The 57,671-nt window shown below is 44.5% G+C and carries 54 protein-coding genes (2 of these 54 cut by a window edge); 2 read left to right on the top strand and 52 right to left on the bottom strand.

Going from position 1 to position 57,671, the window contains the following annotated elements; all coding sequences use genetic code 11:
• The 24 genes from T355_RS0102285 to argC all read right to left on the bottom strand — a co-directional run.
• Positions 1 to 39: the start of an FAD-binding oxidoreductase gene (locus T355_RS0102285; protein WP_027396335.1), read on the bottom strand. It extends 1,347 nt beyond the left edge of the window; the window shows 39 of its 1,386 coding nt (coding positions 1-39); the start codon lies at positions 37 to 39; its stop codon lies off the left edge, out of view.
• Between the two features lie 221 nt (positions 40 to 260).
• Positions 261 to 758, bottom strand: coding sequence for a nitroreductase family protein (locus T355_RS0102280; RefSeq protein WP_027396334.1), 498 nt, complete (start codon positions 756 to 758; stop codon positions 261 to 263).
• Positions 759 to 832: 74 nt separating this feature from the next.
• Positions 833 to 2,173, bottom strand: coding sequence for a pyrimidine-nucleoside phosphorylase (locus T355_RS0102275; RefSeq protein ID WP_197019541.1), 1,341 nt, complete (start codon positions 2,171 to 2,173; stop codon positions 833 to 835).
• A 146-nt stretch (positions 2,174 to 2,319) separates the two neighbouring features.
• Entirely contained in the window at positions 2,320 to 3,219 is a 900-nt protein-coding gene (locus tag T355_RS14915; protein WP_071997150.1) for an acyltransferase, read from the bottom strand.
• Positions 3,220 to 3,373: 154 nt separating this feature from the next.
• Positions 3,374 to 6,520 (bottom strand): isoleucine--tRNA ligase, encoded by a 3,147-nt coding sequence (ileS, locus tag T355_RS0102265; RefSeq protein WP_027396332.1) that lies wholly within the window; start codon positions 6,518 to 6,520, stop codon positions 3,374 to 3,376.
• A gap of 438 nt (positions 6,521 to 6,958) precedes the next feature.
• Positions 6,959 to 7,537: a PolC-type DNA polymerase III gene (locus T355_RS13245; RefSeq protein ID WP_051555320.1), complete on the bottom strand. Its 579-nt coding sequence runs from the start codon at positions 7,535 to 7,537 to the stop codon at positions 6,959 to 6,961.
• 25 nt (positions 7,538 to 7,562) lie between these two features.
• Positions 7,563 to 8,315 carry an exodeoxyribonuclease III gene (locus tag T355_RS0102255; RefSeq protein WP_027396331.1) on the bottom strand — a complete coding sequence of 251 codons (753 nt, stop codon included), beginning with the start codon at positions 8,313 to 8,315 and terminating at the stop codon, positions 7,563 to 7,565.
• Between the two features lie 14 nt (positions 8,316 to 8,329).
• Complete coding sequence (locus T355_RS0102250) at positions 8,330 to 9,175, bottom strand: undecaprenyl-diphosphate phosphatase (protein WP_027396330.1); 846 nt, start codon at positions 9,173 to 9,175, stop codon at positions 8,330 to 8,332.
• A 149-nt stretch (positions 9,176 to 9,324) separates the two neighbouring features.
• Complete coding sequence (locus T355_RS0102245) at positions 9,325 to 10,188, bottom strand: TPM domain-containing protein (protein ID WP_027396329.1); 864 nt, start codon at positions 10,186 to 10,188, stop codon at positions 9,325 to 9,327.
• A gap of 16 nt (positions 10,189 to 10,204) precedes the next feature.
• Positions 10,205 to 11,341 carry a zinc finger domain-containing protein gene (locus T355_RS0102240; protein ID WP_027396328.1) on the bottom strand — a complete coding sequence of 379 codons (1,137 nt, stop codon included), beginning with the start codon at positions 11,339 to 11,341 and terminating at the stop codon, positions 10,205 to 10,207.
• 112 nt (positions 11,342 to 11,453) lie between these two features.
• A complete protein-coding gene (locus tag T355_RS0102235) occupies positions 11,454 to 12,827 on the bottom strand; it encodes an SPFH domain-containing protein (protein WP_027396327.1) in 1,374 nt (457 codons plus the stop codon).
• Between the two features lie 240 nt (positions 12,828 to 13,067).
• Positions 13,068 to 13,622 (bottom strand): GerMN domain-containing protein, encoded by a 555-nt coding sequence (locus T355_RS0102230; protein ID WP_027396326.1) that lies wholly within the window; start codon positions 13,620 to 13,622, stop codon positions 13,068 to 13,070.
• 15 nt (positions 13,623 to 13,637) lie between these two features.
• Complete coding sequence (locus T355_RS0102225) at positions 13,638 to 14,714, bottom strand: N-acetylmuramoyl-L-alanine amidase family protein (protein WP_027396325.1); 1,077 nt, start codon at positions 14,712 to 14,714, stop codon at positions 13,638 to 13,640.
• A 16-nt stretch (positions 14,715 to 14,730) separates the two neighbouring features.
• Positions 14,731 to 14,931, bottom strand: coding sequence for a DUF3006 domain-containing protein (locus T355_RS0102220; protein ID WP_027396324.1), 201 nt, complete (start codon positions 14,929 to 14,931; stop codon positions 14,731 to 14,733).
• A gap of 1 nt (position 14,932) precedes the next feature.
• Entirely contained in the window at positions 14,933 to 15,901 is a 969-nt protein-coding gene (locus T355_RS0102215) for a ComEC/Rec2 family competence protein (protein ID WP_051555319.1), read from the bottom strand.
• Positions 15,902 to 15,914: 13 nt separating this feature from the next.
• Positions 15,915 to 16,097 (bottom strand): hypothetical protein, encoded by a 183-nt coding sequence (locus T355_RS0102210; RefSeq protein ID WP_027396322.1) that lies wholly within the window; start codon positions 16,095 to 16,097, stop codon positions 15,915 to 15,917.
• Between the two features lie 165 nt (positions 16,098 to 16,262).
• Positions 16,263 to 17,957: a glycoside hydrolase family 13 protein gene (locus tag T355_RS13240; RefSeq protein WP_051555318.1), complete on the bottom strand. Its 1,695-nt coding sequence runs from the start codon at positions 17,955 to 17,957 to the stop codon at positions 16,263 to 16,265.
• A gap of 259 nt (positions 17,958 to 18,216) precedes the next feature.
• On the bottom strand, positions 18,217 to 19,644 hold the full coding sequence (gene argH, locus T355_RS0102200) for an argininosuccinate lyase (protein WP_027396321.1): 1,428 nt from the start codon (positions 19,642 to 19,644) through the stop codon (positions 18,217 to 18,219).
• 1 nt (position 19,645) lies between these two features.
• Positions 19,646 to 20,857, bottom strand: a complete 1,212-nt coding sequence (locus T355_RS0102195; protein WP_027396320.1) for an argininosuccinate synthase — start codon at positions 20,855 to 20,857, stop codon at positions 19,646 to 19,648.
• 77 nt (positions 20,858 to 20,934) lie between these two features.
• Entirely contained in the window at positions 20,935 to 21,867 is a 933-nt protein-coding gene (gene argF / locus T355_RS0102190; RefSeq protein WP_027396319.1) for an ornithine carbamoyltransferase, read from the bottom strand.
• A gap of 283 nt (positions 21,868 to 22,150) precedes the next feature.
• A complete protein-coding gene (locus T355_RS0102185; protein WP_027396318.1) occupies positions 22,151 to 23,344 on the bottom strand; it encodes an acetylornithine transaminase in 1,194 nt (397 codons plus the stop codon).
• Between the two features lie 24 nt (positions 23,345 to 23,368).
• Positions 23,369 to 24,256, bottom strand: a complete 888-nt coding sequence (argB, locus tag T355_RS0102180; RefSeq protein WP_027396317.1) for an acetylglutamate kinase — start codon at positions 24,254 to 24,256, stop codon at positions 23,369 to 23,371.
• A gap of 22 nt (positions 24,257 to 24,278) precedes the next feature.
• The gene (gene argJ, locus T355_RS0102175) at positions 24,279 to 25,490 is read right to left on the bottom strand and encodes a bifunctional glutamate N-acetyltransferase/amino-acid acetyltransferase ArgJ (RefSeq protein WP_027396316.1); all 1,212 of its coding nucleotides are present in this window, start codon (positions 25,488 to 25,490) and stop codon (positions 24,279 to 24,281) included.
• A 67-nt stretch (positions 25,491 to 25,557) separates the two neighbouring features.
• Complete coding sequence (gene argC / locus T355_RS0102170; RefSeq protein WP_027396315.1) at positions 25,558 to 26,595, bottom strand: N-acetyl-gamma-glutamyl-phosphate reductase; 1,038 nt, start codon at positions 26,593 to 26,595, stop codon at positions 25,558 to 25,560.
• Positions 26,596 to 26,785: 190 nt separating this feature from the next.
• Here argC and T355_RS13235 point away from each other — a divergent pair, with 190 nt between their 5' ends.
• Positions 26,786 to 27,529, top strand: coding sequence for a transglycosylase domain-containing protein (locus tag T355_RS13235; protein ID WP_155851652.1), 744 nt, complete (start codon positions 26,786 to 26,788; stop codon positions 27,527 to 27,529).
• A 152-nt stretch (positions 27,530 to 27,681) separates the two neighbouring features.
• On the opposite strand, the gene T355_RS0102160 is transcribed toward T355_RS13235, so the two are convergent.
• The 14 genes from T355_RS0102160 to T355_RS0102095 all read right to left on the bottom strand — a co-directional run bounded on the left by T355_RS0102160 (position 27,682) and on the right by T355_RS0102095 (position 41,457).
• The gene (locus T355_RS0102160) at positions 27,682 to 28,410 is read right to left on the bottom strand and encodes a hypothetical protein (protein ID WP_027396314.1); all 729 of its coding nucleotides are present in this window, start codon (positions 28,408 to 28,410) and stop codon (positions 27,682 to 27,684) included.
• A 203-nt stretch (positions 28,411 to 28,613) separates the two neighbouring features.
• Positions 28,614 to 29,483: an L-serine ammonia-lyase, iron-sulfur-dependent, subunit alpha gene (gene sdaAA, locus T355_RS0102155; RefSeq protein ID WP_027396313.1), complete on the bottom strand. Its 870-nt coding sequence runs from the start codon at positions 29,481 to 29,483 to the stop codon at positions 28,614 to 28,616.
• Positions 29,484 to 29,494: 11 nt separating this feature from the next.
• The gene (sdaAB, locus tag T355_RS0102150; RefSeq protein WP_027396312.1) at positions 29,495 to 30,157 is read right to left on the bottom strand and encodes an L-serine ammonia-lyase, iron-sulfur-dependent subunit beta; all 663 of its coding nucleotides are present in this window, start codon (positions 30,155 to 30,157) and stop codon (positions 29,495 to 29,497) included.
• Between the two features lie 144 nt (positions 30,158 to 30,301).
• Positions 30,302 to 31,186 carry a 4-hydroxy-tetrahydrodipicolinate synthase gene (dapA, locus tag T355_RS0102145; protein WP_027396311.1) on the bottom strand — a complete coding sequence of 295 codons (885 nt, stop codon included), beginning with the start codon at positions 31,184 to 31,186 and terminating at the stop codon, positions 30,302 to 30,304.
• A 115-nt stretch (positions 31,187 to 31,301) separates the two neighbouring features.
• Positions 31,302 to 34,232 carry an insulinase family protein gene (locus tag T355_RS0102140; RefSeq protein WP_027396310.1) on the bottom strand — a complete coding sequence of 977 codons (2,931 nt, stop codon included), beginning with the start codon at positions 34,230 to 34,232 and terminating at the stop codon, positions 31,302 to 31,304.
• Between the two features lie 123 nt (positions 34,233 to 34,355).
• Positions 34,356 to 34,607 (bottom strand): hypothetical protein, encoded by a 252-nt coding sequence (locus T355_RS0102135; protein WP_051555317.1) that lies wholly within the window; start codon positions 34,605 to 34,607, stop codon positions 34,356 to 34,358.
• A 49-nt stretch (positions 34,608 to 34,656) separates the two neighbouring features.
• Entirely contained in the window at positions 34,657 to 35,937 is a 1,281-nt protein-coding gene (gene purD, locus T355_RS0102130) for a phosphoribosylamine--glycine ligase (protein ID WP_027396308.1), read from the bottom strand.
• Positions 35,937 to 36,530: a hypothetical protein gene (locus T355_RS0102125; protein WP_027396307.1), complete on the bottom strand. Its 594-nt coding sequence runs from the start codon at positions 36,528 to 36,530 to the stop codon at positions 35,937 to 35,939. Before T355_RS0102125 ends, purD begins: the two co-directional genes overlap by 1 nt.
• Before the next feature lie 26 nt (positions 36,531 to 36,556).
• Positions 36,557 to 37,171: a phosphoribosylglycinamide formyltransferase gene (gene purN, locus T355_RS0102120; RefSeq protein ID WP_027396306.1), complete on the bottom strand. Its 615-nt coding sequence runs from the start codon at positions 37,169 to 37,171 to the stop codon at positions 36,557 to 36,559.
• A complete protein-coding gene (gene purM, locus T355_RS0102115) occupies positions 37,164 to 38,216 on the bottom strand; it encodes a phosphoribosylformylglycinamidine cyclo-ligase (RefSeq protein ID WP_027396305.1) in 1,053 nt (350 codons plus the stop codon). The genes purN and purM overlap by 8 nt, the downstream gene beginning before the upstream one ends.
• Positions 38,217 to 38,228: 12 nt before the next feature.
• Positions 38,229 to 39,647: an amidophosphoribosyltransferase gene (gene purF / locus T355_RS0102110; protein ID WP_037329721.1), complete on the bottom strand. Its 1,419-nt coding sequence runs from the start codon at positions 39,645 to 39,647 to the stop codon at positions 38,229 to 38,231.
• A gap of 65 nt (positions 39,648 to 39,712) precedes the next feature.
• On the bottom strand, positions 39,713 to 40,429 hold the full coding sequence (gene purC, locus T355_RS0102105) for a phosphoribosylaminoimidazolesuccinocarboxamide synthase (RefSeq protein WP_027396303.1): 717 nt from the start codon (positions 40,427 to 40,429) through the stop codon (positions 39,713 to 39,715).
• Positions 40,430 to 40,489: 60 nt separating this feature from the next.
• Positions 40,490 to 40,984 (bottom strand): 5-(carboxyamino)imidazole ribonucleotide mutase, encoded by a 495-nt coding sequence (purE, locus tag T355_RS0102100; protein ID WP_027396302.1) that lies wholly within the window; start codon positions 40,982 to 40,984, stop codon positions 40,490 to 40,492.
• Between the two features lie 146 nt (positions 40,985 to 41,130).
• Positions 41,131 to 41,457 (bottom strand): hypothetical protein, encoded by a 327-nt coding sequence (locus T355_RS0102095; RefSeq protein ID WP_027396301.1) that lies wholly within the window; start codon positions 41,455 to 41,457, stop codon positions 41,131 to 41,133.
• A 135-nt stretch (positions 41,458 to 41,592) separates the two neighbouring features.
• On the opposite strand from T355_RS0102095, the gene T355_RS0102090 reads away from it, so the two are divergent.
• Positions 41,593 to 42,447, top strand: coding sequence for an AraC family transcriptional regulator (locus T355_RS0102090; RefSeq protein WP_027396300.1), 855 nt, complete (start codon positions 41,593 to 41,595; stop codon positions 42,445 to 42,447).
• Positions 42,448 to 42,546: 99 nt separating this feature from the next.
• Here T355_RS0102090 and T355_RS0102085 read toward each other — a convergent pair whose 3' ends face one another.
• From T355_RS0102085 to murD, 14 genes are all read right to left on the bottom strand, one after another.
• Positions 42,547 to 44,643, bottom strand: coding sequence for a methyl-accepting chemotaxis protein (locus T355_RS0102085; RefSeq protein WP_027396299.1), 2,097 nt, complete (start codon positions 44,641 to 44,643; stop codon positions 42,547 to 42,549).
• Positions 44,644 to 44,882: 239 nt separating this feature from the next.
• Positions 44,883 to 46,841, bottom strand: coding sequence for a molecular chaperone HtpG (htpG, locus tag T355_RS0102080; RefSeq protein ID WP_027396298.1), 1,959 nt, complete (start codon positions 46,839 to 46,841; stop codon positions 44,883 to 44,885).
• A gap of 174 nt (positions 46,842 to 47,015) precedes the next feature.
• Positions 47,016 to 47,753, bottom strand: a complete 738-nt coding sequence (locus T355_RS0102075) for a hypothetical protein (protein ID WP_027396297.1) — start codon at positions 47,751 to 47,753, stop codon at positions 47,016 to 47,018.
• A gap of 101 nt (positions 47,754 to 47,854) precedes the next feature.
• Entirely contained in the window at positions 47,855 to 48,322 is a 468-nt protein-coding gene (locus tag T355_RS0102070; RefSeq protein ID WP_027396296.1) for a CinA family protein, read from the bottom strand.
• Between the two features lie 10 nt (positions 48,323 to 48,332).
• Entirely contained in the window at positions 48,333 to 49,658 is a 1,326-nt protein-coding gene (rimO, locus tag T355_RS0102065) for a 30S ribosomal protein S12 methylthiotransferase RimO (protein WP_027396295.1), read from the bottom strand.
• Positions 49,659 to 49,693: 35 nt separating this feature from the next.
• On the bottom strand, positions 49,694 to 50,716 hold the full coding sequence (locus T355_RS0102060) for an ABC transporter substrate-binding protein (RefSeq protein ID WP_027396294.1): 1,023 nt from the start codon (positions 50,714 to 50,716) through the stop codon (positions 49,694 to 49,696).
• A gap of 135 nt (positions 50,717 to 50,851) precedes the next feature.
• Positions 50,852 to 52,006: a cell division protein FtsZ gene (gene ftsZ, locus T355_RS0102055; RefSeq protein WP_027396293.1), complete on the bottom strand. Its 1,155-nt coding sequence runs from the start codon at positions 52,004 to 52,006 to the stop codon at positions 50,852 to 50,854.
• A 110-nt stretch (positions 52,007 to 52,116) separates the two neighbouring features.
• Entirely contained in the window at positions 52,117 to 52,449 is a 333-nt protein-coding gene (locus tag T355_RS0102050) for a small basic family protein (protein ID WP_027396292.1), read from the bottom strand.
• Positions 52,446 to 53,141, bottom strand: a complete 696-nt coding sequence (locus tag T355_RS0102045) for a DUF881 domain-containing protein (protein ID WP_027396291.1) — start codon at positions 53,139 to 53,141, stop codon at positions 52,446 to 52,448. The genes T355_RS0102050 and T355_RS0102045 overlap by 4 nt, the downstream gene beginning before the upstream one ends.
• Before the next feature lie 19 nt (positions 53,142 to 53,160).
• Positions 53,161 to 54,045, bottom strand: a complete 885-nt coding sequence (locus T355_RS0102040; RefSeq protein ID WP_027396290.1) for a cell division protein FtsQ/DivIB — start codon at positions 54,043 to 54,045, stop codon at positions 53,161 to 53,163.
• 2 nt (positions 54,046 to 54,047) lie between these two features.
• The gene (locus T355_RS0102035) at positions 54,048 to 54,986 is read right to left on the bottom strand and encodes a D-alanine--D-alanine ligase family protein (protein WP_027396289.1); all 939 of its coding nucleotides are present in this window, start codon (positions 54,984 to 54,986) and stop codon (positions 54,048 to 54,050) included.
• A 38-nt stretch (positions 54,987 to 55,024) separates the two neighbouring features.
• Positions 55,025 to 56,392, bottom strand: coding sequence for a UDP-N-acetylmuramate--L-alanine ligase (murC, locus tag T355_RS0102030; RefSeq protein WP_027396288.1), 1,368 nt, complete (start codon positions 56,390 to 56,392; stop codon positions 55,025 to 55,027).
• A 21-nt stretch (positions 56,393 to 56,413) separates the two neighbouring features.
• Positions 56,414 to 57,532: an undecaprenyldiphospho-muramoylpentapeptide beta-N-acetylglucosaminyltransferase gene (murG, locus tag T355_RS0102025; RefSeq protein ID WP_027396287.1), complete on the bottom strand. Its 1,119-nt coding sequence runs from the start codon at positions 57,530 to 57,532 to the stop codon at positions 56,414 to 56,416.
• Positions 57,529 to 57,671, bottom strand: the 3' portion of a protein-coding gene (gene murD / locus T355_RS0102020) for a UDP-N-acetylmuramoyl-L-alanine--D-glutamate ligase (RefSeq protein WP_027396286.1). Its footprint extends 1,225 nt past the window's final position; 143 of the gene's 1,368 nt are visible here — the last part of the coding sequence; its start codon lies beyond the right edge, outside the window; it ends in the stop codon at positions 57,529 to 57,531. Before murD ends, murG begins: the two co-directional genes overlap by 4 nt.

The following is a 57,671-nucleotide window of genomic DNA, read 5'->3' as shown; positions in this document are numbered from 1 at the left end:
AATCTTCTTCATCTCGGCAATCAATTGATCTTTTTCCATACTTACTCTCCTTTATAATAAATCAAAATAACACCGATAATGTCCTACTATAAATTTGTTCGACAAATCTGAATATATTCCTTCTTTTGAAAATAAAAAAATAAAATAATTTCTGGCAATAAAATATTAGTTTTTGTAAACACAAAAAGGATTCCTACCACAAACGACATTATGGTAGAAATCCTTTTATTTTTTGTATTACGTCTGACAATTAATTATCTTTATTTAACATAATGAACCCGTGACTCGTCATATCGGTCCTGCTGAGGATTCTTCTTGGCAGGATATCCAAATGGCACAACGGTAAATACCTCCAGAGTGTCTGGTAAAGCCAGAGCTCTGGCAACCCTTTCCATTCTGTCAGCAAAAGGTGCTATACCCAGCATAACGCCACCCAGCCCTTGCTCCTCAATCTCCAGCAAAACATTTTCAGTAGACAGTGACAAATCCACCTGCACCAAATCAGGAACCGGCATATTCTCCTTTCGCCCACACACCACTATTGCCACAGGGGCACCTGCCACCATGCTGGTGTAAGGACTGGCCTGAGAAAGCTCCTGCAAAACAGACTTGTCTGTTACGACATAAAACTCCCAAGGCTGCTGATTCATGGCGGAAGGAGCTGCCATAGCTGCCCGCAAAATCTTTTCAATTTTACTAGACTCTACTGGCTTTTCCTCATAGCTGCGCACACTGGTACGTGAAAAAATTGCATCCATAATTTGCCTCACCTTTCTTACTCATACATGCTCGTTTGTATCCGCATTTTTATTTAAATATTGAAATATGGTGCCTAGAGCTTTCTTACCCCATTTTTGTCCACCACGGCATACACCAGCTTGGACTGCTCCGGTGTCTGCTGACTGTAGGTCAGAGCTTCAAGATACCGCTTCACTGCCGGTGACAGCAGCTCCTCTCTGGAGGTATGGAATACAGCCAACACATCTCCGACATGTACCTTATCCCCGGTTTTTTTGCATATTGTGATACCAGCGGTTGGATCAATAACACTTTCCATGGTCTCTCGCCCTGCACCAAGCATAGTTGATGCTATACCAATAGCCTCAGTGTCCATACTAGCTATATATCCATCTCTATCAGCCTTGACTTCGTAGCACACAGCCGCCTTGGTAAACCCATCAAGATCATCAAATACAGAAACATCACCGCCCTGAGCCTGCACCATTTCCTTAAATTTATTCATGGCCTGGCCATTCTTTATGACCTCTTTTACCATGGCAAGGCACTCAGAGTGACGCCCCTTGCCAGCCATCATCAAAAGGGTGGCGGATAATTCCTCGCACTCCTTGGTCAGGTCCTCCGGCCCCTTACCATTGAGTACATCGACGACCTCCTTTACCTCCAAGGCATTACCAATATTTTGCCCCAGCGGCATATTCATATTGGTTACATAGGCCATGGTTCTTTTCCCGTTGTGCTCGCCAATGGTCACCATTTTTTCTGCCAAGGTAACCGCATCCGCCACATTTTTCATAAAAGCTCCACTGCCACACTTTACGTCAAGCAAAATGCAATCCGCCCCGGCAGCCAGCTTTTTGCTCATGATTGAAGATGCTATAAGGGGAATGCTAGGCACACTGCCCGTTACATCCCGCAGAGCGTAAAGCTTTTTATCAGCCGGAGCCAAATTGCCGCTTTGGCCGATGACACTTGCCCCTATTTCATTCACCTGATTAAAAAATTCATCCTTGTCCAGCACAGTACGGTATCCCGGTATGGATTCCAGCTTGTCCACTGTACCTCCGGTATGTCCTAATCCCCGGCCACTCATCTTGGCAATTTTTACATCACAAGAGGCCACAATAGGGGCCACCGCCATGGTGGTTTTGTCACCAACACCACCGGTAGAGTGCTTATCTACCTTGACGCCTTTAATGGGTGACAAATCAATCATTTCTCCGGAATGGGCCATGGCCATGGTAAAATCGGCCAGCTCCCGATCCTCCATCCCCTGGAAATAAATAGCCATCAACAGGGCCGAGGTCTGATAATCAGGGATAGAACCATCCACGCAGCCATCAATAAAATACTGTATTTCTCCCTTGCTTAGGCTGGCTCCATCACGCTTTTTGCTGATAATATCCACCATTCGAAACTGTTTTTCCTCTGGCATATAATCTGCTCCTCCCCAATCAGCTCCCTTATTCTCTTTATGAAGGCCAGTACTGGCAATGCATACTGACGATACTGAAACCATATAAATAACTAACAGGCAAATCATCAGCTGGCGCATATCACCATTCTCCCTTCTATGAATAATCAAAATTCATCTAAGAATGACCATTCAGCCTCCAAGGTCATATCACCGTCTGTTACCTCATAACCAATGGCAATCATCTTGCCAGGATCACGGGGATCCTTAATCACCGGTTCAATTATGTCACCCAGCCGTCTGGTAAACATACCCCGGCTGATATTTAATTCAGTGCCATCAGCCAGCTTCCAGCCCACCTCGCCATTTTCAAAGGTAAGCTTCTCCGCTCCCTCAGGCGCCAAAAATCTGATTTCTGCCAGACTATCCCGTTCACCATAAGGAATCATGCTGAAATACCCGGTTTCACCCCCCTGAAAATTATAGCTGCCCATATAGCTGTTTTTTATGGACGGAGACGCCATATCAGGGAATTTTTCAATATCCAGCTCCTTTACTACACGGGCTGGGTTTCCTACTACCACACTATAGTCCGGTACATCCTGGGTAACTACTGAACCGGCTCCTACAATAGCATACTTGCCAACTGTCACCCCAGGTAATATGGTAGCACCGGCACCAATCCATGCTCTTTGCTTAATACGGACCGGTTTACAGGTCAAAAGCATCCGTTCATAAGGATCGTGATTATTTGAAAGTACAGAAACATTGCCTGCAATCTGCACATCATCCTCAATGGTTATGCCCCCACGGGCCATGGCCAGAAAATTGCTGTTAATATATACATTCTTTCCAATAACGATATTATGAGCACAAACCGCCGACAGAGGTGCAACTATATAACTGCCTTCACCAAACCGCTCGCCAAAAATATCCTTAATAGCCGTCATGTATTCCTCGGTCCGAGGCATGGTATGATTCAGCTTAAATAGCTTTTTTTCCAGTTCAATTGCTTCATTTCTATCTTCATCACTAATTTTGCGTAAATCCACGACGATTTCTTTCATGATAATATCCCCAAACTCTCTTTTTAATTAAAATACTATGTAAATTTTACACCAAGATACAAAAAAATGTAAACCTCAAAGAAAAACAAAGTCCCTGCTATCAGAAAATACAATCCAATAACAGGGACCTGAATTAATGCTTTAATTAATTAAATTATTTTACACCTAAAGTGATGTTCTCACCATTGATATTCCATTCCTTGGTGAATCCATCAGTAGTACCATAGGTAATACCATCACAGAGAACAATGCTCTTTACCATATCCTCATTGCGGGACAGGATATCGGTGAGCTTGTCGTTACCAGCCGCAAAGACATTAATGCGGTCAGTAACCTCAAAGCCATTCTCCTTACGCATGGTCTGGAGCTTTGAGATAATCTCGCGAACAAAGCCCTCCTCAACGAGCTCAGGAGTCAAGGTTGTTTCAAGGGCAATAGTAACCTTGCCATAGCGCTGGGTTGCAAAGCCTTCAGTCTGGGACATGGTAATATCAATATCCTCAGGAATCAGCTCTACCTCGCCGCTCTTTAAGGACAGCTTCAGTTTGCCGGTCTTATCCAGCTCTTCCTTGGCAGCAGCACCATCCAGAGTTGCCAGAGCAGCCTTAACCTCGCCAATCTGCTTGCCTACCTTAGGGCCAAGCACCTTGAACTGTGGCTTCAGGGTATAGGAGAGGTATTCCTCCATATCATCCTTGAACTCAACATGCTTCACATTCAGCTCACCAGCCACGATTTCCTTGAAGAAATCATCCAGCTGGCTGTCAGCCTTAACAAAGATATTACCGATAGGCTGACGATTCTTGATATTGGAAGCATTACGGGCAGCACGGCCAAGAACTACAACCTCCAGTACCAGCTCCATGTTCTTCTCCAGCTCAGCATCAATAAATGCTTCATTTGCCACTGGGAAGTCTGTGAGATGTACAGAAATAGGTGCTTTGTCATCAACACTGCAAACCAAATTGCGGTAAATACTCTCAGTGATAAATGGAACCATTGGAGCAGACAGCTTAATAACAGTAACCAATGCAGTGTACAGAGTCATATAAGCGTTAATCTTATCCTGGTTCATTTCCTTGCCCCAGAAACGCTCACGGCTGCGACGTACATACCAGTTGGACAGCTCATCCACAAATTCCTGCAGAGCCTTGGCAGTCTCTGTAACCTTATAATTAGCCAGATTGTTGTCTACGGTCTTGATAAGGGTATTGAGACGGGACAGAACCCACTTGTCCATTACGGACAGCTTGTCATAATCCAGCTCATGCTTGGTAGCATCAAAATTATCAATATTGGCATAAAGCACATAGAATGCATAGGTGTTCCACAGGGTACCCATGAACTTGCGCTGACCCTCCTGAACCGCATCATCATGGAAACGGTTTGGCAGCCAAGGAGCACTATTTTCGTAGAAGTACCAACGAATAGCATCAGCACCATGCTTATTAAGGGCATCCATAGGGTCAACGGCATTGCCCTTGGACTTACTCATCTTCTTGCCGTCTTTATCCTGAACGTGACCCAGAACAATTACGTTCTTATAGGATGAATTATCAAAGAGCAATGTGGAAATTGCCAGCAGAGAATAGAACCAGCCACGGGTCTGGTCTACTGCCTCAGAAATGAAGTCAGCTGGATAGCGTTCCTCAAAAATTTCTTTGTTTTCAAATGGATAATGCCACTGGGCAAATGGCATGGAACCAGAATCGAACCAGCAGTCAATTACCTCTGGCACACGATGCATTTCCTTGCCGCAGTCCGGACACTTAATGGTAACATCATCAATATATGGACGATGAAGCTCAATATCATCTGGGCAGTTATCAGACATGGACTTCAGCTCCTCAATGGAACCGATGGAATGCTGACAGCCACAGGAGCACTCCCAAATATTAAGTGGGGTTCCCCAGTAACGGTTACGGCTAATACCCCAATCCTGAAGGTGCTCCAGCCACTCACCGAAACGACCGGTACCGATAGTATCAGGCATCCAGTTAATGGTCTTGTTGTTGGCGATGAGCTTTTCCTTTACGTCAGTCATCTTAATGAACCAGGACTCGCGGGCATAGTAGATAAGTGGAGTATCACAACGCCAGCAGTGTGGATAGCTATGCTCGAACTTAGGAGCCTTAAAGAGGGCACCAGAAGCCTTCAAATCATCTAGAATTAATGGGTCTGCATCCTTAACGAATACGCCAGGCCACTTGGTATCTGCGGTCATACCGCCCTTGGAATCAACGAACTGAACAAAGTCCATATCATACTTGCGGCAAACACGGGCATCATCCTCACCAAAGGCTGGTGCAGTATGAACGATACCAGTACCATCAGAGGTTGTTACATAATCATCACACATTACATAGAAGCACTGCTTCTTGATCTTGCCCTCTGCAAAGTTATAAAGAGGTTCATATTCCTTGCGCTCCAGGGTCTTACCCTTGAAACGCTCAACGATTTCTACCTTGGCAGCGTCCTCTGGATTATCCTTGGCTTTAACACCGGAGAATACGCTTTCTACCAAAGCCTCAGCCAAAATCAGGTACTCACCGTTGCACTTTACCTTTACATAATCCACGTCTGCATTTACTACCAAGCCCAGGTTGGAAGGCAAGGTCCAAGGGGTGGTAGTCCAAGCCAGGAAGGAGGTATTCTCCTCACCCTTCACCTTGAAGCGAACAATGGCAGAACGCTCCTTGATATCCTTATAGCCCTGAGCTACCTCGTGAGAAGAAAGAGGGGTACCACAACGAGGGCAATATGGAACTACCTTATGTCCCTTGTAGAGAAGGCCCTTCTTCCAAATTTCATTAAGAGCCCACCAAACAGACTCAATGTAGTTATTTTCATAAGTGATATACGGATCATCCATATCTGCCCAGAAGCCAACAACATCGGAGAATTCCTCCCACATGCCCTTGTACTTCCATACAGACTCACGGCATTCCTTGATAAATGGCTCAATGCCGTATTTTTCAATCTGCTCCTTGCCGTCCAGGCCCAGCTTTTTCTCTACCTCCAGCTCTACTGGGAGACCATGGGTATCCCAACCAGCCTTACGAAGAATCTTTTTGCCCTTCATGGACTGGTAACGTGGCAGCATATCCTTGATTACACGGGTCAATACGTGACCGATATGAGGCTTGCCGTTGGCAGTTGGCGGTCCATCATAGAATGTAAAGGTATCGCATCCTTCACGGATATCAATACACTTCTTGGCAATGTCATTTTCCTTCCAAAACTTCAGGATTTCCCTTTCGCGCTGAACGAAATTCAGGTTTGTGTCAACCTTGTTGTACAAAATGATTACCTCCTGTTTTTGCTGTACTGGCAGCCATCATAATAAAAACTCCCGCCCAAAATAGGACGGGAGCTACAATGTAAAATAAAAGACTTCACCCCAAAACAGGATGAAGCCTAGCTTCACTATACCACCTATTTCGTATACCAGCATATACTATCTCTGTAACGGGAGATCCCGGCTCAGCCTACTCTGCAACAAGCATATCGCATTTTGACCTGCTACTCCGAAGTGATTTTCATCTGTCGCTACTACTACAGGGCTTTCACCGCTTCCCTGCTCGCTAAAAGGTTCACCTACAGATTACTTTCTTCATCATTGTCTTTCATTTCTTAAACTGTTTGAAATTGTACCATATATTGTATTTTTCTGCAATAAAAATGTATGATTATCATAGATATACTAATTTGTAAATATTATCAATTAGGTTAATATATTTTACAAAAAGGAGAACAGTGGCATACATCCCTTATTCATAATAAGCCCCAGCTGTTCATACACCTGCTGATTCATGCGGCAGTCATTTAAAGCCCGGTGGGCACCCTCGGTGGAAATACCATAATATTCTGCCAATACAGTAAGGCTGTGCCGCTTTAGCTGAGGCAAATATTTTCTGGCCAATCTTAGAGTATCCACATAATTATTTCCAGGTATACCGCCGTAAAACTTTTCACTATCACGATAGATAAACTTCAAATCAAAATTGTGGATATTATGCCCTACCAGAGTCATCCCCTCAGTAAATTCAATAAACTTCTCTAACACCTTGTCAAAGGTTGGTGCCTCAGCAACCATGGCATCTGTAATGCCATTTACCTTGGAAACCTCATAAGGAATACTCCTCTGGGGATTAACAAGGCTGGAAAATTCATCCTCCACCCGTCCCCCAATAACCTTCACCGCAGAAATCTCCACCACACTATCCTTGAAGCAGCTAATACCCGTGGTTTCCAAATCGAATACCACATAGTCCGGCACGTATTCCAATAACTGCTTCCCCTTAGTTTTTCCTAACATAACTTCCTCTTTCTATTATGATTTCTTATTTCAGCTCCAACCCTACTGGGCAGTGGTCGCTGCCGAAGATTTCATTATATATGGTGGCGGACTCAATTTTATCATCCAAGCGATTAGAAATCAGGAAGTAGTCAATGCGCCATCCGGCGTTGTTGGCTCTGGCCTTTCTAAGATAAGACCACCAGGTGTATGCCCCGGTTACATCTGGATACACCTTTCTAAATGTATCGGTAAATCCGGCCTGCAAAAGCTCCGTAAATTTCTGGCGCTCATCGTCAGTAAAGCCGGCGTTCTTATGATTTGTCTTTGGATTTTTTAAGTCGATTTCCTTATGGGCAACATTAAGATCACCGCAGATAATAACCGGTTTCTTCTTATCCAGACCGCAAACATAATCCTTAAAGGCTTCTTCCCAGGTCATACGATAAGCCAGACGGGCCAGCTCTTTTTGAGAATTTGGAGTGTACACCGTCACCAGATAGTAGTCCTCAAACTCCATAGTAATGACACGGCCCTCATGGTCATGCTCCTCAATGCCGATACCATAGGTTACATCTATAGGCTCCACCCTTGTGAAAATAGCAGTGCCGGAATATCCCTTCTTTTCCGCGCTGTTCCAGAACTGCTTGTAACCAGGCAAATCAAGGATAGCCTGCCCCTCCTGCATCTTGGTTTCCTGAAGGCAGAAAACATCCGCATCCATATCCCTGAAGGATTCCATGAACCCCTTTGTCAAACAGGCCCGAAGGCCATTAACATTCCATGATACAAAACGCATACTCTATCCCCCCATTACCCCTGAGTTGGATCACCAACCATCAGGAGATACGCAATTACAATAATGCCCAAAGCTATACGGTAGTAGCCAAATGGCTTGAAATCATTATTTTTAATATATCTGAGCAGGAACTTAATGGAAATAACAGATACCACGAAGGCAGTAGCCATACCGATAACCAGAATCAGCAGTTCCGCACCGGAGAAATGGATACCGAACTTAACGATTTTCAAAAGGCTGGCACCAAACATAACCGGTATTGCCAAAAAGAAGGTAAACTCAGCTGCCACATAGCGGGAAGCACCGAAAAGGATACCGCCCAAAATCGTAGAGCCGGAACGGGAGGTGCCCGGAACCAAGGAAAGCACCTGGAAAAGGCCGATGATAAACGCTGTCTTATAGCTCAGCTTATTCAAATCAGTAACTGCTGGTGTGCGGTTCTTGTTATAATTCTCCACCACAATAAACATGATACCGTAGAAAATCAGGGTAAAGGCCACCACTGGAGCCGTCATGAAGTGCTCCTCCATGTACTTGTTGAACATAAGGCCAATAATCGCCGCCGGGAGGCAGGCAAATATTACCTTGTACCACAGCTGATAGGTTTCCTTCTTTTCAATGCTGGATTTGTGACTGGAAAATGGGTTCAGCCTATCAAAATTCAACACCACAACTGCCAGAATAGCTCCCAGCTGAATAACTACGAGGAACATATCCATAAATGATTTGGAAACATCCAGCTTGATAAACTCGTCCACCAAAATCATGTGGCCGGTGCTGCTGATAGGTAGCCACTCCGTAAGGCCCTCCACTATACCTAATATGACAGTCTTAATAAGTTCCATAAAGCTTAAATCCATCTTTTATCTCTCTCCTAATTAAATTCAATCTAACTGCCATATTATACCCCTAAATATAATTTTTTTCCACAAGAAAAATATACAAAAAACAAGCGGGACACGAGGCCGCATCCCGCAAAATTTGTTATTTATCTCTATAGCAGACTATACTAATAGCTGCCACTGCCACCGCCATTGCTGCTACTGCTGCCTCCAGAGCTGGAGCTGCTGTTATCACTCTTGGACCGTTTGGTTACGGTTCTGGTGGTATGCAGGAATGTATCTGACTGCTCAGTTATGTTGACTGAATTTCTGTCCAAATATTCATCCGCTTCACCAACAAAGCTAACGTTACTCATTTTACCACGCAAATATTCCTCAAAGAGATAACCTATCCCCACAGACAGTAACAGGGCTATTACAAATCCCCCTATGCTAAAAGCATTCGCTGGATCCCATGGCTCTCCCTCCTTCTCATAGTAGTTCAACAGCTCGTCTACCTTGTCAGCATAATCATTGAAGGCACCTACATAATTATTAGCCTTCAGATTATCCATAAAGCTGTCCCGAATTGCCGGATAGCCGTTTTCATCAGTAATACGTTGACGCATATTGTTATCCGTGGTTACGGCCCATTTTCTTACACTTGGGCACACCACCATCATAATACAGCCATTATTGTGGGCCTCATCACGGTAATACTTGTTCAATGTATCATCGGCAAAGGCCTTGATATCCTTGCCCTTTAAATCTGTCACCGTCATTACCACAACACGAACATTGTGCTTTTGCTCAATGCGGTTTAGCTTATCCAGCAATTTATCAGCTTCCTGATCGCTGGCTATAAGGTCTGCCATATCATATATGCTGAAGTCTGCCAGATTATTAGGCAAAGTCGCATTACTTTCCGGCTGTTTAGTCGTCTGGGTTACAGTATTTGTTACTTTTTTTACTTTAGTAGTCTCTGCCATAACTGGCATGGTAAAAGCCAACAGAAGCAACAGGGACATAAAAACTGTAAATATCCGTTTCATTTTTCTGCCCCCTGTCTCAGTCTTCCATTATAAGCAGCCATAGCCACTTACAAATAAAATACATAATTGGCAGAACTATTACAGTGGCAGCAGCCCAATACATTTTGGCTTTGGTCTCATCCACTGGCAGCTCACCCACCAATTTTCCCGTCTGGCCATTCATAATGAAAGTATATGGTTTGTCCTGGTATTTAGTTGTCAAAATCCATACCGGAGCCATGGCATATTGCTGCTTCCCCGCAGTCTGTACCACATTCAGAGAATCCCTGCTGCAGGAATCATATCCTTCCACTGTACTCTGAAGTACCCCATCAGCTGACTGATATACCCGTTCCTCTGCGTAAGGATAGGCCTTTTCAGCATCCACATCATATTTATCCGCCAAGAAGCCAGCCATATAGGTGGTGTTAAATGGTACCATCTGGGTATAATCAAACGGCTCTATACTTTCCATCCAGGCATCGTCCATCTTCACACTGCCATCCACCGGCACATTGTAAAAGCTCATGGTGCCTGCACGGGTCACCCTGTAATGGTCTGTTTCCGTTACGTCATAATCTCCGTCTGTATAACAACGGGTTTTTGTAGCTGAAAACACTCCATGGGCCTCTATAGTCTCATCAAATAGCCAATAAGGCACATACATACCCTGAATGGCTTCAATACGGGCGCTGTTGGCAAAATTGCTTGGAAGTAACCACTTTCCTTTATGATATTCTGCAAAAGCCCTTTTGGCATCTTCCTTGTTCTTTTGGAAGGGTATTACCATGTCAGGACGAAGCTGCTTTTCATAACGGCCCGGTACCATGGTAGTATTACCGCAATAAACACATTCCGTGGCCATTGTATTGTTATCGCAAACTATTTCCGCACCACAGGAGGAACAGGTCATGGCCTTCAGGATGGCAATTTCTTCCGCATCCCAGGCTCCTCCTGCCGCCTCCATCTCAAACTGCTTTTTCTCAATTTTCGCATCCTTGACCTTATTGGCCTGAGCTGCCGCAGCTTCCTGCTCTGCGTAAAGCTTTTCCAGTTCCTCTACTGTAAATTCCGCCTCGCAGTATTCACATTTTATCTTACTGCCACTGCCAGGAGTATAGGCAAGAGGCGCACTACAGCTGGGACACTTATAGTTTACCGAGGTATCTGCCATATTCATCCCCCTATCATGTATTATTTCAACTACACCTCATCCGGTATTATCAGGGCACCGACGGGCTTTGCCCTAGTACCCTTGGGTGCTTCCCCAAAGGGGAAGGCTATATTCACTGAATGTCGTTTTCGTCAAATATATCACCACATTCAGGACAGAATTTAGGTGGATGATGAGGGTCCTCCGGCTGCCAACCGCACTTGTCGCACTTATAAAGTGGCGCATCTGCCGGCTTCTTGGCGCCACAATTAGGACAGAATTTTCCTTGATTTACACTGCCACAGCTACAGGTCCAGCCCTGTGGCTCTGGCTTTTTGGCACCGCACTGGGTACAGAACTTACCGGTATTTTCAGCGCCGCAGGAGCACTTCCACGTATTGCCCGCTGGAGCTGCTGCCACTGGTGATGGAGTCTGTGGAGGCTGCTGTTGTGCTTGCTGAGCCTGCTGGGCTTGCTGTTGCTGCATTGCTCCCATCTGCATCATCTGGGCAGCATTATTGCCCCCCATATTACCAGCCATTCCCATGCCCATGAATGCCCCCATAGCGCCCATACCACCGGACTCGTTGGAGGCTGCCATCTTCATGCTGTCAGCAGTGGCACCAGCCATCTGGAGACCAGCCATGTGTGCATTGCCCATGCTGGCATAACGCTGGAAGTCCTTAATCTTCTCTTCGTCCTCGTCACTGGCCTTTACGCTGCTGACACCGAAGGAAACAATCTCAATACCTCTAAGATCACGCCATTTTTGGCTTAGGAGATCATTGAGAGTATCTGCCAGCTCATCCACATGACCTGGAATACTGGTATATTTAATTTCCTTCTCAGACAGCTTGGACAAAGCCGACTGGAGCTTGGTCATCAACTCAGATTTAAGCTGGCTGTCAATTTCCTCTCTGGAATAGGAATCACTGATGTTGCCGCTAAGATTAGTATAGAACAAAATAGGATTGGTTATACGATAGCTGTACTCACCGAAGCACCGCAGTGAAACCGTCATGCTAAGACCGCTGCGGGGATCAAAGGTTTCGAATGGCACAGGACTTGGAGTACCGTATTTGTTACCGATGATTTCCTTTGTATTAACAAAATACACCCGCTGATCCTTCCCCGGATCTCCGCCAAAGGTAAAACGCTTGCCAATTTCACCAAAGATTGCCTTTACATTGTCTGCCAAACCGCCAGTAAATACAGATGGCTGGAGGGAAGTGTCATATCTGTACTCACCTGGCTCAGAGCAAATATCTACCACCTTGCCCTGCTCCACGATAATCATACACTGTCCCGTATTAACAGCCACCACAGACCCGTTGGAAATAACGTTATCCTCAGCACTGGTATTAGAGCTACGTCCTTGACTGCTGGTTCTCTTTTGCCCCTTCACAATAAGCAAATCAGCCGGAATACTGTCACAATAAATAAATTCCTTCCACTGATCCGCCAAAGTACCGCCAACGGCTCCCATAGCTGCTTTAATAAGACCCATAGAATATACCTCCCATACAAAGAATTAAACCTTTAACAATCGTTATTCAAATCAACAATACTACAATTATTTATTCTATATTTATTATAAAAAACCTTTTACTATCCAAATAAATATGACTTTTGCTCCATAAGCGGAAAAAAATAAATACTGCTTCTCACATAAAAAGAGACACCTTCCGTGTATTGCCTAAGCAATATCGTGAAAAATGTCTCATACTTCTTTATACTCTATAAAATTTTATTTAAGCAACTCATCCATGCGGGAAAGTGGCTTGCTGACATCCATGTGTCCCTTCAGTGTCTCCACGTTACGGCCATCAATGGTTATCTGCACCTTCTTAATCTCCGGGAACTCCGTAAGTGTATTAACAACGGAACCTACCAAGAACTCCTCACCAGTAGAGCCGCCATTGAAGTGCTTTATAAGCCCCTTGTCAAAATCCACCTTGGCTGTATCACCGCTGACTGTTACTCCTAACAGCTTGGCCTGCTTTGGTATTACTGTAGTGAGTTTACTGTCGTCAGTGCCTTCCATCAGTGCATCCATAGCAGCCTTATACTTGGTGGTACCAGCAACCTTCACAGTCTTGTCAATTGCCACCAGCTTAGTGGCATCACTATTCGGGAAGTACACCTTAATCTTGATTTTTTCTTCTGCTAGTTTTTCAGTCTTGTTCTCCACCACAGTATTGGTGCTCTTATTAGACTGCTGGTTATTATCCTTATCGCAGCCAGCCACCACGAGGGTCATAAGCACAAGCATCAGTGCTGCAATAATCTTTGTCATTTTCATTCTGGATAATCCTCCTTATTTTCCAATATTTTGGAAGTAATTGCTTATACCCTTGCAGATAGCCAAGGCCATGGTATGCTGAACCTCTGCACTGGCCAACATATTTTCCTCATAAGGATTTGATATAAATGCTGTTTCAACCAAGGTTGCCGGAATCCATGAATTTCTCAGCACGTAGAAATTTGCACTGTGAATCCCACGGTCATAAAGTCCTGTTGCAGCAACCATTTCATCCTGAATGAGCTGTGCCAACAAGGAATCCCTGGAGCTGTGGCCATAATAATATGTACCAGTACCATGGGCTGATGAATTGGTAAAGGCATTACAGTGAATGCTGACAAATATATCCGCCTCAGGATGACGACGACTCACGTTGACACGGGCCTGCAGCTCCTGTTTATCAGTAGCATCTGGTCCATATACATCCACATCGGTGGTACGGGTCATTACCACGTTGACACCATTGTTTTCCAGAATACGTGCCACATCCAAGGAAATATTAAGGGTTACATTTTTTTCTTTAACATAGCTTGGGCCAATAGCACCCGAGTCACTACCGCCATGACCAGGGTCAATAACCACTGTACGTCCCTCTACACCATACAGCTTTTCATCGCCTATGGCCTTATTAGGGGACCCCTTATCTGCTGCAATCTCGACTACAAGGCGATAAGGCTTTTTGGCCTTTTTATCAGCTTCGGCGGCATAAACCTTGTATTCATGATCTTCCAAAGAATCTGTCACCGCAATTGTGGCCACCATATCCCTATTTTCATTTTTCAAGGTCATATATCTGGCAATTTTGCGGTCAAGACCAATATTTTTCTTTACATCTCCCCGATTGGTGTTATTCATCTTTATAATAAGTTGAAATGGCTTATCGGGGTTTTGGCTAACCTCGTATTCAAGGTCCCCCTTGTTCATGCCCATTTCGATACGGACCCAGTTTCTTCCGTCATCATCTTTAAAGTTATTGTAGCGGAAATAATTTAATGTATGATTTACGGCCGCCTGAGCTGTTAAACTGCCTGTCCCCATTATTCCCAGAACACAGCAAATCACAATAAGCAACCTACACCATGTTTTCTTCAATGACATTCGCTCCTTATTAGTCTTCCATAAGCTCCATGGCTTCTTTCAAAGCCACCTGAGTTGATTGTTTATCTTTTTTGATATCCAGCTTTATGAAATTACCTTCATTGATATCATCTGGTAACAGCTTACAGGGAATCTCAATCTGATACTCCTCTTCCCCCAGCAGAATAATAGCCAAACCTTCCTCAATTCTGTCAACATATCCTGAAATCATTTTACCGCTCTCCTTTTACAGAATAGGTATTACCATCAGTTGTAACGGTTACTGTACCGTCCTTGTCAGTTTCCAAGACATTAATATTCAGCTTTTTAAAGGTCTGCATGGTTTCTTTGTGAGGATGCCCATATTTGTTGTTAGGACCACAGGAAATAATGGCATATTCCGGCTGCACAGCCTTCACGTAATTAAAAGTGGAAGAAGTGTGGCTGCCATGATGCGGTGCCTTATACACCTTACACTTTAGGCTATTGCCATAAGCTGCCAGCAAATCCTTCTCCACTTCCTTTTCGGCGTCACCGGTAAGAAGCATGGAAAAATCTCCTAAGGACAATATCCCCACAATAGATTCATTGTTGACGTTGACCTTCTTATCTGCCTGTAAATCCCGCGTATCATTTTCAATTATCTGAGATGTTGGATTCAACACCTTGAAAGAAACACCATTGCCAAAATCCAGTACATCACCGGCCTTAACCTTTATCTGCTTTGTACCCTGGGCCTTTGCCGCTTTTAAGGCATTGCGAAAAGCCCCGCTGGCAGACGGGATACCATTATGAATTAATTCCGTAACCCCATACTGCTTTATTACCTTGGCCGCTTTACCAATGTGATCCGCATGGGCATGGGTCATAATCAGCTTGTCAATATGGGTAACGCCCTCCTTGTCCAGAGCTGCAAAAAGCTGATTGTTATCCTCATTCTTGCGATTATCCTCCCGATATTTGTCATCACCGGTATCTATGAGAATAACCTGTTCTCCGGTATTAATTAGAATTGCATCTCCCTGACCCACATCAAGCACCTTTACTGTAAGCTGCCCCTTAATCTGTGTTTCTGCAGTAGTGGTAGTGCCAGTATTATCCGCAGTTCCATTATTGGAAACAGCCCCCTGGCCACAGCCTGATACCAGTATAGCCAAGGTAAAAACCATAACCACAAGATATCTATACATATTCTTTGTCATTTTAGCACCAACCTTATCGTTTATTGCGCACATTTACAACATAAAGTCGGATACCCAGCATAATCAGCCATGCCACAACACTGACTATAAGCACATAATCAATGGTCTGCAAATCATTAAAGTTGGTCAGAAACAGGACTACTACAATAAGCACCAGCATAAGCCAGTCAGACTTATTCATTCCTTCTATCTTCATAAGAACCTCCAAAAGCAATACTATTCCATGCCCATCACGAACACAGATACTATATAATTATAACGCAGTTATTCAAATTTTTCCATACATGGAAAAATCTCTTATTAAGCGTTTCAACGCAGCAGCCCGCCAGTACTTCAAATACTGACGGGCTTTACTCAATTATCAATTCACCTTTTCATAAATACGGGTCTCCAATGGCTTAAGAAGTATCTCATTTGCATCTTCTTCACTACTTAATACCATCTTTTTCCCATCAATAATCTCCTTTGGAATCTTTACCTCTTCCAAAGAGAAATTCGCAATTGTTGTAACCTGTTCCTTTTCCGAGGTTCGTGTAAAAGCGAAAACTTTCTCATCATCTGGCAAAAGCTCCTCATAACTTCCTTCGGTCAATGTCAGATGATTTTTGCGGAATTCTGCCAGACGGTGGTACCAATTGAGGACAGAAGCTTCATCATTTTCCTCCGCTTCAACATTTTTCACAGCATAATTATCATGGAGTGGCAGCCAAGGCTCTCCTGTTGTAAAGCCTGCATTTTTACTATTATTCCATCCCATAGGTGTTCTGGCGTTATCCCGACTGAAAAAATGAACGAACTCCATGGCCTGTTCGTGTGAAAAGCCCTCCTGCAAGGCATTTTTGTATTGTCCATGGGAGGAAATATCATCATAATCTTCTATATATGACCATACAACATTGGAATAGCCCAATTCCTGCCCCTGATAGATAAATGGTGTTCCCCGTAATGTGAGCAACACAGCAGCAATAACCTTGGCAGCCTTATCCTTGTTGGCAGTAGCTGGAAAAAAATGATTCACGCAACGAGGCTGATCATGATTTTCAAAAAAGACCGGGCACCAGCCATCATCCTTTGTGGCCTTCTGAGTAGCTGACAGGGCAGATTTCAGCTCTGGCAATGTCCACGAGGTAGGCCGATACCATATTTCTCCATTTTTAAGGTTAAGATTCACATGGCTGAACTCAAACACCATATCAAATACCCCATTATCGCCTACCCATTGCGGCAAATCCTTGGGCTGTATACCATTAGCTTCACCTACAGTGAAAATATCCCGTCCCACAAACACTTCATTTTTGAATTCGTGGAGAAAATCTAAAATTCCTGTGGTATTAGCTGTCATGCTATGAATGTTTACCATACCATCTACACCGTCTGGAGTACCATCCTGAAAGGCTGGTTTTTTTATATAAGTAATGGCATCAATCCGGAACCCTCCCACTCCCTTATCCAGCCAAAATTTAGCAGCTGCATAAAGTGCACGTCTAACCTCAGGATTCTCCCAATTAAGGTCAGGCTGTTGGGCAGCGAAGGTATGAAGATAATATTGCCCACGTTCCTCGCACCATGTCCAAGCACTTCCCCCGAAAATACTGCGCCAGTTAGTTGGTGCACTACCATCTGGCTTGGCATCCCGCCAAATATACCAATCTGCCTTAGGATTGGTGCGGCTTTTTCTTGATTCCTGAAACCATGGATTTTGATCAGAGCTGTGGTTAAACACCAAATCCATAACAATACGCATATCACGTTTTTGGGCCTCCGCCACCAGTCGGTCAAAGTCCTCCATAGTTCCATATAGGGGATCAATAGCTGTATAATCGGCAATATCGTAGCCATTATCCACCATAGGTGAGGAATATACCGGTGTGAGCCAAATAGCTCCCACGCCCAATTGCTGTATATGATCCAAATGATTGGTAATACCTGGAATATCACCGATACCATTACCTGTTGTATCCGCATAGCTCCTTGGGTAAATCTGGTAAACAGTAGTCTTCTGCCACCATTTTAAGTCCTTTTTCTCCTGCTCCTTGGCAGAAACTGTGGATGTCAAAAATAGTCCACATACACAGATTAAAACAGCAATGCTCCATAACGTCAAAATATCACTACCCTGTTTTATAATAGCCATCCCCTGTTCCATTATTATTAAATAAAACATATACGCAATATACCATCGTCTATATTATAATGCCATTGTTCAATTTTTTCTTCTTTAAAAGAAAAATCTTCCAATTAGCGCTTTCTAGTAAAAAAATAAACCCGGCAGCATTGATCACAATACCGACGGGTTTAAATGTTTGAACTATTTACTACTTAACTACAATCTGCTTAGTTGTCCTGTCCTCTACCACGGCACTTTCCATATTCATGATGCCATGGGCCAAATTTAGCTGCATCTCCACCTGATTATATGAGGTACCACCATAGGAGTTGCGGTTCTTTACGCAGGTCTCCGGGCTGATGGCATCGTAAATGTCATCCTCAAACAGCTCTGAAAGCTCCTTAAACTCATTCATGGACATATCAGCCAGCCACTTACCCTGCTCAATGCAGTAATGAACTGCCTTGCCAGAAACAGCATGAGCCTGTCTGAAAGGCATGCCCTTCTTTACCAGATAATCCGCCAAATCCGTAGCATTGGAGAAATCCTCTGCAACAGCCCTGCGCATAACCTCTGGGCGAACCTTCATACCCCGCAAAATTCTGGCATACACTGCCAGACTAAATTTAATGGTATCAATGGTATCGAAGATACCCTCTTTGTCCTCCTGAAGGTCCTTATTATATGCCAAAGGCAGCCCTTTTACAGTGCTGAGCATAGCCATAAGATGACCAACCACACGGCCAGTCTTGCCACGTACCAGCTCAGATACATCAGGATTCTTTTTCTGTGGCATCATGGATGAACCAGTACAATGGGCATCATCCAGCTCTATAAAGAAGAACTCTCTGGAGCACCAAAGGATTGTTTCCTCGCTGAGTCTTGACAGATGAACCATCAAAATTGAAGCAGCTGATAAAAATTCCATAATATAGTCACGGTCAGAAACCGCATCCAGGCTATTGGAATAGATATTCTCAAAATTTAACTGTTCTGCTACATATTTCCTGTCAATAGGGAAGGTGGTACCAGCCAAAGCTCCGGCGCCCAGTGGCATAATATCACAGCGCTCATATACTCCTACAAAGCGATCAAAATCCCTTTTCAGCATGGAGAAATAAGCCATCATATGATGTGAGAACAGAACTGGCTGAGCCCGCTGGAGATGGGTATAACCCGGCATAATAACATCACTGTATTTTTCTGCCGTCTCCACCAGAGCCTTCTGCATATCCAAAATCAGCTTCTGTACCTCCACCACCTGGCGACGAATGAACATGTGGGTATCCAAAGCCACCTGATCGTTGCGGCTGCGGGCGGTATGAAGTCTGCCACCAGCATCACCAATGGCATCAGTAAGGCGCTTTTCAATATTCATATGAATATCTTCTAAAGCCACCTCAAAGGAGAAGTTGCCTTCCTCTATTTTCTTATATATGTCCTTCAACCCAGCGATAATGGCATCCCGATCCACCTCGGAAATAATACCAACCTTGGCCAGCATGGTGGCATGGGCAATAGAGCCAGCAATATCCTCGGCATACATCCGCTTATCAAAATCAATTGAAGCCTGAAAATCATTTATCATCTCGTCAGTGGACTTGGAAAAACGTCCGCCCCAGAGCTGTTCAGCCATATTATTTACCTGCCTTTTCCTGCATAAGTGCACGAACCTTTAATGGAAGACCGAAGAGGTTGATGAAGCCCTCAGCATCTGCCTGATTATATACATGATCTTCCTCGAAGGTTACAAATTCCTGATTATAGAGAGAATATGGAGACTTGGCGCCAGCACTCATAATATTACCCTTATAGAGCTTGAGCTTAACGGTACCAGTAACACTCTCCTGGGTGCTGTCTACGAATGCAGACAGTGCCTCGCGAAGCTGACAGAACCACATACCATCATATACCAGCTCACCAAAGCGGATAGCCACGCCCTCCTTGAAGTGATAGGTAGCGCGATCAAGGCACAAATACTCCAGTTCACGATGGGCATAGTAGAGAATTGCTCCGCCTGGGTTCTCATAAACGCCACGGGACTTCATGCCAACGAGACGATTCTCACAAATATCCACGATACCTACGCCGTTGCGGGCACCGATTTCATTGAGCTTATTTAAGAGCTCCACAGCTCCCATGCGCTCGCCATTTACAGCTACTGGCACACCCTTTTCGAAGCAAACAGTAAGCTCCTCAGGCTTATCCGGAGCATCCTCTGGAGCCTTGGAAACCAGGAACATCTCATTATTTGGAGCATTCCAAGGGTCCTCCAAATCAGAGCCCTCGTGGGAAAGATGCCAAATATTCTTATCCATGGAATACTTCTTGTTGTCAGTTGGAATATCAATATTATGAGCCTTGGCATACTCAATCTCCTGGGTACGGGAAAGAAGCTCCCACTCACGCCATGGAGCAATAATAGCCATATTAGGAGCCAATGCCTTTACAGTCAGCTCAAAACGAACCTGGTCATTACCCTTACCAGTAGCACCGTGTGCAATGGCGTCAGCACCTTCCTGCTTGGCAATCTCCACCAGCTTCTTGGCAATCAAAGGACGGGCAAAGGAGGTACCAAGGAGATATTTTCCCTCATATACGGCACCAGCCTTAAGGGTAGGCCATACATAATCAGTAAGGAATTCCTCAGTGAGATCAGCGATGTAGCACTTGGAAGCACCAGAACGCAGTGCCTTGTCGTGAATGGCCTGCATATCGTCCCCCTGTCCGATATCAGCGCAGCATGCGATAACCTCGCAGCCGCCATAGTTTTCCTTCAACCACGGAATAATTACTGAGGTATCCAAGCCACCGGAATATGCCAATACAACCTTCTTAAACTCTGCCATAATCATTATCTCCTTTTTTATTTTTTCATTCGACAGAAAATGTTTCCTGTCTAAAATTACAATAATACAATACTTAATCAGTCACCCATAAGAAGTGCCATAATGGCCTTCTGGGTGTGAAGTCTGTTTTCTGCCTCATCAAATATTACGTCGGCATAGGCCTCCATAATTTCATCGGTGATTTCCTCTCCCCGATACGCTGGTAAGCAGTGCATTACGATAACACGCTTGTCTGCTTCTTTAAGGAGCTCGGCATTGACCTGATAATCCTTGAAGATTTTCTTGCGCTCATCGTGCTCTGCCTCTTGCCCCATGCTGGCCCAGGTGTCGGTAACCACAATGTCTGCCCCCTTGGCAGCCTCAAATGGATCTGTTACCAGCTTAATGGATGCGCCAGTTTCCTTGGCATCCTCAATGGCGTTTTTCATCACCTGCTCATCTGGCTCGAAGCCCTTTGGTGTAGCCGCCACAAATTCCATTCCCGCCTTAGCGCAACCATACATATATGAATTAGTCATGTTATTGCCATCACCAACATAGGCCATTTTCAGCCCCTTAAGGTTTTTGCCCTTGTGCTCCTGAATGGTGAGAAGGTCAGTAAGAACCTGGCATGGATGTAAGAGATCAGTCAAGGCGTTAATAACCGGTACATCCGACCATTGAGCGAATTCCTCTACCCTGTCATGGCCGTAGGTACGAATCATAATACCGTCCAGATAACGGGACATAACCCTTGCGGTATCCTTAATAGGCTCTCCCCGCCCAAGCTGCAAATCACGGTTGGACAGGAACAGGGCCTGACCGCCCAGCTGATACATACCAGTCTCAAAGGACAAACGGGTACGGGTCGAAGACTTCTCAAAAATCATACCCAAGGTCTTGCCCTTCAACAGGTGGTGTTCAATACCCGCCTTCTGTTTGGCCTTCAGCTCATGGCCCAAAGCCAATATTTCATTTACCTCATCCACGGACAAATCATGGATTGAGAGTAAATCCTTGCCTTTTAACATCTATCTAACCTCCCAACCGTTGAAATACTTTTGTACACCAACGGTATATATTATACTACAATTTTCGGATATTTTCATCTGATTATGTGGAATAGGACGGCGAATGATTACCTTGAACACTTAGACTGAGGAGCGTTAAGAAACTATTTTTTTCATACCTGCATTAGCTGAAAAAATCATTTGTTTGAGCGAAGCGAGTTATGATTTTTTCTGCTATTTAAATAACGAAAAAAATGGTTTTAGTGACGAAGTCGTCGTGAAAGGTAACATTCACCGTCGTATATTATGCAAAATCAGGTAATACGCTTTCTAATATATCGCACACCTCATCAATGTGTTCCTTGGTAACAATCAGAGGTGGTACAAATCTCAACACATTACCAGCGGTGCAGTTAATGATAGCACCCTTTTCCAGACAGGAGTTTACAATATCCCTTCCTGGCTTGGTAAGCTCCATGCCCAAAATAAGCCCCATGCCCCGCACCTCTTTTACAAGGTCTGGGAATTTGTTCTGGATTTTCTCCAGACGGGATTTCATATAATCACCCATAGCCTCTACGTTATCGAGGAACTTATCATCCCCTACCAAATCAAGCACCACATTGGCTGCAGCACAAGCTAGAGGATTGCCACCGAAGGTGGAACCGTGATCTCCTGCATGGAATACGGCTGCCACCTTATCAGAGGCAATAAAGGCACCAATTGGTACCCCGCCGGCCAATCCCTTGGCCAAGGTTACAATATCCGGCTTAACGCCAAATTTATCATAAGTGAAGAATTTACCGCTGCGACCGATACCTGTCTGGATTTCATCAAATATCAGCAGGGCGTTGTGCTTATTGCAAAGCTCACGGACCTTGGTTAAATAAGCACCATCTGGAACATGCACGCCGCCTTCGCCTTGGATAGGCTCCAGCATAACTGCTGCGGTTTTATCACTCATTATCTTTTCAAGGGCTTCTATATCGTTATATGGCACATAATCAAAGCCCTCAGGAAGTGGGCCGAAGCCCTCCTGATACTTTGGCTGACCAGTTGCCGTCAAAGTGGCAATGGTGCGGCCATGGAAGCTGTGAACAGCTGTGATAATCTGGGATTTATCTGCATCAATGCTATGCGCATACTTACGGGCCAATTTAATGGCTCCCTCATTGGCCTCCGCTCCGGAATTTCCAAAGAACACCTTATTAAGTCCGCTTAATTTGGTGAGCTTTTCCGCCGCATCAGCCTGTACTTGTGTGTAATAGAGATTGGAACAGTGAATCATTTTCCCTGCCTGTTCAGCCACTGCCTTTACCAGCTGAGGATGATTGTGCCCCAAGACATTTACAGCAATGCCTCCCAGAAAATCGATGTATTTCTTCCCATGGGTGTCATAAACATAGACCCCGTCGCCATGGTCCAATACGATTTTGTATCGGGCAAAGACCGGAAGATAGTCTCTGGCGTCCTTTTCATAAATCTGTTCATCAGTCATATATGTACACCCTTTCATTGTCAATCATTTAATAACCTGAGTACCAATACCACTGGAGGTCAGCAGCTCCAATATGATGGAGTGAGGCTGACGACCATCTATAATGTGGACCTTGTTGGTACCACTTTCAATGGATTTAAGACAGGCTTCGATTTTTGGAATCATGCCCCCGGAAATTATTCCAGCTTTAATATAGTCCTTGGCCTCCGCCACTGTAAGAGTAGAGATAAAGGTATCCTTGTCCTCAAAATCCTTATAAACTCCTTCAGTATCTGTAAGCAACAGCAGTTTTTCTGCCTTTAGGGCGCCAGCTATTTCCGCTGCCACATAATCAGCATTGATATTGTAGCTTTCGCCGTCATCGCCTACACCGATAGGGGCGATAACTGGAATGTAGCCGTTATCCAACAGGGTATCCAAAATGGACGTGTCAATGGCGGCCACCTGGCCTACATAGCCGATATCCACATTGGCCTGCTTTCCTGCTTCATCATATACAGTGGCCAGCTTCTTGGAGGCTTTAATCAGTCCCGCATCCTTACCGCTAAGGCCTACTGCCTTTACACCGCGGCAATTAAGCATATTTACAATATCGGAGTTTACCTTGCCATCAAGGACCATCTCCGCTATTTCCACTGTTTCCTCATCCGTTACTCTAAGACCACTGACAAAGGCAGACTGTTTACCCACCTTCTTTAAAAATTGGGTGATGTCCGGGCCACCGCCATGTACGATTACCGGCCGCATCCCCACATATTTCAGCAGGCTCACATCCTCCATAACCTTCTGCTTTAGCTCTTCGTTTATCATAGCATTGCCACCGTATTTTATAACGATGGTTTTGCCGTAAAATTCTTGAATGTATGGCAAGGCCTCAATAAGGGTGCCTGCCTTTTTTTCTGCATGCTCCATTATAGCCATGTAAATCACCTCATCAGGTGTGATACTCACCGTTAATCTTTACATACTCATAGGAGAAATCACAGCTCCACACTGTGGCAGTGGCATCTCCCATGCCCATTTCCACATTGATTTCAATATCATGCTCTGCCATTACCTTGGAAAGCTCATCCATATCAAATTCTGCTCCCAAGCCATTGGCGTAAACAGTAATATCACCAAATTTAATTACAGTCTTTTCAGGCACCATTGGAACCCCGGCATAGCCCACAGCACAGATTACCCGGCCCCAGTTAGGGTCTTCGCCAAAGAAAGCAGTTTTAACCAATGGAGACTTGGCAATGCTCATGGCCACAGTCTTGGCATCCTCAAAGGTCTTGGTGCCATGTACATTAATGGTAAGGAACTTGGTAGCCCCTTCGCCATCAGCAGCAATACGCTTGGACAGCTCCTGGCAGATGGTCTTTAGGGAATCATAGAACACTTTATAGTCCTCAGTCCCTTCCTTGATTTCCGCATTGCCGGCCTCACCATTTGCCAGAACCAGCACGGTATCATTTGTACTCATATCACCGTCCACGGAAATCATATTGAAGGAAACCTCCACAATGTCAGACAAGGTCTTTTGCAGGAGAGGTGCAGCTATGTTGGCATCAGTGGAAATATAGCAAAGCATGGTAGCCATATTTGGCTGAATCATGCCAGAGCCCTTGGCAATAGCACCAAAGCGAACCTCCTTGCCTCCGATCTGTACGGAGAAGGAGCATGCCTTGGAATAAGTATCTGTAGTAATAATGGCGTTTCCGGCATTCACACTGCCATCCTCAGAAAGCTCAGCTGCAGCCGCCTTAATACCAGCTGCCATCTTGTCCATAGGCAGATTAACACCAATAATGCCAGTGGAACCAACAAATACATCATAAGGATCACATCCCAGCTCAGCAGCTGCCAGCTTGGCCATTTCCTGGGCATTCTTCAGCCCCACTTCGCCGGTGCAGGCATTGGCACAGCCGGCATTTGCCACAATAGCATGAGCCTTGCCGTTCTTAAGATGTTCCTTATCCACAATAACCGGAGCCGCAGCCACGGCATTCTTGGTAAATACACCAGCAACAGCTGCTTCCTTTTCAGTATATATCAATGCTAAATCCAAATTGCCGCTCTTTTTTATACCAGCCTTGACACCAGCAGCCTTAAATCCCTTAGGGAAGGTTACGCCGGCCTTTGCATTTTTCTCAGAAAACATTTTTTATTCCTCCTATATAACTGTAATGCCTTCACCAAGATGGGGAAGGTAATAATTTCTATATTAATTAAGGGTACATTGGCACAACATCCAGCCCCAGCTTTTCGTCAAAGCCACAGGCAATGTTGAAATTTTGAACGGCCTGACCAGCCGCCCCCTTCACCAAATTATCAATGGCTGATAGAACAATTACCCTGTTGGTTCTCGGGTCAATGTGCCAACCCAGCTCACAGTAATTTGAGCCTCGCACATTCTTGGTAGCTGGATAACCATTTCTGCCAAGAAGTCTGACAAAGAACTCCTTACCATACATTTCCTCATAGGCCTTGTCAACCTGCTCCGGCTTCACTCCGTCCAAGAGCTTTGCATAGCATGTGCTCAAAATTCCCCTGGACATTGGCACCAAGTGAGGTGTGAAATTAAGTACCGTATTTTTCCCGGACAATTCTGTCAGCGCCTGCTCAATTTCCGGTGTATGACGGTGGTTAGCTACGCCATAGGCTTTGAAGCTATCATATAGCTCCGGGAAATGATTTGGCAGCTTTGCTCCCCTGCCTGCTCCGGAAACTCCTGACTTGGCATCAATCACAATAGTATCCATATCGATAAGATTGGCCTTGGCCAATGGTGCCAGAGCCAAAATGCTGGCAGTGGTATAACAGCCTGCATTGCCTATTATCTTGGCATCCTTTATCTGATCTCTGTAAAGCTCTGCCAAGCCATATACTCTAGGGGCATCCTTGTGGATATGCTCCACCTTGTACCAGGCCTCATATACATCAGTATCATCAAAGCGGTAATCCGCACCCAAATCAATAATACGGGTTGGCTTATCCTCCAACGCCTTTCCCACTTTCATGGCATGACCATGAGGCAAGCCTATGAAAACGAAATCACTGTCATTACCGATTTGTTCCATCTCACTCATACTGATGAGCTGTTTATCATAAATTCCTCGCAAATGAGGGTATATATCAGAAATATTCTCACCTGCATGGCTTTCAGAGGTAATATGCACCACATGAGCCTCAGGGTGATTATGTAATATTCTCAACAATTCGGCACCAGCATAGCCAGTTGCACCAATAACGCTTACCTTCTTCATGGTCAATTCCTCCTTGTCAATGAGTAGAGTATACACCTTTTATTCATAAAATGCAAGATTTTATTAATAATTATGCATCAGTATACATGATATTTATTACTTTTTAGCTTGGAAATGGAAAATTACGAACAACTGTGTTAGAATTAATTGCGTTACCAATTATGATTCATAAAGAAGGAAAATATATAGCATGATGTTCTTAATTAGATTACTTAAACGGCTTATAATGCTGGCAATTCTGCTTGCCATTATGTTCTGTGGGGCCTATTATTTTTCTGGTGGCACCATTTTCTTTGAACCGGCCACTGCCCTGCGAATTAATCGTATTGTTTTTCTTGAGCGGGAGGTCAACAACTCCTTGGACCGTGACAATTACGTTACCATTGATGAAATGCCGGAATCCCTGACTCAGGCAGTAGTGGCCGTAGAGGATAACCGTTTCTACACGCATCATGGTTTTGACCCAGAGGGAATTGGCAGAGCAGCCCTGGTAAATCTCCAATATGGCGAAGTCAAAGAGGGAGCCAGCACCATTACCCAGCAGCTGGTAAAAAATATGTTTCTCTCCCAGGACCAGACCTACGGGCGAAAGGCTGAGGAATTATTGCTGGCCCTTGATATGGAGCTACACTACTCCAAGGAACAGATTCTGGAAATGTATCTGAATACCATTTACTTTGGCTCGGGCTTTTACGGGTTAAAGGATGCCTGCAAGGGCTATTTCGATAAAACTCCTGACCAGCTTGCGTTGCCTGAGGCCGCCATGCTGGCTGGTATTCCCAACGCACCTTCTGTTTATTCCCCTTATGAAAACTTTAAGCTGGCCAAGCAACGCCAATTTATTGTTCTCGATGCCATGGTGCGGGCAGGATACCTTAGAGAAAACATTGCCGAGGATGCCAAAATAAAACCGTTGTATCTGGCCCATCAATAATCTATCCAGATGATGATAAATACCAACCCAAGGAAAAGTTCATAGGCACAGCAATACTTTTCTGCAAAATTGAACAATTAATAATCTGCATACAAAAAAGAAGCCTTTACGAAATGAAAACATTTCATAAAAGCTTCTTTTAAATTTAATTATTATTCGTTGCCCCAGCCACGGCCTACTCTGTGGTCAGGTCTCAGATATCTGTCCAAATCATTTTCAACGATTTCCTGAGCCTTCTGCTTAGCCAGCTTTTCCTTCTTGTACTTCTCGTAGTTTTCCTTACCCATCTTCAGGATAAGCTCATCCTCTTCCTTCTTCTCCTTTGCTACAACCTTGATTCTATTGCTGTAGGCATTGAAGAAATCACGGCAAATTTCTTCATAGAGCTTTGTGTCACGAGGGGTACCCTTTGGAGCGAGCTTTCTGTAGGAATACAGTACCTCATGGGACTTGGAATCCACAACATCAAAGAACACATTAAGACGGGTATCATTGGATACAGTGCAAACGATATACGCATCACCATAATCCTTAACTCTTTCCTTAAAGAGCTCCAGTGCCTTATGACGGCCCAGACGATAGATATCGATATGCTCCTTATTGTTTACGGTTCTACAAAAATCCTGATAGGACATATAAGAGAACTGATTCTTCTTGTTGTTCTTTACAGCCTGATCGTAAATCATCTTGGTAAGCTCTTCAACAGTTGGCTCCTCATCCTGTGGAGAGAACTGCGGATTACCAATTACGAAGGACTTTGCATCCAGCATACCATAGCTGTATACGGTTTCCTTTGAAGTACCCACTTCCCAGGCAAATGCAAACTGGGTGCCAAAAACCATAATGCACATCACAGTCAGCAGCTGTATAATCTTCTTCATTAAAATTACCTCCATAAAAGTCTAGTTTTAATCCCTAGTAAGCAAGATGAAAACATACCGGTTTTCATCAGCCCTTATAGTGAATCTAAGTTCATCTTTCAGATTTGATTCTCTAAGATTCCCTAGTAAAGTTTAATATAAACAGTCATATTTGTCCATTAAAACATGATTAAACTATCTATATAAAATTCAAAGGATTAACCTTAACCAAAGACTCGCTTGGAGATTTCTTTACCCGTCTTGGTAAGCGCCAATCCTCCCTCAGCAGTTTCCTTAACGGTGCGAGGCAGGCTCCGTCCAATACGGTCCATAGCATCAATTACCTCATCCACTGGAATAACGGATTCCACCCCAGCCAAAGCCATATCCGCTGCCACCATGGAATGGACAGCCACAAAGCCATTTCTTTTGACACAAGGCACCTCCACCAGTCCTGCTACCGGATCACAGGCAAGGCCCAAAAGATTTTTTATAGCCAAAGCTACAGCGTGTCCCACCTGGTCAGGAGTACCTCCCGCAAGCTGTACCATAGCACCGGCAGCCATACCAGCTGCCGTACCACACTCCGCCTGGCAGCCGCCATAGGCCCCTGCAATGGAGGCATTGGCCTCTATTACCAGTCCGATACCAGCTGCAGTAAATAAAGCATCCACTATTTCTTCTTCAGTATTATTATTCTTTTCCGCTGCTGTCTTAATGGCCGCCGGAACAATACCACAGGATCCAGCCGTTGGACAAGCTACAATACGGCCCATTACCGCATTAACCTCACTGACACCCACAGCACTGGCTGCAGCTGTCATAACCGTTTTCCCTGTATAGCTATTATCCCTATGGGCATAAATTTTTATGGCATCTCCCCCTGTGAGACCACTAAGGGACTTATCCTTGTTTGATACTCCACGCTCAATGGATTCCTGCATTACCCGCCAGTTATCCTCCATGGATTTTAGCATGTGCTCCTTGCTGTCAAAGGAATGCTCCATCTCATACTCCATGGTTATTTTACCAATAGTAGTCTTATTCTCCTTAGCCAGCTCAATGAGCTCTTTTATTGAATTAAAATTTACCATGTGCCCATCTCCTATATAGCTGGAACTGCAAAAGCATTTTCAATGACGCCTGTACTGCGGCAATCCTGAATAATATCTTCCGTCAGCTCTTCATCTGTCTCAATTATCATCATGGCCTGCTGGCCACGGTTGCGGCGAAAAACACGCATAAAAGCAATATTTACGCGATGCTTTGCCAGTACATCGGAAATATCCCGAATAACCCCTGGCTTGTCCGTATGAACGATAATCAAAGATGGATACTGACCAGTGAGAGCTATCTGGAAGCTATCAATGTTCCTCACCTCAATATTGCCACCGCCTACAGAGGCACCGCCAACAGTAATTTTGCGTCCATTAATACCGGTCAGGACAAACACCGCCGTATTAGGATGGGCATCCCCTAAATCCACTGGTGCAAATGAATAATCCAGCCCGCGCTCCTTGGCAATATCCAAGGCATCGCGAATTCGTTCATCCTCAGGGGAAAAGCCCAACAAGCCACCTATTAAGGCCTTGTCGGTACCGTGTCCCCGATAGGTTCTGGCAAAGGAACCATGCAATAAAATCTCCGCTTTTGCCACCGGTTCCCCTAAAATTTTCCCTGCCATAAGCCCTAATCTGGCCGCACCAGCCGTATGGGAGCTGGATGGTCCAATCATAATTGGACCAACAATGTCGAAAACTCCTCTCATAATAACCTCCTAAATATCCCCTGGCATAGCCTTCCCCTCAAAAGCTATACCCATAAAAAAGAGCTGCAACCTATGCAGTTGCAGCCCTCGACATCAATCCTTCGACAATCCTACAACCGTTTTAGGATTGTATATTAAGAAGTATTACAGGAGCTTGTGTGCTTCCAAACACTTCTTTAGTAACGTCTCATGCTCTGGTTCCATCTCTGTAAGTGGCAGGCGCAATGGGCCGGCATTATATCCCTTCATGCGCATAGCAACCTTAACGGGAATAGGATTCACCTCACAGAAAAGCGCACCAATCAAATCTATGAAATCAATCTGCAACTGGGCAGCTTCCTTCACCTTGCCATCAAAAAACAGCTGACAGATATCATGGGTTTCCCTTGGTGCCACGTTGGACAATACGGAGATAACCCCCTGACCACCCAAGGACAGAATAGGAATAATCTGATCATCATTGCCAGAATAAACAGCCAAATCATCGCCGCACTCATGGCGAATCTTTACAATCTGTGAAAGATCACCACTGGCTTCCTTTACTGCCACAATCCGTGGATGCTTAGACAGCTCCTTATAAGTAGAAAGCTGAATATTCACACCGGTACGGGAAGGAACATTATACATGATAATTGGAATATTAACAGAATCTGCAATAGCAGTATAATGCTTAACCAAGCCCTTCTGGGTACATTTATTATAGTATGGAGTAACCACCAGCAGTGCATCTGCCCCCACCTTCTCAGCATACTGGGAAAGCTGAATGGCATAGGCTGTCTCGTTGGAGCCGGTACCTGCAACCACAGGAATACGGCCAGCAACCTTCTCCACTGCATATTTAATAGCGGCTTTATGTTCTTCATCAGACATTGTAGCGGACTCGCCCGTAGTACCAGTAATTACAATGGCATCTGTGCCACCAGCAATCTGATCCTCAATAACACGGCCCAGCTCCTCGAAATTGATTCCATCTTCAGTAAATGGTGTAATAATAGCTACGCCAGCACCTCTAAAAACAACATCCTTCACAAAAAAACCTCCAAACATTGTCATGTTACATAACCAAGTTAATTTACATAACCAACATAATTATTGCATGGTGACCAAACAAAGTCAATGAAAGTCCTTATTAAACTAATATATCTTAGTCCATTACCCGGGTCATTCTGTCAAATACATCCTTATTTTCTTCCAGAACAGTTTCGTTGCCAAAAATACAGATATTATCAGCCTTCATGGCAGCCTCAATGGCTGGAGCAAGATTTCTTATATCCTTTGGAGTGGTGGAAAGAATCTCATCTCTTACCTTCTGGCGCTGCTTCTGGCTATATTTTCTGAAATACAGGCTCTGGGCAAAGCTGCCCATCATCTTTGGTGTCAATGGCATATCAGCATTGCTTATGGTACCAATAATATACTTGGTCATTTCCCGTTCATCCGCATCAAAATTCTTCAAGAAATCAGCGGTTTCATCAAAGACCTGCAAAGTTTCCTTCAGCTTTGGATCTCTATAAGACAGGAACATAACATTACCATTGCTGTTAATGCTGGTCATAGCACCATAGGCACCGCCCTGAACCCTTATTTTTATCCAGAAGTATTCGTATTTTAACATTACCTCCATTACACGGAGATATCCCGGCACATCATAGCCCAGCTTAATGAGGTTGGCACCCTTGCCCACATACTGCACCTGACTTGATGATAAGAGGGCCTCCTGATGATTTTCTACCGGTAATTCATAAGAACAGCCGACAGCCTGGTCAGCCTCCTTGTTTGCCTTCAAAGCCTCAATAAGTACCTTAATTTCCTTCTCGAACATGCCATAATCAGCCTTAGGCATAGTAACACCAATAGTAAGTCGCTTAGAGCTAAACAGCAATTTCTTTATCTGCTGAAGCTTGGACTTAAAGTCTGCAAAACGCTCATCAAAATTATCTGCCAGGTCCTTCAGTATAGGGTAAAGGGACAGCTCGCCCATTTCCTCAAATACACCATCCTTGGAAATAAAGGATGCCAAGCGGCTGCGGGCAACGGCTACAGAAGAATTCAGCATCTCCATTTCCATGCCAACCTTGGACTGGATAATCAGCTCCTTGAGGCGGGTATCATTCTCAAATATAGTCTCATTAATAACCTCATTCATCAGTTCCACAGCAATAGGCAGATTGCGATAGAACACCTTGGAGGTAAGTCTGAACATAGGACGGAACTCATCAGGCTTTCCAGCAATAGGGAATACATCAATATCTCCCCCCATACCTCCAGTATAGAAGGTCATCTTCTTGCTGAGCTCCACGTAGTCATTGGACTTGGTATCCACCCGTCCCATAAGGTCATTAAACAGGAAGGCATAAGGCACCAGCTCCTGTGGAATAACATCCATATCGAAATATACGGAATAATATACAATCCCCTTGGTATCCACATCGGAGAAAAGCACCTTAACACCGTCAATTTCCTTCTCCTCCAACGGGAACACCCTGGCCTTAGGGTTAATATCAGAAATTTTAAGCAGTGGAATAGTTGCCAGTGCCTCTGGGCTGTCAGGAGTCTGCTGACGTTTTTTCAGCTTTGCAGCAGCATCTATAAGGCCCTGAATTTCCTCTGGGGTCATGCCTGCCTTCACCTTGGCCAGCTGCTCCTCCATCTTTTTGGTATTTTCAGCCGCCATAGTAACACTTGGCTTTAATACCACCAATGCACCAAATTTATTGTCCAGGAGCTTAGTCTGAATAAGGTCCTCATAATATCTGGTGGACAGCTTCTCGCGAAGGGACACCAACAAGTCCTCATAACGCAGCATGATAAGTGGATCCCTATCATAAAGCCAGCTATTCATAAGGGTCAGGTTATAAATAAGTCCCTTTGGTGCTGTACCAAAATCAGATTCACGGAGACGGAACTCCATACGGTTCAAAGTACCCTCCAAAAGATTGCGGTCAATGCCCTCTTTAACAATCTTAGCCAGAGTAGTACGTATTATATCCACAAACTTGTCCGCATGCTGTGGCTCAGAGCCGTTCATCTCAATGCTAAAAAATGGCTGGAGCATTGCACCTTCAAAGCTGGAGGACACATCCTTACCAATACCAGATTCAATAAGGGCCATTCGCAGAGGTGAAGCGTGATTCTTTAAAAGAGCCTCCTCTAAAAGGGACATAGCCAGCAGATCTTCCACCTCATCAGTATCTCCTGCAACTACGGAATAGGACAGGAAAGTCTTAGCCTCGGTGGTTTCCGCCTCACCAATTGGATAATCAGCCACCACCCGCTTAATTTCGTTGAAAGCCTTCTGCTCCTCAATGGTAGAATCCACATCCACAATGTCAAAGTTGCTAAGGTATTCCTCGTCAATAAACTTCAGCTGCTCCTCAATATCCATATCGCCATAGAGATATATGTAGCTGTTGGCTGGGGAATAATACTTTCTATGGAACTCCTTAAACTGCTCATAGGTGAGGCTTGGAATGGCCGCCGGATTACCACCGGACTCCTTGGAATAGGTAGTATCAGGATAAAGGGCACGCATTATTTCATTTGCAAGCAAATCCTCAGGAGAGGACAGGGCCCCCTTCATTTCATTATAAACCACACCACTGTACTTTAATGGTTCATCCTGCTTTTCGATTTCATAATGCCAGCCCTCCTGCATAAGGATTTCAGGATTTTCCAGCATTACAGGATAAAATACCGCATCGAGGTAAACATCCATAAGATTGTGGAAATCCTTGTCGTTGCAGCTGGCCACAGGATATATGGTCTTATCCGGATATGTCATGGCGTTGAGGAAGGTATTAAGGGACCCCTTCACCAGCTCTACAAATGGCTCCTTTAATGGAAATTTTCGTGAACCACAGAGAGTGGAATGCTCAATAATATGGGGCACACCAGTATCATCTGTTGGAGGGGTGCGAAAGGCAATGGAAAATACCTTATTATCATCCTTATTCTTCAAATATAAAAGACGGGCACCGCTCTTAACATGTCTAAATTCAAATGTGTCAGAAGCCACCTCTGGCACATGGTCGGTTTTTATCAGCTTAAAGCCATGAATAATGTCATTTACATTCATAAAAAAATGACCTCCTTAAGTACTCACTAATGTAATAAGTATAGCATAAAATACCCTGTATATAAAAACGGACACAATAAAACTGCCCCATGAAAAAACACAGGGCAGTCCAAAATACAAATATCAGTTTGCGTCCTTGGATATGGTCTGCTCGTTCTTTCCCAGCACCCATCCCAAAACCTTAAGTTCTGCGTATACCATAACCTTCTGCTCACGAAATTCAGCCTTGGCAGCCTTAAGCTCCTTATACTTCTTGCAGGAAAGATTGTATCTGGCAGTAATTTCTGCCGAGCTTCTCATCTTTTCAGGCCTATTGACAGCATGGTCCTTCACCAATTTATTAACATTCTCATTAACATTTTCATTAACGACCATAGAGCTCACTCCGTTCATTAGATTATGCTTCAAGTATACAGCAGTTTTATCACTTCTTCAAGCGTTCCAATGCCCAATGGGCGATATCGTGGCGGAAGTGGGCATCCTTGAAGTGGATTTTATCTACAGATGCATAAGCAGAATCCACTGCTTCCTTGATACCAGCAGCCTTGGCAACCACACCTAATACGCGACCGCCATTGGTGTAGATATGACCGTCCTTTTCGGAGGTGCCGGCATGGAACACAATATTGCCACCAGCCTCAGCCTCTTTCAGACCAGTTATCTCATCACCCTTATTGTAGCTCTTCGGATAGCCACCAGCAGCCATAACAACACATACAGCCGCCCCCTTGCTCCACTTCACCTCAGTTTCAGCAAGAGTGCCATCAATGCAGGAGAGCATAACATCCACCAAATCACTTTCCAGAAGTGGCAGAACCACCTGGGTTTCAGGGTCCCCAAAACGGGCATTAAATTCCACCACTCTTGGTTTACCGTCAGTCACCATAAGACCTGCATAAAGGCACCCCTTATAAAGGCGTCCTTCCTTTTCCATAGCCTTAATAGTTGGTTCGAGAATCAGCTTCTGGGTTTCAGCCAACAGCTCAGGAGTACCCACTGGAGCAGGGGCATAGGCACCCATACCACCGGTATTTGGTCCCTGGTCGTTGTCGTTTACACGCTTATGATCCTGGGAAGGAACCATTGGGATAATGGTCTTACCGTCGGTGAAGCAGAGTACAGAAACCTCCTCACCATCCATAAATTCTTCAACCACCACACGACTCCCGGCATTGCCGAAGGCACCGTCACCCATGATTTCATCAATGGCCCCCAGTGCTTCATCCAGAGTCATAGCCACAATTACCCCCTTGCCTGCAGCCAGTCCGTCGGCCTTAATAACAATAGGAGCACCCTCAGCTTTAATATATTCCTTGGCTGCTGCCGCATCAGTAAAAACCTCGTATTTAGCAGTAGGGATATTGTATTTCTTCATAAGTCCCTTGGAAAAGGCCTTGGAGCCTTCGATTTCAGCTGCGGCCTGTACTGGTCCAAAGGCCTTGATACCAGCAGCATTAAAGGCATCTACAGCGCCATTGGTAAGAGGTACCTCCGGACCAACTACTGCCAGCTCCACATTCTTTTCCCTGGCAAATTTCACCATGGAATCGTTATCGGTAATGGAAATCTCAGGAACGCACTCTGCCAAAGAGGCCATACCAGGATTGCCGGGTATCGCATAGATTTTGTCAGCCTTGGCACTCTGGCTCAGCTTCCATACCAAAGTGTGCTCCCTTGCGCCACTGCCGATTACTAAAATATTCATTACTTGTTCACCTGCTCCATAAGATAATTCTGAATGCAATCATCATACTCAGAAGTATGCTTGAAGGCCTCCTGAGCCAGCTCCATACGAAGCATACCGCTCACGCAGCCGTTCTTGGCAATCTCATCAGCCACCTGGTCATAACGGCTTGGATTAGTGATAACGGTAACGTACTTAAAGTTCTTGGCGGCTGCACGAATCATGGCAGGGCCACCAATATCAATATTCTCAATAGCCTCAGCCAAAGCGACCTCCGGCTTGGAAATGGTTTCCTTGAAAGGATAGAGATTTACTACAACCATGTCAATAGCGGTAATCTTGTGCTCCTTCATGGCCTGAACGTGATTTGGATTGTCACGGACAGCCAGAATACCACCGTGAATCATAGGGTTCAGTGTCTTTACACGACCATCCATAATCTCCGGAAAACCAGTAACATCGCTGACATAGATTACAGGAATACCAGCATCCTTAATAGCCTTCATGGTGCCGCCAGTGGATACGATTTCCACTCCTGCAGCGTGAAGCTTCTTTGCCAACTCAACCACACCAGTTTTGTCAGATACACTGATTAATGCGCGTTTGATTTTCATAGTAAAGTCTCCTTTATTATTAAAAATTAATTTTTTATCCGAACATGACGTTCGCCCACGAGCTCCAGCTTTCCGTCAACATAAAGCTCAATGGCCCTTGGATAAAGGATATGTTCCTTTTCCAGAACTCTGGCAGCCAGAGTCTCCTCTGTATCATTCTCCAAAACAGGCACAGTATCCTGCAAAATAATTGGACCATGATCCATACCCTCATCCACGAAATGAATAGTGCAGCCCGATACCTTGGTACCGTACGCCAGCACATCCCGGTGGGCGTGGGCACCTCCAAAGGATGGCAACAGAGACGGATGAATATTTAAAATCTGATGTCTGAATTCCCCTACAAAATACGGACTCAAAATCCGCATAAACCCAGCCAATACCACAAGAGTAACACCAGCATTTCTAAGCTCAGCCACCAGCTGCTCCTCAAAATCCTGCTGATCCTTACATTCCTTGCGGTTAATGCAAATACTCTTGATGCCATTTTCTCTGGCCACAGCGAGGGCCCTGGCTTCAGGCTTATCAGTAAGCACTATTCCTACCTCAGCCTTAATCTGGCCGGACTTAATGGCTGCCAAAATAGACTGCATATTGGAGCCTCGACCAGAGCATAGAATACCTAATATATGCTTACTCATTGAACACGCCGCCTTTAGTAACAACCTCGTGATTGCCGGTAGTTACATGGCCAATCTCATATACAGGCTCATTCTTTGCCTTAAGATCGGCCTTTATAGCCTCAGCATCCTCACGGGAAACGATAAGGACCATACCAATACCCATATTAAAGGTGCGATACATTTCCTTCCAATCCACATTGCCCCACTTTTGCAGGAGCTTGAAGATGGCAGGAACCTCCCAGGCAGTAGTATCCACTACACAGCCCATATTATCAGGAAGGGCACGAGGAATATTCTCGTAGAAGCCGCCACCAGTAATATGAACCATGCCGTGAATATCGTATTTCTCTATGAGTGGTAAACAGGTCTTAGGGTAAAGTCTGGTAGGAGTCAGGAGCTCCTCACCAATGGTCTTCCCAAGCTCATCAATGAACTCATTTCCCTTGTAGCCCATCTTTTCAAAAACTATCTTACGAACCAAGGAATATCCATTGGAATGAACACCAGAGGATGGCAAAGCCAGCAGCACATCATCCCCCTTTACCTTTTCAGAGGTAATAATCCTTGACTTATCTACTACACCAACTGCAAAGCCGGCAATATCGTATTCACCCACAGGATAAAAGCCGCTCATTTCAGCGGTCTCACCACCAATGAGGGCACATCCGGATTCTTTGCAGGCGTTGGCAACGCCCTTTACAACAGCAGCCACCTGCTCAGGGTCCAGCTTGCCAACTGCCAGATAATCCAAGAAGTAAAGTGGCTCAGCACCCTGTACCAGAATATCATTAACGCACATGGCCACAGCATCCTGTCCAATGGTATCGTGCTTGTCCAACATAAATGCCAAACGCAGCTTAGTACCAACACCATCAGTACCAGAAACCAATACTGGCTCCTTATACTTGCCGGTATTTAGGGCAAAGAGACCGCCAAAGCCCCCCAGATCCCCCAAAACCTCAGGGCGATAGGTGGCTTTAACACTATCCTTGATAAGCTTTACAGAGTAATTACCAGCATCAATATCAACACCGGCGTCACGGTAAGTCAGCTTTTCTTCCATTTATATCCCCCATTAACAATTTGTCTTTTTCTTTCTAGTCTCAAAAATATACTTATCTGCCTCAGCTGGAGACTGGGTCTTCTGCTGAATAGGATAGCCTCCATTAAAGCAGGCAAAACACATATTTTTAGGATTAAGCTCCGGCACGCAGCTCTTCAGTCCTTCCAATGAAAGGAAGTGCAAGGAGTCAGCTCCTATGTATTCCCTGATTTCCTCCACAGACTTGGTAGCTGCAATGAGCTCCTTACGGGCCGAAGTATCAATACCATAAAAGCATGGGAATCCGATAGGCGGTGAGCTGATAACCATGTGAACCTCTTTAGCTCCCGCATCCCGCAGCATTTTCACGATTTTGCCGGAGGTGGTACCACGAACAATGGAATCATCAATTACGATGACAGATTTGCCCTTTACCACAGACTTCACAGGATTCAGCTTCAGCTTGACGGCAGTATCTCTCTGCTTCTGACTAGGCTGGATGAAGGTTCTGCCAATGTAACGGTTCTTAATAAGACCACTGACATAAGGAAGTCCAGCCTCGTAGGCATAGCCGGAGGCCGCCACATTACCTGAATCCGGAACGGAAATCACAATATCGCCCTTGCATTTTGCCTCTTTTGCCAGTATACGTCCCATTTCAAAGCGGGACTCATGGACACTCTGACCATCAATAATAGAGTCAGGACGGGCAAAATAAATAAACTCAAAAATGCACATGGATGGCTTTGCCTTGGCAAAACGATGGGATTCCAGACCATTTTCGTCAATAACCACCATTTCACCTGGCTCCACATCACGGACAAATTCTGCTCCCACCACATCAAGGCCGCAGCTTTCAGAGCTAAGAACATAGCCCCCATCCTCCAATCTGCCAATGCAAAGAGGTCGGAAGCCCTGAGGGTCCCTGGCTCCAATCAGCTTATCCTCAGTCATAATTGTGAGACAGTAGGCACCCTTGATTTTCTTTAGGCTATCGATGATTTTTTCTTCAACAGTAACTTTCCGGGAACGGGCAATAAGATTTACGAAAACCTCTGAATCAATGGTAGTCTGAAATATAGTACCACTTTCCTCCAGCTTGCGGCGGATCTCACCGGCATTTGTCAGATTACCATTATGAGCCAGAGCAATCTTGCCACCGGAATAGGACACCATCAAGGGCTGGGTATTTGCCAACAGGCTGGAACCTGTAGTGGAGTACCGCACATGGCCAATGGCAATGTACTGATTTTCCATCTGAGGAATCTGATGGCGGAACACCTCCCGCACAAGGCCCATTCCCCGGCTCACATCCATCCAGGCACCGTCAGTTACGGCGATGCCTGTGCTCTCCTGGCCCCGGTGCTGCAAAGCAATAAGACCATAATAAGTCAATTCGGAGACATTGAATTCCCGGGAGTAGACGCCAAAGACGCCGCACTCCTCCTTCATCTTGTCTTCTTCTAAATCAATCACTTTAAACCTTCCAATCTAAATCAATATGCAATTTTTATCTATTAGCGAACTTCACCGGTGAGACGCTTCAGGATTTCCTTGTATGCATCCTCAACATTGCCAAGGTCACGACGGAAGCGGTCCTTGTCCAGCTTCTCCTTGGTTACGGAATCCCAGAAGCGGCAATTATCAGGAGAAATCTCATCAGCCAGGATAATCTTACCATCCTTATCACGGCCAAATTCCAGCTTAAAGTCAATGAGGTCAATGTTCTTGGTCTTAAGGTAATCAACCATAATCTTGTTAATCTTCAATGCCTGGGCCTCAATCTCGTCCAGCTCCTCTGCAGAAGCCAGCTTGCAGGCCAGTACATGATAACGATTAACCATTGGGTCACCCAAATCATCATTCTTATAGCAAAGCTCAATAACAGGCATGGACATAGGAGTACCCTCCTCCAGGCCAAGACGCTTAGCCAGGCTGCCAGCAGCCACATTACGGATAATAACCTCCAGTGGAACGATATCCAGCTTCTTAATCAATACGTTACGGTCATCCATAACCTCAATAACGTGATTGCTGATACCCTCTTTTGCTAACAAATCAAAGAAGAACATGGTAATCTTGTTGTTCATGATACCCTTATCCACAATTGTACCCTTCTTTGCACCATTACCGGCTGTAGCATCATCCTTGTAGTAGCAAATCAGCTGGTCTGGATTCTCAGTTGCGTACAAAATCTTTGCTTTGCCTTCGTAGATTGCGTTCTTCTTTTCCATTGTTTAAATAACCTCCAATTAAATAAACCTAAAAAATAATTCTATATGTAAAGTAAAGGATCAGTCCTTGTTAAGCTGCTGCTCAACACGCTTTGCCTTTGCTTCAACATCGGAAACCATTTTTTCCCTGTACTTTATCAGCTTTTCCTTAATTTCCTTATCGGAGAGAGCGAAAATTTCTGCAATAAAAATGGCGGCGTTCTTTGCTCCGTTAATTGACATAGTAGCTACAGGTATGCCAGAAGGCATCTGAACTGTACTAAGCAATGCATCCATGCCGTTTAATGAAGTAGCATTTATAGGTACTCCAATAACTGGCAGGGTGGTATAACTCGCAATAACGCCACCTAAATGGGCTGCAGCACCAGCTGCTGATATGAATGCTCCTACACCTCGCTCAGGTGCAGTAGTCACTATTTCTTTAACCTTTGCCGGGGTACGGTGGGCCGACGCCACTACAACCTCTGCCTCAATGCCAAACTGCTTCAAGAGATCATATCCCGGCTTTAAAACTGGCCAATCTGAATCGCTCCCCATAATGATGGATGCTTTCATTTAGTTCTCAACTCCTCTGTTAAAATAAATATGACAGACGATAACTTACTCATACAATATATCATCAAAAATAAAACACTGTCAACGAAAAGGAAGCCTTTATCCCCCTTGTTAACAGTGTTTAAATTAGTTCAAATTGATTGGTATTAACAAGCCGCTTTTATGAGTGTCTTTTCGGACACAATTGTGCTTAAATAATAATCGGTTACATGATATTCACGTTCATGGCTGCCGGCAGATATATTTCTAGCTGCCTTAAAATCGTTCAGGTCAGGAACCACGTTATGACCCTCTGCATTATAGATGGCAATAACGGTATCATGAACCATATCCATGAATACTACCCTGTCTGCTCCTATGCCGCTACGAAAGGCAGCCAGCTTGCGAACAGTATCACCGTTCATCAGGGATTCATTATAGTCCAGTACCAAGTATTTCAGGTTATTTATATCTAAGCCATATACGATCTGCATGGTCATTACCTCCTTACCTTTTATGGTTTTATTATAGCAGGCACATTTTACATAAAATATGAATTTATTGCTTTTTATATTGCAAAAAGTGCTATAATATAATAAAGAAATACTATCAAACTATGAGGTACTATTATGGCTACTTATAAGAAGAAAGGCTTCCTGCACCAGCATTTTCGTATCTTTCACCTAAAAGATACCGCCATGAAGGAGATCCCCTTTCATTATCACGATTTTCATAAAATCATTATTTTTATAGACGGCGAAGGTCAATATATCATCGAAGGTAAAAACTACCCCTTAAAGCCCAGGGACATACTATTTGTCAGCGCCGGCGAAATTCACCGTCCTGTTACCTATCCCGGCAAGCTATATGAACGCATTGTTATCTATGTTTCCCAGGACTTTCTCACCCACTGGCAAAATGAGCAATGGAATGAGGGAGAAGTTGATCTTTCCAGCTGCTTCCTGCGGGCCAAGGAAAGCTCCAGTGTAATGCACATGCCAAAGGGCACCGAGCATGATTTGCTTTTTCACATGAAGAAAATCGAAAAGGTGGACAAGGGACAGGGCTTTGCCAATGAGCTTTATACAGAAATTCTTTTTATTGAATTTATGATATTGCTGAATCGAGCCCTTATGACCAATCAGCTGGAGAAGCTCCACGAAGCCACCTACGACCCCAAGGTCCAGCTTGTGCTGGAGTACATCAATTCCCATCTGGAGGAGGACCTTACTGTAGACTTGCTTGCTGATACTGTCTTTGTCAGCAAATACCACCTTATGCGGAAATTCAAAGCTGAAACCGGCTATAGTGTCCACCAATACATCACCAGCAAGCGACTCCTCTTGGCAAAGGAGCTTTTAAACACCACCCCAGCCTCCATTACGGATATTTGTTTCCAATGCGGCTTTAGGGACTACTCTACCTTTTCCAGAGAATTTAAAAAGCAATTCAAAATCTCTGCCAGAAAATATCGCCAAGAATAATATTTTTGAACAAAACGAAAGCCCCCTGCTTTCTCCCTGGGAGAAAAGCTGGGGGCTTTACTATTCACCTCATCATCGCCATAAATGATGCAGCTACAATTACTTCTTCAACCTGAAATTACTTACGGCATCACGCAGACTATCAGCGATTTCAGATTGCTGTTTACTTATATCCGTAACATCACTTACGGAATCAGATACCTCATTAACTGCATCGGAAACCTGAATCGTAAGAGCTGCTGTGGACTGAGCCGAATTGGCAATCTGCGATACAGCTGTATTTACCTGCTCCATAGTTTCGTTAACATTTCCACAGATATCGGCAATCTTCTTGGAAACTGAACGGAATGTTTCAGCATCAGCTCCATATTGCTCAGCTACCTTTGTGAACTCAATATATTGAGGTGCTACAGTTTCGTTTAGGAATGTCAAAATTTCCTTGGCATCACCTGAAAGTGTTGCTACAGCACTCTGCACTGCACTGATATTTGTCTGAATTTCATCTACAGTATCAGCTGTTTCCTTAGCCAATTTACCGATTTCCATGGCTACAACAGTAAATCCACGACCGGACTCTCCTGCACTGGCGGCCTCAATAGAGGCATTCAGAGAAAGGAGGTTTATCTGCTTTGCTATTCCGGAAATAGTGGATGCCATCGTACCAACCTGTTCCACGGTCCTTGACTGTTCAATAGAATCTTTTAGCTTGCTGCTAAATTCTTTTGCCAGCTTTTCTGCAGAAAGACTGGCCTCTATAGAGCTCTTCTCAACCTCTTTGGCACGAACACGAATTTCTTCAGCCTGCTTCAAGCTGTTAGTTGCCTCACCCAATAATATATGGGCGGCTCCACTTACGCTATCAACAGAAGCATTTACCTCCTGAGTTGCCGAGCTGGCATTCATCATTGCCTCATTTATGGAGGACATTTTCTGCTGAATATCATTCATCCTTTCCGTAAGCACCTGGGCTGAAGTTCCCAAAGTACGACTGGACTCGTTTATGCTGCCAGAATGCTCGGAAATCATATTAACAACATGCTTGGTCTGACGATACATCCTATTAATTGCGTTACCCAAATGCCCAATTTCATCATTAGCTTTTGCGATAACCTCAGGACGAGCATAATCTCCATCGGCCAAATCCTCAGCGAATTTCTTGTCTACACCGATTCTCGTCGCATAACCAGAAACAGTACGATAGGCCGCAAGCATAAGCAATACCAGCACTACTACTGCAATCCCTGCCAAAGTAAATAACAGTTTATATGCTTCGGAATATAAATCGCTCTTGGAAATAACCACACCAAGATGCCAGTTAATATCTGGTATAGTCTGATAATAAACGATCATGGTATCACCATTTTCGTTTTCAAACTGGGTATTGCCATCCTGCGTTGCAGAAACCATCTGCTTCATGGCGGCAGCCATGGAAGCATTTGACTCCTCGGTAGCTTTTGTCTCCCCGTTCAACTTTGCTTCATCAACACCGGCAATGTAAGTACCATCATCCGAGGTCAGTATCGCATATCCCTTGCCGTTAATATGTATTCCCTTAACCATCTCAGAAATGGAGCCCAGAGAAATATCAAGAGTTACGTTACCAACATATTTACCTGCATCTCCCTCGGAATACATCGGTGAGGAATAGGTCACCATCATAATTTTGGCCGCTGAATCATAATACGGCTCAGTAAGGGCCGCATCACCATGCTTGGCAGCCTTGCCCAGCTTATACCAATCCGTTGGAATGTAGTCTCCACTTTCCTTGACATAATCATAGGAAACCTTTAAATTGCCATTCTCCCGGAAAACAAACGGACATACATACATATCCGATGGGCGATAAGCAAATGGTTCAAACCATACACCGCCACCATTGGCCAGTTCCTCATCCTTCAGAGTATTTACCAAATCATTGGCCATTTCCTCCTGGGATTCCTTTAAATAATCGAATTCCATGGAAGCAGCCATATTCTCACTAATAAGCTTCATGCGACTGAGCCTTGACTGAATATCAATGGCATTGGCCTTAATAGTCTGGTGCGTACTTTGTTCTGTCAATTCAGAAATATTGCCATAGGAATTATATCCCGCCAAGGCTGTAATGATGATAAGTCCTATTACAATAGGCGGAAGCAATGAAAGGCACATTTTCAACTTAACACTACGGTATTTACCGGAATATTCATCTTGCATAATACCACCCCTTTTTTATATAGTTTTACCTTACCTATTCGACAATAATTATTTTTTTCCTACCCTATCGCTAAGTTTTTTTATTTTAGTTTTCCTTCCCAGCCTAAAAAATAGATGGGCGAACTAAAACCTCATCACACTAAAAAATCCCATGACCAATAATAATTTTATGGTCACGGGATTTTCACCTGAACTAAATTATTGAATTATACACGAGGTTGATGACATACTAATCATCATTATTTTGCCATCAATTCAGCAATCTTATTGGCGAAGTCCACTGGGTTTTCCGGCATGATGCCCTCAATGATAAGGGCCTGAGTATACAGCAGATCACAGTAATCCTTGAAATCCTGACTATCCTTGCCGGCAGAATGAAGCCCCTGCAGGCGGGTAAAGAGAGCGTGATGTGGATTAATCTCCAAAATACGCTTAGCCTTGAACATAGGATTATCCATAGCCGCAAAGGTATGCTCCATGGACAGGGATGGCCCCTGAGCATCAGCCACAAGACATACGGCACTGGATTTCAGACGGGCAGAGATTTTAACCTCAGCCACCTTGTCTGCCAGAGCTTCCTTAATATCCTTAATAAGGTCATCATTGGTCTTGGCCAGCTCCTCAGTTTCCTTCTTAACCTCCTGGGACTCAGCATCATCCAGATCAAGGTCACCACGGCTGATGGACTGGAATTCCTTGTCAGCATAGGTACGAATAGCTTCAATAGCGAATTCATCCACCGGATCAAGGAGATAGAGAACCTCAAGTCCCTTTTCCTTCAAAAGCTCCATCTGAGGCAGCTTTTCAATGGTTGCCTGATCGGTACCAGTAGCATAATAAATCTTCTTCTGGCTTTCTGGCATACGCTCAACATATTCCTTCAGGGAAACATTCTTGCCATCCTTTGAGGATACAAAGAGCAGCAATTCCTTCAGCTTATTGATAATATCATTGCCAGTGAACATACTGTTATAGATACCAATCTTTAAGGACTTGCCAAACTCTGCCCAGAACTTCTCGTAGCCCTCACGGTCCTTGCTGAGCTTTCTTTCCAGTGACTTCAAAATAGTCTTTTCCATGTTCTTACCGATGGTCTTAAGCTCGCGGCTCTGCTGCAAAAGCTCACGGGAAATATTCAAAGACAAATCAGGAGAATCCACCAAGCCCTTTACAAAGCCAAGATAATCCGGCAGAAGATCCTTGCACTTATCCATAATGAATACGTGACGAGAATAAAGCTGAATGCCTGGCTCATAGTCGGTGTGATAAAGGTTAAATGGTGCCTTGGCTGGAATATACAGGAGAGAAGTATACTCAACAGTTCCCTCAGCCTTATTGTGGAATACCTCCATTGGCTCATCCCACTCATGGAACTGAGTCTTAAGGAACTTGCTGTATTCTTCCTTGGAGATATCAGATTTATTCTTGGTCCACAGTGGCTGCATGGAATTAAGAGTACGAACCTCGGTCTTCTTAATCTTCTCAGCCCCCTCAATTTCCTTGCCCTCTTCATCGCGAGGAGTTTCCTCTGTTTCAAAGTTCATCTTGATAGGGTAACGGACATAATCGGAATACTTCTTAACCAAATTCTGGATGTTCCAATTGTCAGTGAAGTTTTCCTCAGCGCTATCGCCGTAGAAATCCTTGCCCAAGGTAATGGTAATGGTGGTACCGCGGGTTTCCTTTTCGCATTCCTCCATGGTGTAAGAGCCATCACCAGTGGACTCCCAACGAACAGCCTCCTTCTCACCGGCCTTGCGGGTTACTACAGTAACCTTCTCTGCCACCATAAATGCGGAATAGAAGCCCACACCGAACTGACCAATGAGATTATCACTGATATCAGCATTGCCGGCATTTTCCTTTTCCTTCTTAAGCTGCTCCAAAAATGCCTTGGTGCCTGATTTTGCAATAGTACCAAGATTCTCCACAATTTCTTCCTTGTTCATGCCAATACCATTATCAGAGATGGTAAGAGTATGGCTGTCCTTGTCAGGAACAAGGAAAATCTCATAATCTTCATTGCCCTCCAGAATGCTCTTATCGGTAAGAGAAGCAAAGTGCAGCTTATCGATGGCATCAGAGGCATTGGAAATCAGCTCACGAAGGAATATTTCGTGATTTGTATAGATGCTGTGAATCATCAGATTAAGCAGCTGTTTTGTTTCCGCTTGAAATTCATGGGTTTCTTTTGCCATTATAAAGACTCCTTTATGTAAATATAATAATTGATAAATTTTAGCACTCCCAATGTGTGAGTGCTAACTCACAATTGATATAATACATCAAAAAGTCAAGAATGTCAAAAATATACTTAATACATAAAAAAAGAACCTGCACATAAGTACAGGCTCTGTCATTTAAACTGTAAGTTAGTTCTTCTTTTTCTTTGGCAGCTTGGACAGCTCAAGGAACTGCTGATACTCAGAGGTTGGCCACTGCTTAAAGGTGGTAAGGGCAGCATTGTAGGTTGCCAAACCAGCCATGGAAATTTCTGGGCTATCAATCAAGGATATCATGAAACGACCGCCAAACTCACCTGGCAGATAAGTCTGTACCATCTGGTTCTCAGCTGTAACAGTTTCATCCAGCTGACCATCACCATTGGTATCTACCTGCAATTCCTTTGGAGTAATGCCATAAATACCAAATACATTTTCTGCAACCTCAACCACACGGGTATTGGTTAAAACATATTTATTGGAGAAGTTGTCCAAAATAGTCTTACGCTCAGCATCGGAAACGCTGCCGGCATTGGCTGGAATATCACCATCATCATAAGCATTAATGAGTACAATCCAAGCCTTTTTTACATCGTCCACATTTCCTTCAAAAATAAGAATGTCACCCTTGGAGGTTTCGTCAAACAGGCTGGCAGGAACCACATTTGGCTGAGTTGGACACATAATAGTGTAACCGAAACGGGTGCTGGTATACTTGTACGGAAGATTTACCTGAACCACGTTGTCACCATTGGCCTCTGTTGTAACTGCCTTATCTGCTGGCTGTGCAGCCTCCTCCGCATAAACGGAGGACATAGCTGGTACCATGAGGAAGGCACCCATAACAGCAGCCATAAATCCTTTAATTAACACATTTTTTATTTTCATTATTATTCCCCCACAATTCAATATTCTTTGAATTCCACTATGGCTATTCTAATGGACTTTTTTGAAAAAATGGTGAAAACCATATTAAATAACCATTAAAATCACCTAATATATTTTATCAGCATTGTCAAGGCTTTGTCAGTAGTTTGTTTTTTTATCTCGCTGCGACTGCCCTTAAAGAGGTTTTTGGTTACAATTACGCCCTTGGGACCAGCAATGGAAATATACACCAGCCCCACTGGTTTCTCCACACTGCCTCCACCTGGACCGGCGATTCCGGTAATTCCCACACCGATATCAGCACCAATTCTCCCCCTGACACCACTGGACATCTCCTGGGCGGTCTGTTCACTTACTGCCCCAAACTGTTTTAAGGTGTATTCCTTGACTCCCAAATGAGACATTTTAACCTCATTCGTATAGGAAACAATGGAGCCCAAGACATAGGCCGAGCTTCCAGCCACGTCTGTAAGGCGACTGGTTAACAGTCCACCAGTACATGATTCAGCACAGGCTATAGTCTGATGGGAATCCAGCAGCAGCTTGCCCGCTTCCTCTTCCAATAGCATGATTATCTCCTCACTCTGCCAATTCGCCCACCAGATCCTCAGTAAAGCCCTGGAGAATACGAACCTTAACTATATCTCCCACTTTGCTGGTGGTATCATCTTCAATATACACCAGATCATCCACATCATCCGCTTGGCGATAGGAACGACCATAGGAGGTACCATCTTCAGTATGACCTTCAACAATTACTTCCAGCACCTGATCCACCAGAGACTCATTTATCTCTTGGGAAATAAGGCTCTGAATGGCCTTTATCTCATGATAACGATCCTGCATAACATCGTCATCCACCTGTCCATCCATATTTGCTGCCGGAGTATCCTCTTCCTTGGAGTAGGTGAAGAAGCCAGCATGATCAAAGCGCTGCTCCTGAATAAAGTCTTTAAGCTCCTGGAACTGCTCCTCAGTTTCCCCAGGAAATCCCACAATAAATGTAGAGCGAATAACCACCCCTGGCACCCTTTCACGAAGCTTTTTCAAGAGAGCTGTAATCTGCTCCTTTGTGTCAGGGCGGCGCATTCTTCTAAGCACTTCATTGCTGGCATGCTGCAATGGAATATCCACATATTTTACAATTTTTTCCTCAGTGGCCATGACCTCAATAAGCTCATCATTAAGGAATCGTGGATAATTATAAAGGGTTCTGATCCACTTAATACCTTCTACTTTGCACAATTCCCGCAAAAGCTGTGCCAGGCGTGGCTCACCATAAATATCATGGCCATAATTTGTGGTATCCTGTGCAATAAGAACAATTTCCCGAACGCCCTTATCAGCCAAATTCCTTACCTCTGCCACAATATCCTCCAGCTTACGGCTGCGGTATTTGCCACGAATCAGTGGAATGGCACAGAAGGCACAACGATTATTGCAGCCCTCGGCGATTTTGACATAGGCAGTATGCTTTGGTGTGGTTGGAATACGTGGCACCGATGCATCATAGATAGTTTCGTCACCCTTAATCACCAAGCGATTGCCCTTTAATGTCTCATCTATTACCTCAGTAACGCGGCCCCAAGCTTCAGTACCAATAATACCGTCTGCCTCAGGCAGCTCATCCAACAGCTCTTGACCATATCTCTGGCCAAGACAGCCTGCAATAATCAGACTCTTGCAGTGGCCCTTCTCTGGCTGCTTGTATTCTGCCATATTTAAAATTGTATTTATTGATTCCTCTTTTGCTGACTGAATAAAAGCACATGTATTCACAATTAGTATATCAGCATCAGATGGGTCATTTACAAGTTCAATCTCCCGTTCCTTAATGAGTCCCAGCATCACTTCTGTATCTACCAGGTTCTTGGAACAGCCAAGACTTACAAATCCTGCTTTCAAGCTTTACCTCCTAAATATTATCTAAGTATCTAAAATTATCTGCCAAATCTTACTTCTTTAAGCCAGTGGTCTAACAGCTGTCGGCGTTCCTTTTCAGGATAATCTGCCAACTGGTCATATAAAACGACATTTTTACCCGCAAATTGCTTGGCTGCCATAAGTGAACCATTGGCTGGCATAAAATAAAAACCATTATTCATCATGGCCAACTGAGGCTCATCCGTCAGCATCCAATTAATGAACTCTTTGGCATTGTCACCATTTGGACAATTTATAAGAAGCCCAATTCCCGTAAGAGTGTAGGCCGTACCCTCATCAGGATAAATAATCTTTAAAGGATATCCATCACCAATATATCGCAGGGCTTCACTTTGAACCACCACGGAAATATCTGCCTCTCCCATACCGGTCATTCGGGCAGGAGTTGATAAATACTTAGCGTATTGCACCACATGGGGATGGAGCTGCTTCATGTAATTAAGAGCACTATCCTCACCATTCTGGGCTACCATAAACATGTAAATGTTTGCTGCATTGTCAGCCGCCATAAAATCCGTTATACCCAGCCGATAATTCTGCAATTGACCTAATTCCTTCCAAGATGCAGGAATATGAGGCAGACGTTGCATATAATCCGTATTCACACAGAAAACCACTGGGTCATACCAAAGACCTGTCCAAAATCCCCTATCATCCTTAAAGCGATCGCTGACCAAGTCACCATACTCAGAAATATAAGGCTGAAGCCAGCCATCGGCAGCATTTCTGCGCAACACACGGCTATCAGTCAGTATAAGATCAGCCTTACCAGTTTCCTTTATTCTGTCTTTAAGGTCACTTTCCGTCATAGGAACAAAGGTAACCCTAATCTTATGGCTTTTTTCATAAGCCTCGGCCACAGGGGCAACGTTCTCCGCCGGCAGGGTAGTATAAACAACAATGTTCCCCCGAAGACGACTGTCATCGTAGCTGCTGCCATTGGTAAAATACAAGGCACAGAATATGGAGGCAACAATCATTAGAAACGAGGTAATCAGCAACATTGAATATCTTTTCATATACTATACACCATCGATTCAGAAACAGAAAAATCTAAATTCATCTTCATCTTGCAGATTTGATTCACTAAGATTTCATAGTAAAAATCCTGCAAGGAAATGAAACTCCCTGCAGGACTCGCAGTTTGAACTAAATTATTTGTTTGAGCGCATCCATACTGGAATATCAATTCCATTGGCCTTGTAGAAATCCTGCTTTGGAACGCCAATATTAGCTGCATTGGCACCCTGATTGCCAAACACTGGAACTCTCATGCCACTTGGTGGAGTCTGCTGTGGTGCCTGCTGATTTGCATTAGGCATTGTCGTATTCTGACGCCCCTGTTCAGACTCGAAGTCAGTAGCCACGACAGTAACACGAATGGAATCACCCATGGTATCATCCACAGAAACACCCCAAATAATATTCGCATCTGGATGAGCCTCAGCAGTGATACTCTGGCTGGCCTCGTTAAGCTCCATCATATTGAGGTGAGAAGACTCACCAACAAAGTTGATGATTACACCTCTTGCACCACTTACGGATACCTCCAGAAGTGGAGAATTAACGGCCTCACGAAGAGCGTTCATAGGTGCATTATCACCAGAGGCTTCACCTATGCCCATCAGTGCAGGGCCAGCATTGCTCATAACAGCCTCAACATCGGCGAAATCCAGATTTACATAACCAGATTCGTTGATAAGATCGGAAATACTCTGTACACCCTGACGAAGGATGTCATCAACTTCTCTAAATGCATCAATAAATGAAGTGTTACGATCAATAATATTCAAAACCTTCTCGTTTGGAATTGTAATGATAGTATCAACACGCTGACGCAAAGCCGCAATACCAGCTTCAGCACGCTTCGTGCGCATACGGCCCTCATAAGAGAATGGACGAGTTACGACACCAACGGTAAGAGCACCAACCTGCTTGGCACACTCTGCCACAACCGGAGCTGCACCAGTACCGGTACCACCGCCCATACCTGCTGCGATAAATACCATATCAGCACCCTGAAGGGCTGCCATAATTTCCTCGCGATTTTCCTCAGCTGCCTTGGCACCAACCTCTGGACGGGCACCAGCACCCAATCCACGGGTTGCCTTACCGCCAATCTGAATACGAGTGGACGCCAAAGACTGGTCCAATGCCTGAGAATCAGTGTTTACAGCGATAAACTCAACGCCCTTCACACCGGCATTAACCATACAATTCACCGCGTTGCTGCCGCCACCGCCGACACCAACAACTTTAATCACGGCCTTGTCATCAAAATCTCCATAACTATCAAAATCTATTGGCACTCAAAAAACCCCCACATATATACTTTAATTCGAAAATAATATCAATATACTCATACATCAAATATTATAACATTAATTAATTTCAAAATCTATAGCTAGCTAATCTGAAATTAGTGCTTTTTAAGCAAATGCTGACGAATAAAGCCAAGGTTATTAAAAATTCTTAGGCCGAAGGCTAACAGAGCAACATAATATAAATCTATTCCCAGTCTGTCACCCACATAAACCAAGAAAGCTGCCATCAAAGAATTTGTAAAAAAACCAGAAATAAAAATCTTATCATCAAATGTGCCACTGCAAGCTGCCTTAATACCGCCAAAAACTGAGTCCATACAAGCCATAAGCGCAACTGAAAAGAGACTGGAGTATCCCGCAGGAATTCCAAAAGGTACCAAAAAGCCCAAAGCACCTCCAATGAGGAGACCAACTACTGCATAAATCATTTTGTCTCCTCCTCTTTGCTCGATGTGGTTGCCAGCTTATACTTGGTCGTTGCTTTGTAGGCCGGAATCCACACATTATCCAATGGTTGTATGGTCAGATTTATACCCCAAACCTTCAGGGAATCCGCCACACCGCCACGCATATTGATAGAATTTACAAGATTATCCTTGTCTCCTATTGCACGAATCTCAAAGGGAGGAGCGGAACGAACATTGTTTACGGAAATAGTCGGCCCGGCACAGCGTATTTCTGAATTTGCGGTCAAGCGCTGACCGTTGATGGAAAGCGCCTCTGCACCAGCAGCCCTCAGTTCATTTACAACTTTAAGAATATCCTCATCATGCACCAGATAGAGATTTGGATCATTTTCCATTTTGGCCTTTTTGGCACTATCATCAATGGTAATAATGACCCCAGGCCCCTCCAAAGGTGTCATTCCGGAAATCATCATTATATCATCTGTTATTTTTTCTGATTTAGCATCCCCGGACATTCCCCTCAAATCGCGAATTTCAGCTTCCAGCTCCTTATTCTCAGCCTCAGCCTGATGGAGACGGGCAGCCAATTCCTCCACGCGCTGACTTGGCTGGGAAGCCCGTATATCCTCTGTACTTTTAAACTGGATAACCAGCATAAAACCTAGAACCATGCAAACGCAGGCAATAGACAATCGCCCTTTTTCTAACTGCATTTTTCTCCTCCTATACCGACTATTCCTTTAGCTTAATGGAATATGAACCATCAAATCTGGCATCAACATAATCTATAGGATGCTTTGCCTGCTTAACCTCACGATTGACACTTTCCGTAATCTCCAGCTTCTTCTGAAGACTATCCAAAGCTCCCATCTTAAGCTGAACAGAATGATTCATGTAAACCATTACATTATTAGGGTCCGAAATATTAATTTCGGCAATACTTGTTGCTGTATCCCGATTAAGCTTATCCAGAAAATCAAGTACCTGAGAAAGCTGCTGGTTTTCTGCAGTATCTCCTACAAAAAGATCCGATACCTCCACTCCGCTGACAATGGGCACAGGAATTTGGGACAGATTTCTGTGTGCATCTAATACGATTCCACCACGTCCCACCTCCAAATAACCATAATCACATTTTATGATAGCCAGTGGTATACGCTCCACCACTTGAATATCCAAAGAATCAGGGAAATTTCTCCTTACAATGGCCTGATCAATACGGATGTCCTTACCCATAGCCTGCATAATTTCATCTGTGGCCAGCTGGAAGAGATTCTCTCCCAAATTTACGCCGGAAATACGAATTATTTCCTCATCGGAAAGATAAGTATTGCCATGGACATTAACATGCTTCAGTACAAATACAGGGGAAAGGGCAATGGCAATAAAGGCCATAAATGCTGCCAGCACTCCCAGGACCCGCAGTATGCCACGACGTGTAATAATCTTGCGCTTAGGTTTTTCATGAGCTTCCCCGCTTACGGATTTGCCCACATTTCCCCTAATCACCGTATCATCAATGGATTCAGAGTTAATTGCATCCATAGTCCCCAGTGGCTTATATTCCATTGTGTTATCGATTATTTCCTTATTGTCGATATCTTCACCATTCATCATAATCAGTCCTCAAAACCAGCCATATACAGTATTTTCTGGCAAAGCTCAGGGAATTCAATGCCGGCAGCTCTGCCCGCATCAGGAACCAAAGAGGTCTCTGTCATTCCCGGAACAGTATTCACCTCAATGGCATAAGGCTTATTGTCCTCGCTGAGCATGAAATCTACACGGGCTACACCGCAGCAGCCACATACGGCAAATGCGCGCTTAGCGATGTTCTGAATCTCCTTTGTAAGCTCGTCACTGATTGGAGCAGGAATGATATGCTGTGAAGCACCCACCTTGTATTTGTTTACATAGTCATACCATCCCTCAGAGGTGGTAATCTCAATAATTGGCAGTACCTCCTGCTTTTCCTCATTGCCATAAACAGCCACAGTCAGTTCACGGCCCTTGATATATTCCTCCACCAGAACTGCGTTGTCATATTTAAATGCCTCGTTAAGAGCATCCTTCAAATCCTTAGTGTCCTTAACAATAACCACACCGATACTGGATCCCTGGGCAGCAGCCTTGACTACTACTGGAATTGAAAATTCTTTCTGAATCTCCTCGGCCAGATCACGCTGCTTATGCTCAAAACGAAAATATGTGTGAGACCGCGGGGTAGGTACATCACCAGCTTGGAAAAAGCGCTTGGTGGCCACCTTGTCCATAGTAACAGCAGCCGCACAAACCCCGGAGCTAGTATATGGTATACCCAGCATTTCCAAAGTACCCTGAATAATGCCATCCTCACCGAATTTGCCATGAAGAGCATTAAAAACAAAATCCGCCTTCAGTTCCCGAATCTCATCCACAAAGGTCTCTGGAACCAATTCCAAACCTACTGCATTATAATTCTTGGATTTTAAGGCATTTAAAATAGCAGTACCACTACGACGGGATACCTCCCCCTCGCTGGATGGTCCACCCATTACTACAACAATTTTTTTACTCATTTTAATTAATAGCTCCCAATCATTCTGTCTTAATAAAATTATTTTAAAAGCTCTACCAGCTCTTCACCGCACTTTACAATGTCCCCGGCACCCATGGTCATAATGAGGTCTCCCTCTTGGGCAATGGACTTAAGATATGCTGCGATTTCCTTCTTATCCTTGATATAAACGGTCTTTTGACCAGTCTGCTCAGCCACTTCCTTTACGAGAAGCTCACCATCAACCCCTGGAATTGGGTCCTCTCCGGCGGAATATACGTCAGTAAGCACCAAGAGATCGGCATCCTTAAAGCAGCTGCCATATTCCTTCTGCAAAAGCTGGGTACGGCTGTAGCGATGTGGCTGGAAAGCACACACCAGACGCTTAGGCTGTGTCTGGCGGGCAGCCTTTAGGGTAGTTGCAATCTCTGTAGGATGATGAGCATAATCATCAACCACCCATACCCCATGAGCCTTTCCCTTGGTCTGGAAGCGTCGCTTGGCACCATTAAACATGGTAAGACCTTCAGCCATTTGGGCCACAGACTGTCCCAAGGTTATGCCAGTAACCACACAGGCCATGGCATTAAGCACATTATGGCGGCCAGGAACATTCAGCTTAACTGTGCCCAAATTTTCTCCCTTATGAATAACGTCAAAGGAGGTTCCGCTGGCATCTGCCTTGATGTTGGCAGCCACATAATCCGCCTCATGGTCAATGGCATAGGATACAATCTTGCGATTAACGTTCTTAACGATATTTCTTATATTTTCATTATCAAAGCACACAACGCCCCAGCCATCTTCACGAATCTGATTCAGGAACTGGGTAAAGGCCTTGATAATGTTTTCCATGGTTCCATAATGGTCCATGTGGTCATTTTCCACATTGGTAACAATACCAATATACGGATAATATTTCAAGAAAGTTCCATCACTTTCATCAGCCTCGGATACCAGATAATCACTTTTGCCTAGCTTGGCGTTGCTACCAAGGTAATCCACCTCTCCACCGATGATTATGCTTGGAGATACACCTTCATAGTCCAGGGACACTCCCAGCATGGAGGTGGTAGTAGTCTTGCCATGAGCACCAGCTACAGCAATACCCTTGGAATTATTGATTAAAAATGCATTTACATCTGAACGATGAAGACGCTTTAAACCAAGCCGTTTTGCCTCAACTACCTCAGGATTATTCTCACGGATGGCGCTGGAAACAACAATTGCCTCCGTATCCTGAACATTCTCAGCGCGCTGACCAATGAATACCTTGGCCCCCAAATCCCGAAGAATACCTGTCATAACAGATTCCTTAACATCGGAGCCAGAAACATTATATCCCTTTTCAACGAGAATCTTGGCCAATGCACTCATTCCAGCACCGCCAATACCTACAAAATGAACCTTTTTAATGCCTGTAAGCACTGTAATACATCCCTTCAAAAATTATTTCTGTTTATTACGGGCTAACTCTATAATCATTTCCGCAATAGTAGCTGCAGCCTCCGGATGACCAATACTATGGCTTCTTTCAGCCATTTCCTGCAAATGACGGTCATCAGCCAGCAGCTCCTCAATTGTGGAAATCAATATTTCTGCACTAATATCCTTATTGAGAATAACCTTCGCTGCACCAGCCTTTTCTATGGCACGGGCATTAAATTCCTGATGGTTTTCCGCAGCATACGGATATGGTATCAGCACTGCTGGAATCCCCTTGGCGGTAAGCTCCGCAAGGCCAGTGGCACCAGCACGAAAAACAGCCAAATCCGCCACTGCCATTGCTTGGGGCATATTATAAAGATATGGATAAACCTTAAGATTGGAGAACTTATCCAAATCTACCCCAGCCTCGGCGATGCGCCGTAATATATCCTCATGCTCCGCCTTGCCAGTGGCATGGAGAATCTGAACCCGCTTACTGCCAGCAAAGTGCTTTAACACGCCTACCATGGCGCGGTTTATGCTACGGGCGCCCCGGCTTCCCCCGGATACCAGCACAGTTTTCTTGGCCGGATCCAATTCAAAGGCACTGTATCCCGGCTCCCGTTGGGTATTAACCACCTCATCACGAATAGGATTGCCAGTAAATATTACCTTATCCTGAGGAAAGTGCTTGTTTGCTTCAATAGCACCAGTAGCAATTCTGGAAACAAAATTGGATAAAATCTTGTTGGTAATACCAGGAACCACATTCTGCTCCTGAATCAGCGTAGGGATTCCCATAAGACTTGCGGCCATCAGCACTGGCCCACAAACATAGCCTCCGGTACCAACAACCACATCTGGTTTAAAATCACGAACAATCCCCGCAGCCTTGATTACACCCTTTATGGCCTTAAATGCCCGAAGGAAATTAGCAGGGCTCAGACTTCTTTTAAAGCCCTGTAAATCTACTGTTTTAAATGGAAATCCTTCCTTAGGAACAATATCAGCCTCCAGGCCTTTACTGGTTCCCACATAAAGGACCTCCAGATTATCTACTCTTTTCTGCAATGCCCGTATGATGGTGACGGCGGGATAAATATGACCACCTGTACCACCGCCTGATACGATTATTTTCATTTAAGTAATTCCTTTACCAAACCCTTGAATACACGACCACGTTCTTCAAATCCAGTGAACATATCAAAGGAAGCACAAGCCGGCGAAAGGAGCACAGTCTGAGGAATCCCCGCAATTTTATGGGCAATCTCCACAGCCT

Origin of the sequence: Anaerovibrio lipolyticus LB2005, assembly GCF_000621545.1 — a bacterium.
In the GTDB taxonomy this organism is placed as follows: Bacteria; Bacillota; Negativicutes; order Selenomonadales; family Selenomonadaceae; genus Anaerovibrio; species Anaerovibrio lipolyticus_A.
The sequence above is the reverse complement of the archived record's forward strand: the minus strand, read 5'-3'. Positions and strand labels throughout refer to the sequence as shown.

What these genes read in the sequence shown, in the direction of transcription:
- T355_RS0102280 (WP_027396334.1), bottom strand. Translation starts at nt 758, where the DNA reads ATGGATGCAATTTTTTCACGTACCAGTGTGCGCAGCTATGAGGAAAAG.
- T355_RS0102275 (WP_197019541.1), bottom strand. Translation starts at nt 2,173, where the DNA reads ATGCCAGAGGAAAAACAGTTTCGAATGGTGGATATTATCAGCAAAAAG.
- T355_RS14915 (WP_071997150.1), bottom strand. Translation starts at nt 3,219, where the DNA reads ATGAAAGAAATCGTCGTGGATTTACGCAAAATTAGTGATGAAGATAGA.
- T355_RS13245 (WP_051555320.1), bottom strand. Translation starts at nt 7,537, where the DNA reads ATGTTAGGAAAAACTAAGGGGAAGCAGTTATTGGAATACGTGCCGGAC.
- T355_RS0102255 (WP_027396331.1), bottom strand. Translation starts at nt 8,315, where the DNA reads ATGCGTTTTGTATCATGGAATGTTAATGGCCTTCGGGCCTGTTTGACA.
- T355_RS0102250 (WP_027396330.1), bottom strand. Translation starts at nt 9,175, where the DNA reads ATGGATTTAAGCTTTATGGAACTTATTAAGACTGTCATATTAGGTATA.
- T355_RS0102245 (WP_027396329.1), bottom strand. Translation starts at nt 10,188, where the DNA reads ATGAAACGGATATTTACAGTTTTTATGTCCCTGTTGCTTCTGTTGGCT.
- T355_RS0102240 (WP_027396328.1), bottom strand. Translation starts at nt 11,341, where the DNA reads ATGGCAGATACCTCGGTAAACTATAAGTGTCCCAGCTGTAGTGCGCCT.
- T355_RS0102235 (WP_027396327.1), bottom strand. Translation starts at nt 12,827, where the DNA reads ATGGGTCTTATTAAAGCAGCTATGGGAGCCGTTGGCGGTACTTTGGCG.
- T355_RS0102230 (WP_027396326.1), bottom strand. Translation starts at nt 13,622, where the DNA reads ATGAAAATGACAAAGATTATTGCAGCACTGATGCTTGTGCTTATGACC.
- T355_RS0102220 (WP_027396324.1), bottom strand. Translation starts at nt 14,931, where the DNA reads ATGATTTCAGGATATGTTGACAGAATTGAGGAAGGTTTGGCTATTATT.
- T355_RS0102215 (WP_051555319.1), bottom strand. Translation starts at nt 15,901, where the DNA reads ATGACAAAGAATATGTATAGATATCTTGTGGTTATGGTTTTTACCTTG.
- T355_RS0102210 (WP_027396322.1), bottom strand. Translation starts at nt 16,097, where the DNA reads ATGAAGATAGAAGGAATGAATAAGTCTGACTGGCTTATGCTGGTGCTT.
- argH (WP_027396321.1), bottom strand. Translation starts at nt 19,644, where the DNA reads ATGGCTGAACAGCTCTGGGGCGGACGTTTTTCCAAGTCCACTGACGAG.
- T355_RS0102195 (WP_027396320.1), bottom strand. Translation starts at nt 20,857, where the DNA reads ATGGCAGAGTTTAAGAAGGTTGTATTGGCATATTCCGGTGGCTTGGAT.
- argF (WP_027396319.1), bottom strand. Translation starts at nt 21,867, where the DNA reads ATGTTAAAAGGCAAGGATTTACTCTCAATCCATGATTTGTCCGTGGAT.
- T355_RS0102185 (WP_027396318.1), bottom strand. Translation starts at nt 23,344, where the DNA reads ATGACTGATGAACAGATTTATGAAAAGGACGCCAGAGACTATCTTCCG.
- argB (WP_027396317.1), bottom strand. Translation starts at nt 24,256, where the DNA reads ATGGAGCATGCAGAAAAAAAGGCAGGCACCCTTATTGAGGCCTTGCCA.
- argJ (WP_027396316.1), bottom strand. Translation starts at nt 25,490, where the DNA reads ATGTTTTCTGAGAAAAATGCAAAGGCCGGCGTAACCTTCCCTAAGGGA.
- argC (WP_027396315.1), bottom strand. Translation starts at nt 26,595, where the DNA reads ATGAAGAAGGTAAGCGTTATTGGTGCAACTGGCTATGCTGGTGCCGAA.
- T355_RS13235 (WP_155851652.1), top strand. Translation starts at nt 26,786, where the DNA reads ATGATGTTCTTAATTAGATTACTTAAACGGCTTATAATGCTGGCAATT.
- T355_RS0102160 (WP_027396314.1), bottom strand. Translation starts at nt 28,410, where the DNA reads ATGAAGAAGATTATACAGCTGCTGACTGTGATGTGCATTATGGTTTTT.
- sdaAA (WP_027396313.1), bottom strand. Translation starts at nt 29,483, where the DNA reads ATGGTAAATTTTAATTCAATAAAAGAGCTCATTGAGCTGGCTAAGGAG.
- sdaAB (WP_027396312.1), bottom strand. Translation starts at nt 30,157, where the DNA reads ATGAGAGGAGTTTTCGACATTGTTGGTCCAATTATGATTGGACCATCC.
- T355_RS0102140 (WP_027396310.1), bottom strand. Translation starts at nt 34,232, where the DNA reads ATGAATGTAAATGACATTATTCATGGCTTTAAGCTGATAAAAACCGAC.
- T355_RS0102135 (WP_051555317.1), bottom strand. Translation starts at nt 34,607, where the DNA reads ATGGTCGTTAATGAAAATGTTAATGAGAATGTTAATAAATTGGTGAAG.
- purD (WP_027396308.1), bottom strand. Translation starts at nt 35,937, where the DNA reads ATGAATATTTTAGTAATCGGCAGTGGCGCAAGGGAGCACACTTTGGTA.
- T355_RS0102125 (WP_027396307.1), bottom strand. Translation starts at nt 36,530, where the DNA reads ATGAAAATCAAACGCGCATTAATCAGTGTATCTGACAAAACTGGTGTG.
- purN (WP_027396306.1), bottom strand. Translation starts at nt 37,171, where the DNA reads ATGAGTAAGCATATATTAGGTATTCTATGCTCTGGTCGAGGCTCCAAT.
- purM (WP_027396305.1), bottom strand. Translation starts at nt 38,216, where the DNA reads ATGGAAGAAAAGCTGACTTACCGTGACGCCGGTGTTGATATTGATGCT.
- purF (WP_037329721.1), bottom strand. Translation starts at nt 39,647, where the DNA reads ATGAAGGAGGAGTGCGGCGTCTTTGGCGTCTACTCCCGGGAATTCAAT.
- purC (WP_027396303.1), bottom strand. Translation starts at nt 40,429, where the DNA reads ATGGAAAAGAAGAACGCAATCTACGAAGGCAAAGCAAAGATTTTGTAC.
- purE (WP_027396302.1), bottom strand. Translation starts at nt 40,984, where the DNA reads ATGAAAGCATCCATCATTATGGGGAGCGATTCAGATTGGCCAGTTTTA.
- T355_RS0102095 (WP_027396301.1), bottom strand. Translation starts at nt 41,457, where the DNA reads ATGCAGATCGTATATGGCTTAGATATAAATAACCTGAAATACTTGGTA.
- T355_RS0102090 (WP_027396300.1), top strand. Translation starts at nt 41,593, where the DNA reads ATGGCTACTTATAAGAAGAAAGGCTTCCTGCACCAGCATTTTCGTATC.
- T355_RS0102085 (WP_027396299.1), bottom strand. Translation starts at nt 44,643, where the DNA reads ATGCAAGATGAATATTCCGGTAAATACCGTAGTGTTAAGTTGAAAATG.
- htpG (WP_027396298.1), bottom strand. Translation starts at nt 46,841, where the DNA reads ATGGCAAAAGAAACCCATGAATTTCAAGCGGAAACAAAACAGCTGCTT.
- T355_RS0102075 (WP_027396297.1), bottom strand. Translation starts at nt 47,753, where the DNA reads ATGAAAATAAAAAATGTGTTAATTAAAGGATTTATGGCTGCTGTTATG.
- T355_RS0102070 (WP_027396296.1), bottom strand. Translation starts at nt 48,322, where the DNA reads ATGCTATTGGAAGAGGAAGCGGGCAAGCTGCTGCTGGATTCCCATCAG.
- T355_RS0102060 (WP_027396294.1), bottom strand. Translation starts at nt 50,716, where the DNA reads ATGAAAAGATATTCAATGTTGCTGATTACCTCGTTTCTAATGATTGTT.
- T355_RS0102050 (WP_027396292.1), bottom strand. Translation starts at nt 52,449, where the DNA reads ATGATTTATGCAGTAGTTGGTCTCCTCATTGGAGGTGCTTTGGGCTTT.
- T355_RS0102045 (WP_027396291.1), bottom strand. Translation starts at nt 53,141, where the DNA reads ATGCAGTTAGAAAAAGGGCGATTGTCTATTGCCTGCGTTTGCATGGTT.
- T355_RS0102040 (WP_027396290.1), bottom strand. Translation starts at nt 54,045, where the DNA reads ATGATGAATGGTGAAGATATCGACAATAAGGAAATAATCGATAACACA.
- T355_RS0102035 (WP_027396289.1), bottom strand. Translation starts at nt 54,986, where the DNA reads ATGAGTAAAAAAATTGTTGTAGTAATGGGTGGACCATCCAGCGAGGGG.
- murG (WP_027396287.1), bottom strand. Translation starts at nt 57,532, where the DNA reads ATGAAAATAATCGTATCAGGCGGTGGTACAGGTGGTCATATTTATCCC.